General features: G+C 73.9%; 62 protein-coding genes and 1 pseudogene (2 of these 63 cut by a window edge). 30 read left to right on the forward strand and 33 right to left on the reverse strand.

All coding sequences use genetic code 11. From position 1 onward, the window contains the following. The 4 genes from K329_RS28115 to K329_RS0119300 form a co-directional block, all read left to right on the forward strand. Positions 1–875 carry the 3' portion of a carbohydrate kinase family protein gene (locus tag K329_RS28115; protein WP_052337128.1) on the forward strand. It extends 148 nt beyond the left edge of the window, so the window shows 875 of its 1,023 coding nt (coding positions 149–1,023); the start codon falls outside the window, past its left edge; the stop codon is at positions 873–875. Continuing rightward, positions 872–1,792: a pseudouridine-5'-phosphate glycosidase gene (locus K329_RS0119290; RefSeq protein WP_028474328.1), complete on the forward strand. Its 921-nt coding sequence runs from the start codon at positions 872–874 to the stop codon at positions 1,790–1,792. Before K329_RS28115 ends, K329_RS0119290 begins: the two co-directional genes overlap by 4 nt. Positions 1,793–1,944: 152 nt before the next feature. After that, entirely contained in the window at positions 1,945–2,685 is a 741-nt protein-coding gene (locus K329_RS0119295; protein WP_028474329.1) for a response regulator transcription factor, read from the forward strand. 24 nt (positions 2,686–2,709) lie between these two features. Beyond that, positions 2,710–4,083: a HAMP domain-containing sensor histidine kinase gene (locus K329_RS0119300; protein WP_157571830.1), complete on the forward strand. Its 1,374-nt coding sequence runs from the start codon at positions 2,710–2,712 to the stop codon at positions 4,081–4,083. A 9-nt stretch (positions 4,084–4,092) separates the two neighbouring features. Here K329_RS0119300 and K329_RS0119305 read toward each other — a convergent pair whose 3' ends face one another. Beyond that, on the reverse strand, positions 4,093–5,031 hold the full coding sequence (locus tag K329_RS0119305) for a TAXI family TRAP transporter solute-binding subunit (RefSeq protein WP_043644251.1): 939 nt from the start codon (positions 5,029–5,031) through the stop codon (positions 4,093–4,095). Between the two features lie 154 nt (positions 5,032–5,185). Here K329_RS0119305 and dctA point away from each other — a divergent pair, with 154 nt between their 5' ends. Further along, positions 5,186–6,670 carry a C4-dicarboxylate transporter DctA gene (dctA, locus tag K329_RS0119310; protein ID WP_028474332.1) on the forward strand — a complete coding sequence of 495 codons (1,485 nt, stop codon included), beginning with the start codon at positions 5,186–5,188 and terminating at the stop codon, positions 6,668–6,670. Between the two features lie 246 nt (positions 6,671–6,916). Further along, a complete protein-coding gene (locus K329_RS0119315) occupies positions 6,917–7,336 on the forward strand; it encodes a VOC family protein (RefSeq protein WP_028474333.1) in 420 nt (139 codons plus the stop codon). An 18-nt stretch (positions 7,337–7,354) separates the two neighbouring features. Here K329_RS0119315 and K329_RS0119320 read toward each other — a convergent pair whose 3' ends face one another. Further along, positions 7,355–8,590: an oxygenase MpaB family protein gene (locus tag K329_RS0119320; protein WP_028474334.1), complete on the reverse strand. Its 1,236-nt coding sequence runs from the start codon at positions 8,588–8,590 to the stop codon at positions 7,355–7,357. Between the two features lie 44 nt (positions 8,591–8,634). Here K329_RS0119320 and K329_RS28120 point away from each other — a divergent pair, with 44 nt between their 5' ends. The 4 genes from K329_RS28120 to K329_RS0119340 all read left to right on the forward strand — a co-directional run bounded on the left by K329_RS28120 (position 8,635) and on the right by K329_RS0119340 (position 11,419). After that, positions 8,635–9,306, forward strand: coding sequence for a TetR/AcrR family transcriptional regulator (locus tag K329_RS28120; protein WP_245596611.1), 672 nt, complete (start codon positions 8,635–8,637; stop codon positions 9,304–9,306). A 111-nt stretch (positions 9,307–9,417) separates the two neighbouring features. Further along, a complete protein-coding gene (locus K329_RS29900; RefSeq protein ID WP_052337129.1) occupies positions 9,418–10,305 on the forward strand; it encodes a hypothetical protein in 888 nt (295 codons plus the stop codon). After that, a complete protein-coding gene (locus tag K329_RS0119335) occupies positions 10,302–11,156 on the forward strand; it encodes a hypothetical protein (protein WP_028474335.1) in 855 nt (284 codons plus the stop codon). The genes K329_RS29900 and K329_RS0119335 overlap by 4 nt, the downstream gene beginning before the upstream one ends. Next, positions 11,156–11,419, forward strand: coding sequence for a hypothetical protein (locus tag K329_RS0119340; protein ID WP_028474336.1), 264 nt, complete (start codon positions 11,156–11,158; stop codon positions 11,417–11,419). The genes K329_RS0119335 and K329_RS0119340 overlap by 1 nt, the downstream gene beginning before the upstream one ends. 7 nt (positions 11,420–11,426) lie before the next feature. On the opposite strand, the gene K329_RS0119345 is transcribed toward K329_RS0119340, so the two are convergent. Continuing rightward, positions 11,427–13,427, reverse strand: a complete 2,001-nt coding sequence (locus K329_RS0119345) for a heavy metal translocating P-type ATPase (protein ID WP_028474337.1) — start codon at positions 13,425–13,427, stop codon at positions 11,427–11,429. A gap of 85 nt (positions 13,428–13,512) precedes the next feature. Here K329_RS0119345 and K329_RS0119350 point away from each other — a divergent pair, with 85 nt between their 5' ends. Further along, positions 13,513–13,875: an ArsR/SmtB family transcription factor gene (locus K329_RS0119350; RefSeq protein ID WP_028474338.1), complete on the forward strand. Its 363-nt coding sequence runs from the start codon at positions 13,513–13,515 to the stop codon at positions 13,873–13,875. A gap of 9 nt (positions 13,876–13,884) precedes the next feature. On the opposite strand, the gene K329_RS28130 is transcribed toward K329_RS0119350, so the two are convergent. From K329_RS28130 to K329_RS0119365, 3 genes are all read right to left on the reverse strand, one after another. Then, positions 13,885–15,000: a VanZ family protein gene (locus K329_RS28130; protein WP_052337130.1), complete on the reverse strand. Its 1,116-nt coding sequence runs from the start codon at positions 14,998–15,000 to the stop codon at positions 13,885–13,887. A gap of 27 nt (positions 15,001–15,027) precedes the next feature. Continuing rightward, complete coding sequence (locus tag K329_RS0119360) at positions 15,028–15,528, reverse strand: PGPGW domain-containing protein (RefSeq protein WP_028474339.1); 501 nt, start codon at positions 15,526–15,528, stop codon at positions 15,028–15,030. A gap of 115 nt (positions 15,529–15,643) precedes the next feature. Next, the gene (locus K329_RS0119365; protein ID WP_028474340.1) at positions 15,644–16,369 is read right to left on the reverse strand and encodes a GAP family protein; all 726 of its coding nucleotides are present in this window, start codon (positions 16,367–16,369) and stop codon (positions 15,644–15,646) included. Positions 16,370–16,479: 110 nt separating this feature from the next. Here K329_RS0119365 and K329_RS0119370 point away from each other — a divergent pair, with 110 nt between their 5' ends. Then, positions 16,480–18,207 carry a cation:proton antiporter gene (locus K329_RS0119370; protein WP_028474341.1) on the forward strand — a complete coding sequence of 576 codons (1,728 nt, stop codon included), beginning with the start codon at positions 16,480–16,482 and terminating at the stop codon, positions 18,205–18,207. Between the two features lie 3 nt (positions 18,208–18,210). Here K329_RS0119370 and K329_RS0119375 read toward each other — a convergent pair whose 3' ends face one another. From K329_RS0119375 to K329_RS0119400, 6 genes are all read right to left on the reverse strand, one after another. Further along, entirely contained in the window at positions 18,211–18,822 is a 612-nt protein-coding gene (locus K329_RS0119375) for a GNAT family N-acetyltransferase (RefSeq protein WP_084541451.1), read from the reverse strand. After that, a complete protein-coding gene (locus K329_RS0119380; RefSeq protein ID WP_028474343.1) occupies positions 18,815–19,405 on the reverse strand; it encodes a sugar O-acetyltransferase in 591 nt (196 codons plus the stop codon). Before K329_RS0119380 ends, K329_RS0119375 begins: the two co-directional genes overlap by 8 nt. Further along, a complete protein-coding gene (locus K329_RS29905) occupies positions 19,402–20,412 on the reverse strand; it encodes a DsbA family protein (protein WP_157571831.1) in 1,011 nt (336 codons plus the stop codon). Before K329_RS29905 ends, K329_RS0119380 begins: the two co-directional genes overlap by 4 nt. Positions 20,413–20,506: 94 nt before the next feature. Next, positions 20,507–21,313 (reverse strand): ABC transporter permease, encoded by an 807-nt coding sequence (locus tag K329_RS0119390; protein WP_028474344.1) that lies wholly within the window; start codon positions 21,311–21,313, stop codon positions 20,507–20,509. Next, positions 21,310–22,320 carry an ATP-binding cassette domain-containing protein gene (locus K329_RS28140; protein ID WP_052337132.1) on the reverse strand — a complete coding sequence of 337 codons (1,011 nt, stop codon included), beginning with the start codon at positions 22,318–22,320 and terminating at the stop codon, positions 21,310–21,312. Before K329_RS28140 ends, K329_RS0119390 begins: the two co-directional genes overlap by 4 nt. A gap of 189 nt (positions 22,321–22,509) precedes the next feature. Next, the gene (locus K329_RS0119400; RefSeq protein WP_028474345.1) at positions 22,510–23,358 is read right to left on the reverse strand and encodes an SDR family oxidoreductase; all 849 of its coding nucleotides are present in this window, start codon (positions 23,356–23,358) and stop codon (positions 22,510–22,512) included. A gap of 139 nt (positions 23,359–23,497) precedes the next feature. Here K329_RS0119400 and K329_RS0119405 point away from each other — a divergent pair, with 139 nt between their 5' ends. Beyond that, a complete protein-coding gene (locus K329_RS0119405) occupies positions 23,498–23,854 on the forward strand; it encodes a winged helix-turn-helix transcriptional regulator (protein ID WP_028474346.1) in 357 nt (118 codons plus the stop codon). 17 nt (positions 23,855–23,871) lie between these two features. Here K329_RS0119405 and K329_RS0119410 read toward each other — a convergent pair whose 3' ends face one another. From K329_RS0119410 to K329_RS0119455, 10 genes are all read right to left on the reverse strand, one after another. Next, positions 23,872–24,981 carry a cation diffusion facilitator family transporter gene (locus K329_RS0119410; RefSeq protein ID WP_028474347.1) on the reverse strand — a complete coding sequence of 370 codons (1,110 nt, stop codon included), beginning with the start codon at positions 24,979–24,981 and terminating at the stop codon, positions 23,872–23,874. Beyond that, positions 24,978–25,364, reverse strand: coding sequence for an ArsR/SmtB family transcription factor (locus tag K329_RS0119415; RefSeq protein WP_043644872.1), 387 nt, complete (start codon positions 25,362–25,364; stop codon positions 24,978–24,980). The genes K329_RS0119410 and K329_RS0119415 overlap by 4 nt, the downstream gene beginning before the upstream one ends. 89 nt (positions 25,365–25,453) lie before the next feature. Next, positions 25,454–26,671 (reverse strand): pyridoxal phosphate-dependent aminotransferase, encoded by a 1,218-nt coding sequence (locus K329_RS0119420; protein ID WP_028474349.1) that lies wholly within the window; start codon positions 26,669–26,671, stop codon positions 25,454–25,456. A gap of 74 nt (positions 26,672–26,745) precedes the next feature. Beyond that, positions 26,746–27,246 carry a ribonuclease H family protein gene (locus K329_RS0119425; protein WP_245596612.1) on the reverse strand — a complete coding sequence of 167 codons (501 nt, stop codon included), beginning with the start codon at positions 27,244–27,246 and terminating at the stop codon, positions 26,746–26,748. A 203-nt stretch (positions 27,247–27,449) separates the two neighbouring features. Then, positions 27,450–28,658, reverse strand: coding sequence for a low temperature requirement protein A (locus tag K329_RS0119430; RefSeq protein WP_043644257.1), 1,209 nt, complete (start codon positions 28,656–28,658; stop codon positions 27,450–27,452). Positions 28,659–28,724: 66 nt separating this feature from the next. Next, entirely contained in the window at positions 28,725–29,765 is a 1,041-nt protein-coding gene (locus tag K329_RS0119435; protein WP_043644259.1) for an LLM class flavin-dependent oxidoreductase, read from the reverse strand. A gap of 16 nt (positions 29,766–29,781) precedes the next feature. Continuing rightward, complete coding sequence (locus tag K329_RS0119440) at positions 29,782–30,474, reverse strand: HAAS signaling domain-containing protein (protein ID WP_157571832.1); 693 nt, start codon at positions 30,472–30,474, stop codon at positions 29,782–29,784. Further along, entirely contained in the window at positions 30,471–30,818 is a 348-nt protein-coding gene (locus K329_RS0119445; RefSeq protein WP_028474354.1) for a PadR family transcriptional regulator, read from the reverse strand. The genes K329_RS0119440 and K329_RS0119445 overlap by 4 nt, the downstream gene beginning before the upstream one ends. Positions 30,819–30,966: 148 nt before the next feature. Continuing rightward, positions 30,967–31,299 carry a YnfA family protein gene (locus K329_RS0119450; RefSeq protein WP_028474355.1) on the reverse strand — a complete coding sequence of 111 codons (333 nt, stop codon included), beginning with the start codon at positions 31,297–31,299 and terminating at the stop codon, positions 30,967–30,969. Positions 31,300–31,322: 23 nt separating this feature from the next. Then, positions 31,323–32,210 (reverse strand): hypothetical protein, encoded by an 888-nt coding sequence (locus K329_RS0119455; protein WP_028474356.1) that lies wholly within the window; start codon positions 32,208–32,210, stop codon positions 31,323–31,325. A 202-nt stretch (positions 32,211–32,412) separates the two neighbouring features. Here K329_RS0119455 and K329_RS0119460 point away from each other — a divergent pair, with 202 nt between their 5' ends. Next, complete coding sequence (locus K329_RS0119460; RefSeq protein ID WP_028474357.1) at positions 32,413–32,901, forward strand: DUF2975 domain-containing protein; 489 nt, start codon at positions 32,413–32,415, stop codon at positions 32,899–32,901. Positions 32,902–32,945: 44 nt separating this feature from the next. Continuing rightward, positions 32,946–33,044 (forward strand): annotated as a pseudogene (locus tag K329_RS32125) (helix-turn-helix domain-containing protein); the annotation flags it as partial. Here K329_RS32125 and K329_RS31785 read toward each other — a convergent pair. Next, positions 33,034–34,278, reverse strand: coding sequence for an SLAC1 family transporter (locus tag K329_RS31785; RefSeq protein WP_052337133.1), 1,245 nt, complete (start codon positions 34,276–34,278; stop codon positions 33,034–33,036). The pseudogene K329_RS32125 and the gene K329_RS31785 overlap by 11 nt on opposite strands. Before the next feature lie 91 nt (positions 34,279–34,369). Here K329_RS31785 and K329_RS0119475 point away from each other — a divergent pair, with 91 nt between their 5' ends. Together K329_RS0119475 and K329_RS28150 are read left to right on the forward strand one after the other, a co-directional pair. After that, positions 34,370–35,281, forward strand: a complete 912-nt coding sequence (locus K329_RS0119475) for a LysR family transcriptional regulator (RefSeq protein ID WP_028474358.1) — start codon at positions 34,370–34,372, stop codon at positions 35,279–35,281. Between the two features lie 38 nt (positions 35,282–35,319). Continuing rightward, positions 35,320–36,009: a hypothetical protein gene (locus tag K329_RS28150; RefSeq protein WP_052337134.1), complete on the forward strand. Its 690-nt coding sequence runs from the start codon at positions 35,320–35,322 to the stop codon at positions 36,007–36,009. A gap of 7 nt (positions 36,010–36,016) precedes the next feature. On the opposite strand, the gene K329_RS28155 is transcribed toward K329_RS28150, so the two are convergent. Beyond that, the gene (locus K329_RS28155; RefSeq protein ID WP_245596613.1) at positions 36,017–36,238 is read right to left on the reverse strand and encodes a DUF3099 domain-containing protein; all 222 of its coding nucleotides are present in this window, start codon (positions 36,236–36,238) and stop codon (positions 36,017–36,019) included. An 8-nt stretch (positions 36,239–36,246) separates the two neighbouring features. Beyond that, positions 36,247–36,423 (reverse strand): hypothetical protein, encoded by a 177-nt coding sequence (locus K329_RS31080; protein WP_157571833.1) that lies wholly within the window; start codon positions 36,421–36,423, stop codon positions 36,247–36,249. Positions 36,424–36,581: 158 nt separating this feature from the next. Between K329_RS31080 and K329_RS0119495 the strand changes: the two genes are divergently transcribed. From K329_RS0119495 to K329_RS28165, 4 genes are read left to right on the forward strand one after another with little or no spacing between them, the layout of a single operon-like run. After that, a complete protein-coding gene (locus K329_RS0119495; RefSeq protein WP_157571834.1) occupies positions 36,582–36,836 on the forward strand; it encodes a hypothetical protein in 255 nt (84 codons plus the stop codon). Then, positions 36,833–37,198: a TraR/DksA family transcriptional regulator gene (locus tag K329_RS0119500; protein WP_028474360.1), complete on the forward strand. Its 366-nt coding sequence runs from the start codon at positions 36,833–36,835 to the stop codon at positions 37,196–37,198. Before K329_RS0119495 ends, K329_RS0119500 begins: the two co-directional genes overlap by 4 nt. Before the next feature lie 57 nt (positions 37,199–37,255). Beyond that, complete coding sequence (locus tag K329_RS28160; RefSeq protein WP_052337135.1) at positions 37,256–38,473, forward strand: MFS transporter; 1,218 nt, start codon at positions 37,256–37,258, stop codon at positions 38,471–38,473. Then, positions 38,457–39,248, forward strand: coding sequence for a MerR family transcriptional regulator (locus K329_RS28165; protein ID WP_157571835.1), 792 nt, complete (start codon positions 38,457–38,459; stop codon positions 39,246–39,248). The genes K329_RS28160 and K329_RS28165 overlap by 17 nt, the downstream gene beginning before the upstream one ends. Positions 39,249–39,262: 14 nt before the next feature. Here the strand turns inward: K329_RS28165 and K329_RS0119515 are convergent, their stop codons facing one another. Then, positions 39,263–39,820 carry a mycothiol transferase gene (locus K329_RS0119515; RefSeq protein WP_028474361.1) on the reverse strand — a complete coding sequence of 186 codons (558 nt, stop codon included), beginning with the start codon at positions 39,818–39,820 and terminating at the stop codon, positions 39,263–39,265. A gap of 52 nt (positions 39,821–39,872) precedes the next feature. Between K329_RS0119515 and K329_RS0119520 the strand changes: the two genes are divergently transcribed. The 7 genes from K329_RS0119520 (at position 39,873) to K329_RS0119545 (ending at position 46,343) form a co-directional block, all read left to right on the forward strand. After that, on the forward strand, positions 39,873–40,835 hold the full coding sequence (locus K329_RS0119520; RefSeq protein ID WP_043644261.1) for a helix-turn-helix transcriptional regulator: 963 nt from the start codon (positions 39,873–39,875) through the stop codon (positions 40,833–40,835). Positions 40,836–40,969: 134 nt separating this feature from the next. After that, complete coding sequence (locus K329_RS28170; RefSeq protein WP_084541454.1) at positions 40,970–42,742, forward strand: M20/M25/M40 family metallo-hydrolase; 1,773 nt, start codon at positions 40,970–40,972, stop codon at positions 42,740–42,742. A gap of 147 nt (positions 42,743–42,889) precedes the next feature. After that, positions 42,890–43,171 carry a hypothetical protein gene (locus tag K329_RS31085; protein WP_157571836.1) on the forward strand — a complete coding sequence of 94 codons (282 nt, stop codon included), beginning with the start codon at positions 42,890–42,892 and terminating at the stop codon, positions 43,169–43,171. A gap of 25 nt (positions 43,172–43,196) precedes the next feature. Next, a complete protein-coding gene (locus tag K329_RS0119530; protein WP_157571837.1) occupies positions 43,197–44,258 on the forward strand; it encodes a hypothetical protein in 1,062 nt (353 codons plus the stop codon). 3 nt (positions 44,259–44,261) lie between these two features. After that, positions 44,262–44,837 (forward strand): hypothetical protein, encoded by a 576-nt coding sequence (locus K329_RS0119535; protein ID WP_028474364.1) that lies wholly within the window; start codon positions 44,262–44,264, stop codon positions 44,835–44,837. Continuing rightward, positions 44,834–45,811, forward strand: a complete 978-nt coding sequence (locus K329_RS29910) for a WD40 repeat domain-containing protein (RefSeq protein WP_157571838.1) — start codon at positions 44,834–44,836, stop codon at positions 45,809–45,811. Before K329_RS0119535 ends, K329_RS29910 begins: the two co-directional genes overlap by 4 nt. A gap of 49 nt (positions 45,812–45,860) precedes the next feature. Continuing rightward, complete coding sequence (locus K329_RS0119545) at positions 45,861–46,343, forward strand: SRPBCC family protein (RefSeq protein WP_028474366.1); 483 nt, start codon at positions 45,861–45,863, stop codon at positions 46,341–46,343. A gap of 3 nt (positions 46,344–46,346) precedes the next feature. Here K329_RS0119545 and dnaB read toward each other — a convergent pair whose 3' ends face one another. Beyond that, positions 46,347–48,905 (reverse strand): replicative DNA helicase, encoded by a 2,559-nt coding sequence (dnaB, locus tag K329_RS0119550; protein WP_028474367.1) that lies wholly within the window; start codon positions 48,903–48,905, stop codon positions 46,347–46,349. A 593-nt stretch (positions 48,906–49,498) separates the two neighbouring features. Between dnaB and K329_RS0119555 the strand changes: the two genes are divergently transcribed. Next, the gene (locus K329_RS0119555) at positions 49,499–50,869 is read left to right on the forward strand and encodes an MATE family efflux transporter (RefSeq protein ID WP_028474368.1); all 1,371 of its coding nucleotides are present in this window, start codon (positions 49,499–49,501) and stop codon (positions 50,867–50,869) included. 94 nt (positions 50,870–50,963) lie between these two features. Here the strand turns inward: K329_RS0119555 and rplI are convergent, their stop codons facing one another. The 4 genes from rplI to rpsF all read right to left on the reverse strand — a co-directional run bounded on the left by rplI (position 50,964) and on the right by rpsF (position 52,847). Then, entirely contained in the window at positions 50,964–51,410 is a 447-nt protein-coding gene (gene rplI / locus K329_RS0119560; protein WP_028474369.1) for a 50S ribosomal protein L9, read from the reverse strand. Positions 51,411–51,424: 14 nt separating this feature from the next. Beyond that, a complete protein-coding gene (rpsR, locus tag K329_RS0119565; protein WP_028474370.1) occupies positions 51,425–51,661 on the reverse strand; it encodes a 30S ribosomal protein S18 in 237 nt (78 codons plus the stop codon). A 152-nt stretch (positions 51,662–51,813) separates the two neighbouring features. Beyond that, positions 51,814–52,419: a single-stranded DNA-binding protein gene (locus K329_RS0119570; RefSeq protein WP_028474371.1), complete on the reverse strand. Its 606-nt coding sequence runs from the start codon at positions 52,417–52,419 to the stop codon at positions 51,814–51,816. Positions 52,420–52,556: 137 nt separating this feature from the next. Next, positions 52,557–52,847, reverse strand: coding sequence for a 30S ribosomal protein S6 (gene rpsF / locus K329_RS0119575; RefSeq protein WP_028474372.1), 291 nt, complete (start codon positions 52,845–52,847; stop codon positions 52,557–52,559). Between the two features lie 267 nt (positions 52,848–53,114). Here rpsF and K329_RS28175 point away from each other — a divergent pair, with 267 nt between their 5' ends. Continuing rightward, positions 53,115–54,284, forward strand: coding sequence for a serine/threonine-protein kinase (locus tag K329_RS28175; RefSeq protein ID WP_157571839.1), 1,170 nt, complete (start codon positions 53,115–53,117; stop codon positions 54,282–54,284). Between the two features lie 3 nt (positions 54,285–54,287). Here K329_RS28175 and K329_RS31995 read toward each other — a convergent pair whose 3' ends face one another. Together K329_RS31995 and K329_RS0119590 are read right to left on the reverse strand one after the other, a co-directional pair. Then, positions 54,288–54,419 carry a hypothetical protein gene (locus K329_RS31995; RefSeq protein ID WP_281169831.1) on the reverse strand — a complete coding sequence of 44 codons (132 nt, stop codon included), beginning with the start codon at positions 54,417–54,419 and terminating at the stop codon, positions 54,288–54,290. A 14-nt stretch (positions 54,420–54,433) separates the two neighbouring features. Further along, positions 54,434–54,927, reverse strand: partial view of a hypothetical protein gene (locus tag K329_RS0119590; RefSeq protein WP_157571840.1) — the 3' end only. Its footprint extends 811 nt past the window's final position; 494 of the gene's 1,305 nt are visible here — the last part of the coding sequence; the start codon falls outside the window, past its right edge; the stop codon is at positions 54,434–54,436.

Below are 54,927 nucleotides of genomic sequence, written 5' to 3' on the forward strand. Positions count from 1 at the left end.
TCGTGCGTCTCGACGTGCAGGCGGCCCTCGTGTCGGTCGTCGGCGACGACGTGCCCGGCCGCGCGCTGCTCGACGACCTCGACCGCCTCAACATCAACCGCTGGGCGACGCGTCCTCTCGCAGGGCGCACCACCGCGACGTACGGATCGGTGCTCGGGCCCGACGGCGAGCTGGTGCTCGGCGTGGCCGACATGGCGGTGCTCGACGAGATCACGCCCGAGGTCGTGGCCGAGCCGCTGTCCCGCGTCGACCGCGGCGCGTGGGTCTTCGCCGACGCGAACCTGCCCCCCGCCACCCACGCCCGCATCGCGGCAGCGCGCCGTACGCAGGGCTTCCTGCTCGCCGTCGACACCGTCTCCGTCGCGAAGGCGCCCCGGCTGCCCGCCGACCTCGGCGCCATCGACGTGCTCTTCACCAACCGCGACGAGGCCGCCGCGCTGCTGCGCGACCGGGGCCGCGGCGTGACCGTGCCCGCCCCCGACGCCGGGTCCGACCCGACGGCGGACCTCGAGCACGAGCTCGCCCTCGCGACCGTGCAGGCCCTGCTCGCCACCGGCGTCCAGGCCGTCGTGCTCACCCTCGGCGCCGGCGGCCAGCTCGTCGGTCGCCGTGGCGCCGAGGCCGTGCGGCTGCCCGCCGCGCCCGCCCAGGTGCGCGACGTGTCCGGCGCGGGCGACGCCCTCGTCGGCGGCACCCTCGCCGACCTCGTGCTCGGCACGTCCGTCGTGGACGCCGTCCGCACGGGCGCCGCCGCCGCCGCACTGGCCACGGAGTCCACCACCAGCGTCCACCCCCGGCTCTCGCGCGCGGCCGTCGCCGAGCGTCGCAGCGCCGTACCGCAGCCGCCCCTCGCCGTCCCCGGAGGAACCCGTTGAGCACGCCCCATCCCCACGTCGACATCGACGCCCCGGTCGCCGAGGCGCTCGCCGCGGGCCGCCCCGTGGTGGCGCTGGAGTCGACGATCCTCACCCACGGCATGCCGTGGCCGCAGAACGACGAGATGGCCGCCTCGGTCGAGGCGATCATCACCGCCGAGGGCTGCGTGCCGGCCACGATCGCGATCGTCGACGGGCGCATCCGGGTCGGTCTGCCGCCCGAGGAGCGCGCCCGCCTCGCGCAGACCACCGACGCCCGCAAGGTCTCCCGCGCCGACCTCGGCTACGCCGTCGCGCAGGGCCTCACCGGCGGCACGACCGTCGCCGCGACCATGATCGGCGCCGCCCTCGCAGGCATCGAGGTCTTCGCCACCGGCGGCATCGGCGGTGTGCACGAGGGCGCGGAGAGCACCTTCGACGAGTCCGCCGACCTCACCGAGCTCGCCCAGACCCCCGTGGTCGTCGTGAGCGCCGGCCCCAAGGCGATCCTCGACATCCCCAAGACCCTCGAGCGCCTCGAGACGCTGGGCGTGCCCGTCGTCGCGTACGGCGTCAGCGAGCTGCCCGCGTTCTGGTCGCGCTCGTCGGGCCTCGACGCCCCGCTCAGCCTCGACGGCGCCGACGACATCGCCCGCTTCCACCGCGTGCGCGCCGAGCTCGGCCTCCAGGGCGGGCTGCTCGTGGCCAACCCGGTGCCGGCCGAGGACGAGATCACCGCCGACGTGATGGCCCAGCACATCGCCCGGGCGCAGGCCGACGCGGTCGACCTCGGCGTCACCGGGAAGAACGTCACGCCGTACCTGCTCGGCCGCATCCTCGAGCTCACCGACGGCGCCAGCCTCGTCACCAACATCGCGCTGGTGGAGAACAACGCCCGCATCGCCGCCCGCATCGCCGTGGCGCTCGCGAAGGGCTGACGCTCCGCCTCCCCGGCGCCGCCCTCCGCGGCTCCGCCCTTCGCGGTAGGTCGTACCCGTTTCCTGGGTATCTCCTATCGCGAACCACAGCGCCCGGAAGTGGGCTCCACCGCGCATCCGCGCGGGCTCCGATCTCGCTACGGTGATCGGTCATGCGCGTGCTGGTGCTGGAGGACGACGACCGCGTCGCGCGCGGGCTCGTCCGGGCGCTGCTGCGGGAGGGCTACCGCGTCGTGCGCGCGGCCGACCTCGCCGAGGCCCACGAGCTGATCGCCGAGCAGGTGCCCGACCTGGCCCTCGTCGACATGGGGCTGCCCGACGGGCACGGCAGCGACGTCGTACGACGCCTGCGCGAGCACCCCGCGACCGGGGTGCTCGTCGTGACGGCGCAGGGCGAGGAGGCCGACCGGGTCGTGGGCCTGCGGGCCGGGGCCGACGACTACGTGGTGAAGCCGTTCAGCCTCGCCGAGCTGATGGCCCGGATCGAGGCGGTCAGCCGGCGTACGCGCACCCTCCGCCAGCAGGCGGATGCACCCGTGACGCTGCACCGCTGCGCCGGGCTCGAGGTCGACAGCAGCGCCCGGATCGTGCGGGGCACCGGAGCCCCCGGCGAGCCGGGCCGACCCCCGGAGCCCGACTGGCAGGTGGCGCTCACGCAGACGCAGTGCGCGATCCTCGCGCTGCTCGTCGACCGGGCGGGACAGGCGGTCGAGCGCTCGTTCCTGCTCGACCAGATCTGGGGCGCGCCGTCCGAGAACGGGTCACGCAGTCTCGACACCCACATGGCGTCGGTGCGGGCGAAGCTGGGCGACCGGGTGGAGATCCGCACGGTGCGCGGCGTCGGCTACTCGCTGGTGCCGGTCGTCGGGGCGCCGCTCGAGACCCGGGCCTGACCGGTGCGCCGTCGCCTGCTCCAGGTGCTGCTCCCGCTGCTCACCCTGCTCGTCGTCGGCATCAGCGTGCCGGCCGCGACCACCATTGCCGAGCGCCACACGAGCGAGCTCGTCGCCGACCGCATCAACGACGCGAACCGGCTCTCCGTCGCGGCGTTCACGGCGCTGTCGGGCGGGGTCGGGCTGCAGGGCAGCCTCGTGCGGCTGCAGGCGGAGCTCGACGACTACGCCGACCTGTACGACACCCCGGTCTGGCTGGTCGACCGCGAGAGCGTCGTGCTCCACGCCACCGACGACCCCGCGATGCCCGCCGCCGCCGACGAGCGCCTCGACCGGGTGCTCGCCGGCCAGACCCCCGAGCTGGCCCGCACGATCTGGCCGTGGGAGCAGGAGGGCGAGGTGATCGTCGCGCCGGTGGGCCGCGACTCGCAGGTGGTCGCGGCGCTCGTGTTCGTCGCCCCGGTCGCGGCCGTGCACCGCGCGACCATCGTGGACTGGGCCGTGCTCGGCGCAGCCCTCATCCTGCCGCTCGGTGCCGCCGTGGCGCTCGTCGGTCCGACCACCCGCTGGCTGCTGCGGCCGGTGCGCGACCTCGAGCGATCGGCGGCCGCCGTCGCGGGCGGCGAGCTGCGCGCCCACGCCGACGCCGACTCCGGACCCCCCGAGCTGCGCACCCTGAGCCGCAGCTTCAACCAGATGGTCGACGCCGTGCGCACGACCGTCGAGCGCCAGCAGGCGTTCGTCTCCGACGCCGCCCACCAGCTGCGCAACCCGGTGGCCTCCGTGCGTCTCTCGGTCGAGAACCTCGAGGCCCACCTCGACCCCGCCGACGCCGAGGCGCGGGCGACGTACGACGACGCGGTCGACGACCTCGACCGCATGAGCGGCGTGCTCAGCGGCATGCTCGCGGCCACCCGGTTCCAGACCCGGCCGAGCCGCGAGTCGGTGGCGGGCGAGGTGCTGGAGCCGGGCCGGTCGTCGTGGCTGGCGCGCTGCGCCGACGCGGGGCTGACCGCCACCATCGTCGTGGACGACGCCACCACGCGGGTGGTCGAGCCCACCGGCGGGCTCGCGGCCTGCGTCGACGAGCTGGTGGCGAACGCGGTGCGCCTGGCCGGCGGGACGCGCGTCGACGTGCGCGCCGAGCGGGCAGGTACGTCGTACCGGGTCGCGGTGGCCGACGACGGCCGCGGCCTCGCGCCCGAGGAGCGGGAGAACGCCACCCGCCGCTTCTGGCGCTCGGCGAAGGTGCAGAACATCGAGGGCACCGGGCTCGGCCTGACGATCCTCGCGCAGGTCACGGCCGACGCGGGCGGGCGGCTCGAGCTCGCCGACACCCCCGGCGGCGGGCTGACCGCGACGCTCGTGGTGCCCGTGGTGGACCAGCCCGTCGGCTGAGGTCCGGCCTCAGGGCTTGCGGTCGCGGAACCAGTCCCGCGCGCCGGGGTGGAGCGCGATCGGCGTGGTGGCCGCGCCCGTGCGGGGGTTGATCTGGCTGGCCTCGCCGCGCACGCGGGAGAGCTCGGTGGCGCGGGCGAAGAGCACGTCGACGCAGAAGCGGGCGACCTCGTCGTCGCAGTCGGTGGGCACGACGAGCAGGGTCGGTACGGCGAGGGCCGTCGCGGCCGCCATGGGTGGGTACATCGTGGCCGGCACCACCACCGGGAAGTAGTCGAGCGGGAACGCGTCCGTGACGCCGCCCAGCTCGGCGGCGAGGTCGACGAGGCGCGTCGGACGCGGGTCGTCGGCGAGCTGCACCACCGCCGGCGTCGGCATCCCGGTGAGGCTCACCGCCACCTCCACCTCGCCGTCGACGAGCGCGGCCACCGAGTCCTCCTGCGTGAGCGTGCGCACCTGCGCGGTCACGCCGGCGTACGCGAGGAGGCGGTCGAGCACGAAGCGCGTGCCGGACTCCTCGAGGCCGGCGGCGACCGTGCGGCCCTCCAGGTCGGCGAGCGAGCGCACCGGGGAGTCCCCCGGCACCACCAGGTGCAGCACCGAGTCGAAGACGCGTGCCAGCGCCCGCAGCTCGTCGGGGTACGCCGCCGCGACGTCGGTGTTGACCAGGGCCATCTCGGCCTCGCCGGCCGCCAGCATGCGGGCGTTCTCGACCGCGGCGTCGGTGTAGACCACCTCGACCACGTCGCGACCCCAGGCCTCGTCGAGCACCCCGGCGTACGCCTGCCCGATCTCGCGGTAGACCGCCCCCGCCGGGCCCGTGGCGAGGCGGAATCGCGACGGCGGCTCCGGCGTGCCGGCGCCGCAGCCGGCCAGCGCCACGACGCCGCCCAGACCGGCGGCCAGGCCCGCGGCGCCCCGCAGCGCGGAACGGCGGGTGAGGGGCATGACGGGCAGCCTATGCGGCGCCGTCGGGGCCCCGACGCGTACGGCGGAGGCCGCCGTCGTACGTCAAGGCTGTCTGAAGATTCGGCCTCTTGAGTGGCCCGGGTCACACGGTCGGGCGAGGGTGCGGTGACCTGCACCACCGAAGGAGACACCCATGGCCAGCACCACCAGCCCGCCCGGCGAGAAGCCGACGAAGACCCCCCGCAAGAAGACCCCGCTCTGGAAGCACCTCTACTTCTGGGTGCTGCTCGGCATCGCGGCCGGCATCTTCGTGGGCATCGTGTTCCCGGCGTTCGGCGCCGACCTGCAGTGGCTCGCGAACCTGTTCATCAAGCTCGTGAAGGTCGTGATCGCCCCGACCATCTTCGCCACCGTCGTCGTCGGCATCGCCGGTCTCGGCAACCTCGCGAAGGTGGGCGGGCTCGCGCTGCGCACGGTCCTCTACTTCAACGCGACCACCGTCGTCGCGCTCGGGCTCGGGCTGCTGACGATCAACCTGCTGAAGCCGGGTGCCGGTCTCGGGTACGACGAGGAGTCCTTCGACGGCTCCGCCGCCGAGGGCACCATCGAGTCGGCCAACGCGGCCGGCGGCCAGGGCCTCTCGGACTTCGTCCTCAACCTCGTGCCGAGCTCGTTCGCGTCGGCGTTCGTCGACGGCCAGCTGCTGCAGGTGCTGGTGCTCGCCATCCTCACCGGCGTCGCGATCACGCTGCTCGGCGAGCGCGGCCACGGCGCCGTACGCGCCCTCGACACGTTCGCGAAGGTCATGTTCGGCATCATCAAGCTGGTCATGTGGGTGGCCCCGATCGGCGCCTTCGGCGGCATGGCGTTCACGATCGGCGAGCACGGCAGCGCGATCCTCGGCAACCTGGCGCTGTTCATGGGCACCTTCTGGCTCACGTGCCTGCTGTTCGTCTTCGCGGTGCTCGGCCCGATCTGCTGGCTCGCGGGCTTCTCGATCTTCAAGTACCTCCGCTACATCAAGGACGAGCTGCTCATCGTGCTCGGCACCTCGTCGTCCGAGACCGTGCTGCCGCGGATGATGACGAAGCTCGAGGCCGCGGGCACGCCCAAGCACGTCGTCGGCCTCACGATCCCGACCGGCTACTCGTTCAACCTCGACGGCACCGCGATCTACATGACGATGGGCGCGCTCTTCATCGCGCAGGCGTTCGGCGTCGACGTGCCGCTCACCACCCAGATCGGGCTGCTGCTCTTCATGCTCGTCTCGTCGAACGGCGCCGCGGGCGTCTCCGGCGCGGGCCTCGTCACGCTGGCCGCCTCGATCGCGGCGTTCGACCACATCATCCCGATGGTCGGGCTCGCGCTCATCGTGGGCATCGACCGCTTCATGTCCGAGGGTCGCGCGCTCACCAACCTCACCGGCAACGGCATCGGCACGCTCGTCATCGCCCGCTGGACCGGCGACCTCGACCGCGAGCGCCTGCGTGCCGTGCTCGACGACCCGCACCAGGTGGACGTCGACGAGCTCATGAAGGAGGACTCCGGCGTCGGCCTCGGCCTCGAGTCCTCCTCGGAGGCCAGCGAGCGGAAGGCCTCGATCGCGACCGGCTCGTACGGCGCGGAGGCCGACGACGCCGCGCGCGCCGACCAGGTCGGGGCCTCGCGCCGTACCTGACCGGGTCCGGCGGCGGGCCCGCCCGGCTCTCCGTCCGACGCGTTCGTGGGTATCTCCTACCGCGAACCGTGCCGGGGCGGGCCTTCGCGGTAGGTCGTACCCATTTCGTGGGTGCGACCTACCGCGATTCGTGCGCCCGGGGACCCACGCCAGCCGACCCCGACCCACCGATGAGTTCCGACCGTGCCGCGGGTCAGATCCTCCGAACGCGGTCCGCGGACGGGCCGCCCAGCCCCAGGAGGACCCGTGGTCACGCAGCTCAACCCCTACCTCGTCTTTCCCGGCACGACCCGCCAGGCGATGGAGCACTACCAGGCCGTGCTCGGCGGCAAGCTCGACGTCATGACGTTCGGCGACATGGGCCACGTGCCCGAGGGCGTGCCGGCCGACGGCGTCATGCACTCCTACCTCGAGAGCCCCGCCGGGCTCGCGATCATGGCGTCCGACGGTCCTCCCGGAGGCGAGGTCGACGAGCACGGCAACAGCTTCGCCATCAGCATCTCCGGCGACGACGAGGCCGAGATGCGCGGCTACTGGGACAAGCTGGCGGCGACCGGCACCATCGACGTGCCCCTCGAGAAGCAGATGTGGGGCGACACGTTCGGCCAGGTCACCGACCCCTTCAAGGTGGCCTGGATGATCAACATCACCGGCCCCCGCCCCTGAGGGAGCTCCGGCCGCACCTCAGCCCGGCAGCGCCCCGACGCGACGCTCGTCGTCGCCGAAGTACTCCGCCATCACCCGCTCGACGACGCCCTCCGCCCACCGGTCGACCCACGCCCGGCCGCGCGGGGTCCGCATCGCGACGCGGTAGCGCAGCGTGTTGAGCACGACGACGTACGCGTGCGCCCACGGCGGCCGCCAGGGCAGGCCGAGGTCGCGCATCGAAGCGCGGCCGAGGAAGAGGCTGAGCATGCTGAGGGTGCGCTCGGCCTGGAAGCGGCCGTGGGGCAGGCGTCGTACGACGGCCAGGATGTCCCGCGCGAGCTCGGCGCCGGCCGGCGTCACGCCCGACTGCGCGCGCAGGAGGTGGTAGCTGAGCCGGTGCCGCTCGCGCTCGTCGTCGACCAGCCACTGCTCGTCGACGCCGAGCAGCCACCCGACGTACCTCCACAGGTGCATCACCGCGCGGGAGTCGTCGGCGGAGACGGGCACGCCGAGCACGCGCACGCCGAGCAGCACGACGGCGTCGAACAGCCCGAGCGTCGCGGCCTGGTCGGCCTGGTTGACCGGGAGGCCCCAGCGCTCGACGTCCCACCGGTCGACGAACGAGGCGTCGACGAGCGCGTGCATCGCCCTCACGTGCACGGTGAGCCGCCAGCCCTCGCCCCAGGTGCCGTCGGCGGCTCGCTGCATCGCACCGGGCTCGCTGACCGACGCGGTCCACTTCTGGGTCTCGCCGAGGCGGCGCCGGGTGCTGTCACCGGCGAGGCCGCCGGTGGCGACGAGCAGGTCGGGCGGTCCGCCGAAGCGGTAGCCGCCGATGAGGGAGAGCTGCAGCAGCACGTCGGCGGCGTTCTGGCCGAAGCGCCGGTAGACCGCCGCCCCGCGCTCGAGGAGGTCGGGGGCGACCCAGTCGGGCGTGGCCTCGACGCAGGCGAAGAAGTCGCGCAGCGCCGGCGGGGCGTCGGGCACCGTGTCGACGCCGTCGGCGAGCGCCCGCCGCAGCTGCCCCATCGTCACGCGGTCCGGGCTGCCGGCCGGCGCCCGCAGCGCCCTGGCCAGCCGGGCGCCGACCTCGTCGTGCTCGGTCATCGCGACGCCGATGCGCTCCATCAGCGGCTCGTCGACCTCCCGCACCCGGCCGAGCCGCCGGAGCACCCGACCGAGCCGGGCGCCGCGGGCCTCGGCCTCCCGGAACCGGCTGGGCGGCGCCGTCCGACCCGGAACGTCGTGGACCCTCGCTGCGTTCGTCGTCATGGATCAACCCTGACGCGAGCATTTGCTCGCATACAATTCGCGTCATGGCCCCGGCCCGCCGTACCGGCTCCCCCGCCCCCACCCCCTCCGGCCTGCGCCGACAGCCGCGCCAGCAGCGCTCGCGGGAGATGGTGACCCGCATCGTCGCGGCCGCTCGCGACGTGCTCGTGCGCGACGGCTACGACGCGTTCTCCACCAACCGCGTCGCCGACCGCGCCGAGGTGAGTCCCGGCTCGCTCTACCAGTACTTCCCCGACAAGGCCGCGCTCATCGACGTCGTCACCCAGCAGTACGTCGACCAGGTCGCCGAGGACGTGGCCGCCGCGCTCGTCGACCGGGTCGGCGAGGTGGGTCCGACGATGGTGCGGGCGACCGCCGACGCACTGCTCTCCGCGCTCGAGCGCGACGTCGGGCTGCTGCGCGTGGTGTGGGAGGACCTCCCGGCGACCCGCAACCGCGACCGGCGCGACGCCCTCGAGCGCCGGGTGCGGGAGGTGCTGGCGGCGTACCTCGCCGTACGTCTGCCGCCCGGGTCGCCCCGTCGGCCCGCGCCCACGGCGTGGGTGGTGGTGCTGGCGGTGGAGTACCTCGCCGTCCGCTTCGTGCTCGACCCCGACCCGCCGCTGGACCGCGACGGGCTGCTCGACGAGATCGTCGCGGTGGGCGTGGGCTACCTCGGCCTCGCGGAGGCCACCAAGCCGGAAGTCTCCGGCTGACGAGGGGCTGACGTACGTCGGGAGCCGGGCCTAGCGTCGACCCCGCAGCGCCGTGGGGGTGCGGCAGGAGTCCGCGACCGGTGATCCCGGCGCCGATCGAGGGGTGGGCCGATGGCCTTCGTCGGAGCAGATGTCGACCAGCTGCGCGAGCTCGCAGCCGAGCTCGGGGCGGGCGCGGGCGAGCTGCGCGACCTGGGCGCCCAGCTGAGCGCCGCGGTCGCGGCCGCGGAGCACTGGCAGGGCCCCGACGCCACCCGTGCCAAGGACGAGTTCGGCAGCCTCGCGCAGGTGCAGATGACCGACGTGGCCGGCGCGCTCGAGACGGCCGGCCGGTTCCTCGAGCTGCAGGCCGACGAGCAGGACCAGGCCAGCGGCGAGAGCACCGGCGGCAGCGGCTACGGCTGGCTGTCGCTGATCCCCGGTGGCATCGCGACGGCCAACGCGATCAAGAAGATCTACTCCGCGGCCAAGGGCGTCGCCGGCCTCTCCGGGTTCTTCGCCGCGCTGCGCCACCCCGCCCGCGGCTTCGGCGCCCTCTCCCGCTTCGAGAAGCTGCGCGACGCGATCGGCGCCCTCGTCGGCGGCACCAAGGGCGGCGCGGTCGCCCGCCTGTTCTCCCGGATCTCGCTCCCGCTCACCGGCATCACGGCCGCGAAGGACGCGATCTTCGGCACGGGCTACGAGGGCTGGCGCGACATCGCCGGCCGGGGCTTCGGGGCCGTCGGCGCGATCGGGGCGGGGGTGCTGCTCGTGGGCGGCACGGCGCTGGCCGCCCCCGTGGCCACGGCGGCCGCGATCGGCGTCGCGGCGTACGGCGTGTGGTCGGCCGGCAACTACGTCTACGACAACCGGGCCGCCATCGGCGACTTCCTCTCGCGCGCGTGGGAGGGCGGCTCGACGTGGGTCGGCACCCAGGCCTCCGGCGCGGTCGACGCGGCGAAGAGCTGGGTCCAGGGCTTCCTCGGCGGCGGCCGACGAGCGGCAGGAGCAGGAGCGTGAGCACGATGACGACGGACGCGACGCAGGAGAAGCGGCTCGCCACGCCGGTCGAGACCCTCACCGACGAGGAGCTGGCGGTGCTCGGCCAGGCGGCCGGTGTCGTGGTGACGCCGTACCTCACCGACCTCGACGAGGCCCTGCGCGACCAGGCCCAGGCCACGGCGCTGCGCGGGCTGCTCGCGCGCGGCATCGTCTCGCCGCCCGAGGACGGCTCGCCCGAGCGTGCCGCCGGGCGCATGCACGCCGAGCCGGCGGAGGAGGGGCGGGGCGAGGTCGGGCTGATGGTCCGCCAGGACGTGCTCTCCCTGCTGACCCTGCGCCAGGCGGCGCCGAGCGTCGTGGCGGTCGCCCGCACGGGCGCCTTCGCGCAGGACTTCTGGTACGCCCACGTCGTCGACGAGTACGTGCTGCTCGAGGAGGTCTCGACCGACGGGCTCCACCGGTTCGCGCTCGGGCACACCGCCGACCTGCCCGCGCTGGTCGCCGGCGCGGCGCTGCACCCGGCCGCCACGGACGGCGCGGGCGAGCCGACCACGCTCACCGCGACCGACCCCGCGACGGTCGTCGACGTGCCGCCCGAGCTCACCGAACGCCTGGGCGCCACCTACCTGCGGTGCGACGTGGTCGTCGTACGACGCGGGCCGCAGGCCGAGGGCGCGGGCCCCGGCCCGCTGACGGGTGTCTTCAGCGGACCGTCCGGCACCTGGACCCTCACCGCCGAGCCCGGCTCCGGCCGCGTCCAGGCGGGCCCGGCGACGACGTCCGACGTACGACGCCGGCTCGCGGCCCTGGCCGCGAGCGCCACGACCGGCACGAGCGCGGCTGCCGCCTACGAGAAGGGAGACCGGTGATGGCCTTCCACGGGATGGACTCCGAGCAGGTCGCCGCGCTGTCGCAGCAGATGGCGACGATCTCGGCCCGCGTGCGGGAGATCGAGACGCGGCTGACGAGCAGGATCGACCAGGTGCAGTGGGCCGGCGCCGACCGCGAGCGCTTCCTCGGCGACTGGCAGGGCGCGTACGCCGGGCGGCTCCGCCACGCCGCGGAGGCGCTCGACCAGGCCTCGCAGATCGCCGGCGAGAACGCCCGTCAGCAGGACTCCGCGAGCGCCTGAGCGCACCTCAGGTCCAAGCGCCCCGCCGCAGCAGCCGGAGGCCGTTGAGGGCCACGACGATCGTCGACCCCTCGTGCCCCGCCACCCCCAGCGGGAGCGGGAGCGTGGCCACCAGGTCCCACACCACGAGCACGGCGATGACCACCGCGGCGATGACGAGGTTGGCCCGCACGACGCGGTGGGCGCGACGGGCCAGGGCGACGGTGGGCGCGAGCGCCGCCAGGTCGTCGCGCACGAGGATGACGTCTGCCGTCTCGACCGCGAGGTCGGAGCCGTTGCGCCCCATGGCGACGCCCACGTCGGCGGCGGCCATCGCGGGCGCGTCGTTGACCCCGTCGCCGACGAGCATCACGCGGCTCTCCGGGGTCGCGCGCAGGGCTCGCACGGCGGCGACCTTCTCGTCGGGGAGCAGCCCGGACTCCACCCGGTCGATCCCCACCTCGTCGGCCAGGCGCCGAGCGGCGTGCCGGTTGTCGCCCGTGAGCAGGACCGGTGAGGCGCCCGTGAGCCGCACCAGGGAGGCGACCGCCTCCGCAGCACCCTCGCGGACCTGGTCGGCGAGGGCGACCGCCCCGGCCGGGACCTCGTCGACCAGCACCACGACCACGGTGTGGCCCTGGTCCTCCCAGGTCCGGACGACCTCCCGGACCTCCTCGGCGGCGCCGCCGCCGCCCGCCGCGCCGCCGGTCCGCTCGAGCAGCGCCGGCGACCCCACGTCGACGCGACGTCCCCCGACGTACGCCGTGACGCCGCGGCCGGGGACGGACGAGAAGTCCCGGGGCTCGTCGGGCGCGACGCCCTGCCGACGGGCGGCGGTGACGAGGGCGCGCGCGACCGGGTGCTCGCTGCGGCGCTCGGCCGTCGCGGCGAGGTGCAGGAGTCCGGGTTCGTCGAGCTCGCCGACGACGTGCACCCGCGCGACCCGGGGGGCACCGTGGGTGAGCGTGCCGGTCTTGTCGAAGGCGATGTCGGTGACCGCCCCGATCCGCTCGAGGGCGACGGCCGACTTCACCAGCACGCCGTGGCGGCCCGCGTTCGCGATCGTCGCCAGCAGCGGGGGCATCGTCGCCAGGACGATCGCGCACGGGGACGCCACGATCATGAACGTCATCGCCCGGAGGAGGGTGGGCTCGAACGCGGCGCCGAGCAGGAGGGGCACCGTGAAGAGGCCGAGCGTCGCCACGACGACGCCGACGGAGTAGCGCTGCTCGATCTTCTCGATGAACAGCTGCGTCGTCGCCTTGGTGGCCGACGCCTCCTCGACCATGGCCACGATCCGGGCCACCACGGTGTCGGACGCGGCCCGGTCGACCGCCACGGTGAGCGCTCCGGCTCCGTTGAGCGTGCCGGCGAAGACCTGGTCGCCCTCCGCCTTCGCCACGGGGAGCGGCTCGCCGGTGACGGAGGACTGGTCGACCGCGCTGAGGCCGTCGACGACCCGGCCGTCGGCCCCGATGCGCTCGCCGGGCCGCACCAGCACGACGTCGCCCACCACGAGCGTGGCCGCGTCGACCTCCTCCTCGGCGCCTCCCGGGACCATCCGGGTGGCGCGCTCCGGGGCGAGCGTGAGCAGCGCCTGGACGGAGTCCTCGGTGCGCTTGGTCGCGAAGGCCTCGAGGGCCCCGGAGGTGGCGAAGATGACGACGAGCAGGGCACCGTCGAAGACCTGGCCGATCGAGGCGGCCAGGACGGCGGCCACGATCATCAGCAGGTCGACGTCGAGCACTCGGGCGCGCAGGGCGCGCAGCCCCTCGAGCGCCGGCTCCCAACCGCCGGTGGCGTAGCAGGCGAGGTAGAGCGTCCACCAGACCGGCGCGGGGGCCCCGACCACCTGGGCGACCGCCCCGAGCGCGAACAGCCCGGTGGCCACCGAGGCCCACCGGACCTCCGTGAGCTCCAGCGCGGACGACACCAGCCGGCGCCAGCGCAGCGAGGTCGGCTCCGCGGGGGCGGGAGCCGTGCCCGCGGCGGCGGCCGGAGACGGGCGGTCGGTGGAGGTGGCAGACATCGGAGGTCCTCGGTCGGTCGGGGGCGTCGCTATACAGCATGACATATGTCGATGTGTACATGTCAATGCGAGTATGCTGGACATCGTGGGTCACGGAGCTGAGGGGCGCGTCCGGCGAGCGCCGTTGGACGCCACGACCGCGCGCCAGGTCGCGACGACCCTCCAGGCCCTCGCCACACCGAGCCGCCTTCTGATCCTGGCCACCCTGCAGGAGGGGCCCCGCACCGTCGGCGACCTCGTCGAGGCCGTCGGCATGGAGCAGCCGGCGGTCTCCCACCAGCTGCGCCTGCTGCGTAACCTCGGGCTCGTCGCCGGGGAGCGACGCGGCCGTCACATCGAGTACAGGCTGTACGACGACCACGTCGCCGAGCTCATCGAGCAGGCGATCTACCACGCCGAGCACGTGCGCCTCGGCGCTGCCGACCGCCAGGGCGAGCCAGGAACCTGACCGAGGGCGTCAGCCGGGTGGGCGCCCCGCCGCTTCCACGGCCGGTTCCCGGTCCGCTACGACGGCCCGGGGGCGCACGATCTCGAGCCGCAGGCCCGAGGCCGCCTGGGCGAGCCCGCGGCGGTCCGCGGACGCCAGCGGGGCGAGCGCGGTGACGACCAGGAACACGACGAGGGCGACGGTGGCGCCCGGGAACGCGGCGGCCCACAGCAGGAGCCAGCCGCCGACGCCGAACGCGAGCTTCACGACCCGACGGGGCAGCACCCACAGGCGGGCGCCGGGGCGGGGCACCGCCCGCACCTGGACGACGTACTCCCCCACGGTGCGGCCGCGCAGCAGCACCGTCACCGCCTGCACGAGCCCGGGCAGGCCCCAGAGCAGCACCGCGTCGACGGCCGGGTCGAGGCGGCTCAGCGGCACCTCCTCGACGTACAGGTTCCACGAGCGCCAGGCGACGGTGGCCGCGGTGCCGAGGAGCAGCACGAACAGCGCGTCCGACGCCATGCCCACCCAGCGGCGGCCGAGGGTCACGGTGAGCGCGACGGTGCCGCGTCCGGCGCCGCGGTCGAGCAGCGCCACGAGCGGGATCGCGACGAGCGAGCCGAGCGTCGCGCCGGTGGTGTTGAGGATCAGGTCGTCGACGTCGAAGACCCGGTAGGCGCAGTCGTAGATGCCCCACAGGCCGGTGCGCTGGGTGGTCTCGATCAGCAGCGAGACGGCGAGGCCGAGGGCGGTCGCGACCACGAACCCGCGGCGGAGCACCGCCCGCACGAAGAACCCGAACGGCACGAAGAGCACCACGTTGAGCAGCACCTGCAGCACGACGGGGTTGCGCAGGAGCTCGGCGGTCGTGCCCGACGAGTAGCGGCGGGCGTCGCGGATCGTGCGCAGCGGCTCGAGCTGGGCCCCGACGCAGGTGTAGCTGCCGGCCTCGGGCACGGGCAGCAGGGTGTAGGTCCAGATCGCGAGGCCGTAGACGGCGGCGCCGAGCAGGAGCAGGAGGTCGACGGCCCGCAGCCGGCCGGCGCGGCGGTAGCGGACCGCGACGACCGGCAGGAAGAGGAGCACGGCGAGCACCCCGCCGAAGAGCACGGCGAGGAAGGCGTTGGTGGTGACGTCACCCATCGACGGAGGCCCGCGAGGGGACGGTGGTCAGGCGGTGGGGGCGTGCGTGCCGGGGGTGTCGTCGTCCGTCTTCTCGACGGCCTCCTCGCGCGACGCGCCCTCCTTCACCGGACCCCGGAAGCGGCGGTAGCTGTAGACGATCAGGCCGCCGGCGATGAACGACGACGCGATGAGCGTGATGCCCGTGCCGAGCCCGCCGATCAGCCAGAGGCTGTCGCTGACCGGCCACCACGAGGGGGCGGGCGGGTTGACGATCCAGAAGATGCCGAGACCGAGCAGCCAGAGCGCGCCGAGGGTCGAGGCGATGATGCGGGGCCAGGTGCGCACGCCCTCCGCGGCGGCCCGCATGGCGGCCCGCTCGATGGGGTCGAGGCGGCGCTCGGCCCACTCGTACTGCTGCGAGAGGATCGCCAGTCCGGCGAACATCATGAGCAGGCCGGGGCCGGGCAGCACGAGAGCCGCGATGCCCACGACGACGAGCACCCAGCCGGCGATCTCTAGCGCGATGCGCTTGGTAGTACTCCCCACGGCAGAAGCCTCTCAGATCGGTGGTCGTCAACACGCTGAACGGTGGAACCGTCGCCGGAACTTCGTAGACCGTGCACCGCCGGACTGGACCTGTCCCGGCTCGGCTCGGCTCAGGTCAGGTCAGGTCGAGCGCCTGCGCCGCGTCGCCGGCCAGCAGGAGCCCGACGATCGCGAAGATCCAGTACGTCGCACCCGCCGTGGTGCGGTCGAGCCAGCCCGAGAGCCGCGCCAGCGGCGCCTCGACCCGGTCGCCCAACGCCAGCCGGAGCAGGAGCAGCAGCAGCGCCGGCATCACCATGACGACCGCGTAGGCGAGCACGACGAGGGCGCTCGCCGCGGGCGCGAGGTCGGCCGCCGTGATGATCCCGACCGCCGCGAGGAACGGCAGCATCGACGCCACCTCCACGAGGGCGGCGCCGAGCCCCACCCCGACGACCATGCGGTACGACGCCCCCGGCCCGGTGAGCCGCGCGCGCCAGGTCGCCGTACGGGAGGTGGCGTCGGTGCCCTCGGGGGCGGGCTCCGGGCGGCGGCCGAACCACCGGCGGGGGTCACCGAGGACGCCCACGGCGAGGAGCACGACACCGAGCACCAGCTGCGCCCAGCGGAGCGGGGCGAGGTCGCCGGCGTCGCGCGCGAGGTCCGCCACCGCGGAGGCGCCGAGGACCAGGCCGATGCCGACGAGCGCGTAGAAGCCGCCGACCGTGGCGAGGAAGACCAGGTAGCGCCGTACGTCGGGGCGCGGCGCCAGCAGCAGCACCAGCGGCAGGACGAGCGTGCCGATGCTGGTGCTGTCGACCAGGGCGAGGCCGACGAGCGCGGCGACTCCTGCCAGGGTCACGGGGACCTCCTCCTCCGGGCGGGACGCTCCCACGCTAGGGGTGCCGGCGCCCACGCGGCACCGACCGAGGTAGGGGCCCGGGCGTCGGAGGACGGTGGGACGATCGACGGATGGAGCAGACCCTCGCCCTCGTGGTGCTCGCCGTGCTCGCGATCGCCGGGGCGTCGGTGCTCGGCGGCCGCATCCGTGTCGCGTCGCCGCTGCTGCTCGTCGCGGTCGGCATCGGCGTGAGCCTGCTGCCGTTCGTGCCGGCGTTCGAGGTGGAGCCGGAGTGGATCCTCACCGGCGTCCTGCCGCCGCTGCTCTACTCCGCGTCGGTGTCGATGCCGGCGATGGACTTCCGCCGCGAGTTCTCCGCCATCGGCGGGCTCTCGGTGGTGCTCGTGATCCTCAGCGCGGTCGTGCTCGGGCTCTTCTTCTCGGCCGTGATCCCGGACCTCCCCCTGGCCTGGGGCATCGCGCTCGGCGCGATCGTCAGCCCGACCGACGCGGTCGCGACGTCGATCGTGAAACGCATCGGGGTGTCACCGCGGGTGGTGGCGATCCTCGAGGGCGAGAGCCTGCTCAACGACGCCACCGCGCTCGTGCTCCTGCGGGCCGCGGTGGCCGCGGCGGCCACCGGCTGGAGCCTCGGCGGCGTGCTGCAGGACTTCGTGCTCGCCGTCGGCATCGCGGTCGTGATCGGCGTCGCGGTCGGCAGGGCCAACCTGTGGGCGCGCGCCCGGGTCGCCGACGCGCCCGTCAACACCGCGATCTCGCTGACCGTGCCGTTCGTGGCCGCGCTGCCGGCCGAGCACCTCGGCGCCTCCGGCCTCGTGGCCGCGGTCGTCGCCGGTCTCGTCACCGGCCGCGGCGCGCCCCGCGTGCTGTCACCGGAGCACCGCCTCTCCGACTCCCAGACCTGGCACACCATCGAGGCCGTGCTCGAGGGCGCGGTCTTCCTCGTCATGGGGCTCGAGCTCTACGGGCTGCTCGAGGACATCCGGGACGACGGCCACGGCGCGAGCACGACGGTGCTCCCCGCCGTGGCGGCCCTCGCGCTCGTGCTGGCGGTGCGGGCGGCGTACGTCGCCCCGCTGCTGGCCCTGCTGCAGCGGCGGGCCCGGCGCGGGGTCGCCGTACGCCCCCGGGTCGACTCGCTGCAGCAGAAGCTCGCCGACCCCGAGGCCTTCGCGGCCGCGCTGACGGCCGTGCGGGCCCGGGGCGGTCGCCTCCCGCGCCGGTGGCGGGGGCGGCCGGCCCGACGGGCGGTCGGGGCGGCGGCCCGCGTAGCGCGGAGGGCGACGGGGCGTCGCCAGCTGCGCGTGACGCCGGAGCACCTCGAGAGGTTCGGGGTGCGCGTACGACGCCGGCTCGCCGACATCGACTACCTCGTCGCCGACCCGCTGGGGCCGCGCGAGGGCGTGGTGGTGGTGTGGGCCGGCATGCGGGGCGCGGTCACGCTCGCCGCGGCCCAGACCCTGCCGGCCGACGCCCCGGACCGCTCCCTGCTCGTGTTCCTCGCCTTCCTCGTCGCCACGGGCTCGCTGCTGCTGCAGGGCGGCACGCTGGGCGCGGTGGTCCGGTACGTCGGGCCCGCCACCGTCGACCTCGAGGCGCAGGCGGCCGAGCGCGCCAAGCTGGCGGAGGTCCTGCGGGCCACCGAGGCCCGGCTGCGGGCGGACGCGGCCGGCGAGACGCTGCACCCGCTCGACGTGATCGAGGCCCAGCGCGACGTGCTGCTCGACCTCAGCCGCGAAGGCGCCTTCAGCTCCGCCTCGCTGCGCGGGGCGATGGCGGCCCTCGACGCCGACCAGATCCGGCTCGAGCTGACGGGGCGCCCGATCGGGGACGAGTAGGGACTAGCGCCGACCGGCCGCCCACTCGTCGACGAGCACGGCCCAGACGCTCGTGTCGGTCCACTCGCCGTGGTTCCACCAGTCCTGGCGGAGGTGGGCCTCCTGCCGCATGCCCAGCCGGGCGCACACCCGGGCCGAGGCGTCGTTGCGGGCGTCCATCTGGGCGGAGACGCGGTGCATCGCGTAGTGGTCGAAGCCGAGGGCGACCATCGCCGCCGCGGCCTCGGTCGCGAACCCGCGGCCCTGGTGGCGGGGGTCGATCGCCCACCCGACCTCGCCGACCGCGTGGCGCTCGTCCACCAGCTTCAACATCACGTCGCCCACGACGACGCCCTCGTGCTCGACCACCAGCGACACCGACTCGCCCGGCTCCTGCGGGCACGTGGCGCTCGCGCGGCGCCGTACGAGTGCCAGCAGCCCGGCCTCGTCGTCGGCGTGCACGAGCAGGTAGCGGGTCACGGCGGCGTCGCGGTAGTAGCCGAGGGCCGCGGCGTCGCGCTCCTCGTGGGGGCGCAGCACCAGGCGGTCCGTGCGGATCGGCAGGACCGGGCAGGGCAGCTCGTCGGTCACCGCGACCACCAGGTCGGGCCCGGGGACCGCGTCGTCGTCAGCCATCGACCCGCTTGATCACGCGCGCCGGGTTGCCGACGGCGACGACACCGGCGGGCAGGTCCTTCGTGACGACCGCGCCCGCTCCGACCACGGTGTCGGCGCCGATGGTGACGCCGGGACAGACGATGACGCCGCCACCGAGCCACACGTTGTCGCCGATCGTGATCGGGGCGGCACCCTCCCACTTCTCGCGGCGCGGGCCGGGCTCGATCGGGTGGGTCGGCGTCAGGAGCTGGACGTTCGGACCGATCTGCACGTCGTCACCGATGGTGATCGCGGCGACGTCGAGCGCGACGAGCCCGAAGTTCACGAAGCAGCGCGCGCCGATCGTCAGGTGGATGCCGTAGTCGACACGCAGCGGGGGCCGGATCTCCGAGTCCGCCCCGAGGCCGCCCAGCAGCTGCTCCAGCAGCGCCCGGCGCAGCGGTTTCTGGCGACCCGAGGTCGCGTTGTAGGCGTCGGCGAGGTCGAACGCCCGCGCGGAGGCCTCGGAGAGGTCGGGGTCGTCGGCGATGTAGGCGTCGCCGGCCAGCATCCGCTCGCGCATCGAGCGGCCGTCGAGCTGGTAGGGGTTCTCGGTGCTCACGCGGCCTCCTGGGCGTCGGCGATGGCGGCGTCGAGCGACGCCGGGGTCCAGTCGGTGAGCAGCTCGCCGTCGAGCAGCAGGGCCGGCACGCCCTCGGCGCCGGCCGCCTGGGCCTCGACGGCGTCGGCGGCCACGGCGTCGGCGGTGGCCGGGTCGGCCAGGTCGTCGGCGAACTGGTCGAGGTCGAGGCCCAGCACCGTCGCGATGTCGGTCGCGATGCGCAGGCCGTTGCCGCTGCCGACCGCCGGCTGCGCGGCGAACCAGGCCTCGTGGAACTCCCAGAAGGCGTCCTGCGCGGCCGCGGCCCGGGCGGCCTGCGCGGCGATCTGCGAGTCGGGGCCGAGGAAGGCCCAGTCGCGCGAGACGATCCGCAGCTCGCCGGCGTCGGCGTACGTCGTCATGAGGTCCGGCAGCGTGGAGCGCGCGAAGTCGCCGCAGTGCGGGCACTGGTAGTCGACGTAGACCACGAGCTCGACGGGGGCGTCGGCGTCGCCGTACGCCCGGGGGTCGGTGGCGGGGTCGACGGCAGTCGGGGCGTCGGTCGGGTCGTCGGCGCCGGCGGAGCCCTCGGCGTCGGGATCGCCGAACTCGCCGGAGTCCCCGGAGCCGAGCTCCCCGGAGTCTCCGGAGCCGTTGGAGTCGTCGCGCTGGGACGTGCGGTCGTCGCCGGCGGTGTCGTCGGAGTCGTCGTCACCACCGGTGACGAGCAGGACGGTCGTGAGCACCCCGGCCAGCAGCAGGACCACGGCGGCGACCGCCGTCGGGACCACCCAGCCGGGCCGCTTGCGCGGGCCGCCGGGACCGCCGTACCCACCGGGGCCGGGACCGCCGAACCCCGGACCGCCGGGGCCGCCCGAGCCGCCGTACGCACCCGGCCCACCCGGACCGCCGAAGCCTCCCGGGCCGCCCGGTCCGCCGTACGGAGGCATCGGGGGCTGGCCGCCCGGGGGCGGACCGGCGGGCCCCGAGGGTCCGGAGCGGGGCGGGGGAAGGGGCGGCAGGCTCACGGGCGATCTCTCCGGTGGGGTGCGGTGGGACCCTCCCGAGACTAACCAGACCGTCCGCGCGCCCCGGCACCCGTCGGGCCGCCCGGCGCCTCGCTCAGCGCGAGGCGGAGAGCCGGTACTGGCGCACCGAGAGCGGCACGAAGACGACCAGGATGATGACCACCCAGATCAGCGTGTAGAGCGCGGCGTTCTGCATCGGCCAGGCGTCGGAGGACGGCAGCGACGAGTCGACGTTGCCGAACAGCTCGCGCGTGGCCTGCGTGAGCGTCGACACCGGGTTCCACTCGACGATCTTCAGGAGCACCCCGTCGAAGGAGCCCAGCGGCACGAACGCGTTGGAGACGAACGTGGCCGGCATGATCACGATGAACGAGGCGTTGTTGATGACCTCGGGGCTCGGCACCAGCAGCCCGATGTAGGCCATGATCCAGCTGATCGCGTAGGCGAAGAGCAGCAGCAGGCCGAAGCCGAGCAGCGCGTCGACCAGCCCCTCGCGCACGCGCCAGCCGATGAGCAGACCGGTCAGCGCCATGATGATCAGCGAGAGCACGTTGTAGACGACGTCCGAGCTCGTGCGGCCCACCAGGACCGCCGACGGGGACATCGGCAGCGACCGGAAGCGGTCGATGATGCCCTTCTGCATGTCTTCCGCCAGGCCGGCGCCCGTGAAGGTGGCGCCGAACACGACCGTCTGGGCGAAGATGCCGCCGATGAGGAACTCGCGGTAGGGGATCTCGCCCTCGACGGGGATCGCGCCCTCGAAGACGAACGCGAAGAGCAGCACGAACATGATCGGGCTGACGAGCACGAAGACGAGCACCTCGGGCACGCGCTTGATCTTGATCAGGTTGCGCTTCGTGACGACCCAGCCGTCGCTGGCGGTGCGCGCGAGGCTGCTCATGACGCCTCCTTCGCGGTGGACGGGGCGCCCGTATCGGTGCCGTCCGCAGCGTCGTCGGCCGCCTTCTCCTCCGCCGGGCGACCGGTGAGGGTGAGGAAGACGTCGTCGAGGGTGGGCCGGCGCAGGCCGACGTCGAGCAGGTCGACCTTCCCGTCGGCGAGACCCTGCAGCGCCCGCATGAGGGCGGCGGCACCACCGTCGACGGCCACCGTGAGCTCGCGCCCGGCGGTGTCGGCGCGGACCGGGCCCATCCCGACCTCGGCCAGCACCCGCTCCGCCACCTCGCGCTGCGCGGGGTCGCGCAGCACGACCTCGATGCGCTCACCGCCCAGCTGGGCCTTGAGGTCGTCGGCCGTGCCGCGGGCGATCTCCTGCCCGTGGTCGATGACGACGATCTCGTCGGCGAGGCGGTCGGCCTCCTCGAGGTACTGCGTCGTCAGCAGCAGCGTGGAGCCGGCGGCGACGAGCTCGCGGATGACGGTCCACATCTCCTGGCGGCTGCGCGGGTCGAGACCCGTCGTGGGCTCGTCGAGGATCAGCACGGGCGGCGCCGCGACGAGCGCCCCGGCGAGGTCGAGCCGGCGCCGCATGCCGCCGGAGTAGGTCTTCGACGGACGGTCGCCCGCGTCGGCGAGGTTGAACCGCTCGAGCAGCTCGCGCGCCCGGGTGCGGGACGGCCCGCGACCGAGCCCGTAGAGGCGTCCGATCATGTCGAGGTTCTCGAACCCGGTGAGGTGCTCGTCGACCGCTGCGTACTGCCCCGAGAGGCCGATGCGGCGTCGTACCCCGTCAGGGTCGGCGAACACGTCGACCCCGGCGACCTCGGCGCTGCCGCCGTCGGCCTTCAACAGGGTCGCCAGGATGCGCACGGCCGTGGTCTTGCCGGCCCCGTTCGGCCCCAGCAGGCCCAGCACGGTGCCCTCCGGCACCGTCAGGTCGAGGCCCTTGAGCGCCTCGACCTCCTTGTATCTCTTCACCAGCCCGCTCGCGCGGATCATGTCGGCCATGGGAGTCCCTCTCGTCGTCAGCGAAGGCTAGTGACCTCCGGTGACAACGGAACTCATCGGTGAGGCGGTTCCCCGGTTTCCCCGGTCGACCGGGGAAACCGGGACTGGGCGGGCAATGCTTCGACCCCCCAGTGAGGGAATCCCCGGTCGACCGGGGAAACCTGGGGCGTCACCCGCCCGCCCCACCCCTCACACCCAGGTCGGCACGGTCTCCCGGATGGTGCGCGGCGCGCGGCCGAGCAGCGTGGCGAGGTCGTCGCTGGTGGGCGCGAGCACGCCGTCGGCGATGTTGCCGTCGGCCGCCACCAGGAAGCCGGCGGTGCTCTCGTCGAGACCGGCGCCGAGGAGCGCGGCGTGGTAGTCCTCGCCCGACAGGGGCTGGAACGTGACGGGCTTGCCGAGCACCTCGGCGAAGACCGCGGCGAGCTCGGCGTGGGTCCACGCCTCCTGGCCGACGAGCTCGTAGACCTGGCCCTCGTGGCCCTCCCCCGCGAGCACGACGGCGGCGGCCTCGGCGAGCTCGGCGCGCTCGGCGCTGGCGACCTTGCCGTCACCGGTGGCCGACGCGATCGCGCCCGTCTGCTGGGCCTGGCCGAAGGCGGCGAGGTAGTTCTCCGTGTACCAGCCGTTGCGCAGGATCGTGAAGGGCAGCCCGCTCGCGCGGAGCACCTCCTCCGTCGCCTTGTGCTCCGGCGCCAGGATCAGCGGCGACACGTCGGCCCGGGGCGCGCTCGTGTAGACGACGCGCGCGACGCCGGCGGCCTTCGCGGCCTCGATGACGGCGGTGTGCTGCGGCACCCGCTGCCCGACCGCGTCGCTCGAGACGAGCAGCACCGTGTCACCCGCACCGAACAGGTCGGCGGGCACGTCGGTGTAGTCGAGGGTGGCCGTGCGCACGCCCGCCTCGGCGAGGTCCTTCAGCTTGTCGGTGTCGCGGGAGGTCGCGACGATGTCGCCCGCCGCCGTGCCCCGCGCCAGGAGCGCCTCCACCACGCCGCGTCCGAGCTGTCCGCTCGCCGCCGTCACCACGATCGCCATGTCCGTACCTCTTTCGTCAGCCTCTGCGCGCCGCCCGGTGGCGGCCTCGTGAGTGCCAACGAGCGGACGACCGGCACCCTTCCCGTCGGGAGGTACCTACTTTGAAGTGGGGTACCCACCCGAGAGTAAGGTCGTGGACATGGACCGCGCCGACACCGCCCGCATGCAGCTCGACACCGCCTGCCCCCAGATGCGCCAGCTCGTCGAGCACGTCACCAGCAAGTGGGGCCTCCTGGTGCTCCTCACGCTCGCCGACGGCACGCTGCGGTGGAGCGAGCTGAAGCGCTCCATCGCCGGCGTCAGCGAGAAGATGCTGATCCAGACGCTGCAGACGCTCGAGGCCGACGGCCTCGTACGGCGCGAGGCCCGCCCCGTCGTGCCCCCGCACGTCGAGTACTCCCTCACCCCCGCCGGCCAGGAGGCCCGCGACCAGCTCGCCCCCCTCGTCGGCTGGGCGCAGGACCGGGTGCGGGCGCAGACCGCCGCCACCGTCTGAGCCCCACCGACGAGCACTCAGCCCGGCAGCCCCGGGACCGTCGCCGGGAAGGGATGGTGCGCCACGAGCGCGTGGTGCTCCCGGCCGTCCAGCGGCGCCGGGCTCACGTGCACGGTCGCGGCCACGAGCTTCGGGACGCCGTGGAGCAGCGCGTGCTGCGCCTCGTGCGCCAGGTCGTGGGCGGCGAGGAGGTCGAGGTGCGGGTCGACCAGCACCCCGGCCTCGGCGCGGAGCCGGTGGCCCGTCCACCGCAGCCGCAGGTCCTCCACCCCCAGCACCCCCGGCACGTCGACCAGGGCGCGGGTGGCGGCGTCGGTGAGCTCCGGGTCGACGGCGTCGAGGAGCCGGCGGAACACGTCGCGCGCCGCGCCGTACAGGACCACCGAGATCATCACCGTGATGACGAGACCGACGATCGGGTCGGCGAGCGGGTAGCCCGCCATCACCCCGAGCGCGCCGGCCAGCACGGCGAGGGAGGTGAAGCCGTCCGTACGGGCGTGGTGGCCGTCGGCGACGAGGGCGGCGGAGCCGATGCGGCGCCCGATGCGGATGCGGTAGACCGCCACCGCCTCGTTGCCCACGAACCCGAGCAGCCCGGCGACCGCCACCGCCAGGGGCGCCTCGATGGCGCGGGGGTGCAGCAGCCGGTCGACCGACTGCCAGCCGGCGACCCCGGCCGACAGCGCGATCATCGCGATGATGAAGAGCCCGGCGAGGTCCTCCGCGCGGCCGAACCCGTAGGTGTAGCGGCGGCTCGGGCGGCGCCGGCCGAGCACGAAGGCGATCCACAGCGGCACGGCGGTGAGCGCGTCCGAGAAGTTGTGGACCGTGTCGGCCAGCAGCGCCACCGACCCCGTGAACGCGACGACCACCGCCTGCGCCACCGCGGTCACGAGCAGCACGACGAGGCTGATCTTCAGCGCCCGGATGCCGACGTCGCTCGCCTCCAGCGCCGCGTCGAGCGAGTCGGCGGCGTCGTGGCTGTGGGGCGTCACGACGTGGGCGAGGCGGTCGCGGAGCGTACGGCGGGGCGCGTGCCCGTGACCGTGCCCGGAGTGGTGACCGTGCCCGGAGTGGTGGCCGTGCCCGTGGTCCTGCTCGCCGGGGTCGCTGGCGGTGCCGCTCACTCCGCGGCCCCGCGCGGCGCCGTACGCGCGTGGTGGGCCGGCACACCGCCGGCCGCGTGCTCGGCGTGGTGGACGGCGTCGACGACGAGGGTGCGCACGTGGTCGTTGGCGATGCGGTAGAAGACCTGGTTGCCCTGGCGGCGGGTGGTGACCATGCGGCCCATCCGGAGCTTCGCCAGGTGCTGCGACACCGCAGCCTGCGGCTTGCCGACCCGGTCGGCGAGCGTGTTGACGGCCAGCTCGCCGTCGCGCAGCGCCCAGACGAGGCGGACCCGGGTCGCGTCGGCCAGCAGCCGGAAGATCTCGACGGCGAGGTCGACCTCGTCGTCCGGCACGTCGTGGGTGGCGTCGTACGACGTCAGCGTCTGCTTATCTGCGCGCATGCGCATACGTTAAGGCGTCTCGACCGTTCGCGGTAGGTGGTACCCGTCGGACGGGTGGGAGGTACCGCGAACGGGCGCGGGCGGAGCCGTCAGCGGCGCAGCGTCGCCAGGAAGTCGGCGATGCGCTCGATGGCCTCGGTGAGCATGTCGACGTCGGGCAGCGTGACGAGCCGGAAGTGGTCGGGCTCGAACCAGTTGAACCCGGTGCCGTGGGTGACGAGCAGCTTCTTGGCGCGCAGGAGGTCGATGACGAACTTCTCGTCGTCCTCGATGCCGAACATCTCCGTGTCGAGCTTCGGGAAGCAGTAGAGCGCGCCCATCGGCTCGACGCAGGAGACGCCCTCGATCTCGTTGAGCAGGCGCCACGCGGTCTTCGACTGCTCGTAGAACCGGCCGCCGGGGCCGATGTACTCGTTGATCGACTGGTAGCCGCCGAGCGCCGTCTGGATGGCGTGCTGCGCCGGGACGTTGGCGCACATCCGCATGTTGGCGAGCAGCGTGACGCCCTCGAGGAAGCTCTCGGCGAGGTGCTTCGGGCCCGAGACCATCACCCAGCCGGCGCGGTAGCCGCAGACCCGGTAGGCCTTCGAGAGGCCGCTGAAGGTCAGGCAGAGCACGTCGTCGGCGGCGTACGTCGCGGTGTGGTGGTGCACGGCGTCGTCAAAGAGGATCTTCTCGTAGATCTCGTCGCTGAAGACGACGAGGTCGTGGCGACGGGCGATGTCGACGAGGCCCTTCACGACCTCCTCGCTGTAGACCGCGCCCGTGGGGTTGTTCGGGTTGATGATCACGAGCCCGTGGGTGTTCTCGGTGATCTTCGACTCGATGTCGGCGAGGTCGGGGTTCCACCCGTTCTCCTCGTCGCAGCGGTAGTGCACCGGGGTGCCGCCGGACAGCGTCACGGCGCCGGTCCACAGCGGGTAGTCGGGCGCCGGCACGAGGATCTCGTTGCCGTCGTCGAGGAACGCCTGGAGCACCATCGAGATGAGCTCGGAGACGCCGTTGCCGATGAAGACGTCGTCGACGGACGTCTCGGTGAGGCCCTCCGACTGGTAGTACTGCGCGACCGCGGTACGGGCGGAGTAGATGCCGCGCGAGTCGGAGTAGCCCTGCGCGTCGGGCAGGTTGTGCACGATGTCGGCGACGATCGACCGCGGCGCCTCGAACCCGAACGGGGCCGGGTTGCCGATGTTGAGCTTGAGGATCCGGTGACCCTCCGCCTCCAGCCGCTGCGCCTCGACGAGGATCGGACCTCGCACGTCGTACCGCACGTTCTGGAGCTTCTTGGCCTGGACGATCTCGCGCATGGGCGCAGTCTGTCAGTACGACGCGGGCCCGCGCGCGCGGGTTTTCCCCGGTGGCGCCGCGACCGCCCCCGGGGTCAGCCGTTCTTGCTCGCCGCCACGGCGAGGCGGTCGACGAAGTCGTTCATCCGGTGGCCGGAGTGGCCCTTCACCCAGCGGAAGGCGACGTCGCCGCGCGCCTGGAACTCCTCGACCAGCGGCTCCCAGAGGTCGCGGTTGGCGACCGGCGCCTTGGCGGAGTTCGTCCAGCCCCGCGCCAGCCAGCCCTTCCACCAGGCGTCGCGGAAGCAGTTGACGACGTACGTCGAGTCGCTCACGACCACGAGCGGCCCCGGCAGCGCGAGGACGGCCTCGAGCGCCGCCCGGACCTCCATCCGCTGGTTGGTCGACGGCGACTCCGCACCCGACGCGTAGGTCGTCTCGTCGATCGCCCAGGCCCAGCCGCCCGGGCCGGGGTTGCCGGAGCACGCGCCGTCGGTGAAGGCCTCGCGGGCGCCCTCGGGCGCGACCATCGCGGGCTTCGGGGGCCGCTTGGCGCGGGTGGTCGTACGGCGGGCGGCGGGGCGGGCGGTCGGCACGGGGACTCCTGGGGTGGGGCGGGGCGGGCGGTCACGGCAGGGCGACCGCACAGCATGCCCGAGGGTCCGCGCGGGGGTGGGCCGGGGGGTCGGGGGCCTGCCCGTGTAACGCGGTGTCCGGGCAACTGCACACGTGTTCTACCGCGTGTGCAGTCACGCGGACACCGCGTTACACCGGAGCTCCAGCTGCGCGCCCCCCACCCCTACGGCGCGACCGTCGCCTCGGTGCTGCGCCGCACGTGCGTGTGGTGGTCGGTGAGCACCACGGCGAGCAGCACCCCGTTGGCGACCCAGCTGAAGACGAGCGGCGTCATCTGCTCGCGGAGCAGCACCGCCACGCTCAGGGCGACGATGCCGCCGACGTGGCCCAGCATCCAGGGCTGGCCGACGGCACGCTTGAAGAGCAGGTTGCCGAGCAGGTAGACGGCACTGCCGCCCGCCACGATGCCGGCCGCCCACAGCGCGGTGCCGTGGCTCCCGCCGTGCCCGCCGTCGCCCTCGGGGTGCAGCAGGACGATCTCGTCCGCCACCGCGGTCAGCACGACGCCGAGCACCAGCAGCACCGGTGTGTAGGTGTAGGCGACCTGCGCGACGAGGCCGCGGTCGGCGGCGTCGCGGTGGGCGATGTAGTCGCTGCCGCCGCCCTGGCCGTGGTTGAAGTAGAGGAACCACATGAGGATCGTGCTCGCGAGCGCGGCGAGGAACGCGAGCACGTACGTCGGCTCGAGCGGCAGGTCGGCGAACACGTCGCCGGTCACGATGATCGACTCGCCCAGCACGATGATGAGGAACAGGCTGACCCGCTCGGCCATGTGCTGGCCCGAGATGTCCCAGACCTCGACCGGCGTGCCCCCGAGGCCCGGCACCCGGAACCGGCTGCGCGGCCCGGCGAGCTCCACGAGCATCGCGCCGGCCCAGATGAGCAGCTGGTGCTCGGGCACCAGGGCGCCGACGATCCAGATGGCGCCCGTCGTCGTCGCCCAGATCGCGATGCGCACGAAGTTCAGCGAGTTGTCCGGGCGCGGCCCGCGGAAGACGACCACCCCGAACAGCGCCTGCCCGACCCGCATCGTCGCGAGGCAGACCGCGAACAGCAGCGCCTTGTCGCCGAACGCCTCCGGGATCGAGCTGGCCAGCAGCAGGCCGAGGAGCATCAGCGTGAAGACCAGCGCCCGCACCGGTCCGGTGTCCGGGTCGAGCCAGTTCACGAGCCAGGTCGTGAACACCCAGACCCACCAGATGGCCATCATGATGACGGCCGTCTCGCCGAGCGTCTCCAGGTCCTGGTGGGCGATCAGCGCGTGGGAGACCTGGGTGATCGCGAAGACGAAGACGAGGTCGAAGAACAGCTCGACGAAGGTGACGCGGTGGGCGTCCTCCCCCTCGCGCGATCGCAGGAGCTTCCGGGCCACGGCGGTCTCCTCGCATGGGGACGGCACCCCACGGCGCCGCTCCCGCCGTACGTTAGACGGCCCGCGTCACGCGCGCTCGGCCAGCAGCTCGCGCACCCGCGGCGCGACCTCGGTGCCGTACAGCTCGATGGCGTGCATGAGCTGGGCGTGCGGCATGGGCCCGTTGCTGTACTTCAGGTCGAACCGGTCGATGCCGAGCGCCTGCACGGCGGCGGCGATCTTCGTGGCGACCGTCTCGGGCGAACCGACGAAGAGGGCGCCGTGGTCGGCCTCCGCCTCGAACTGCTCGCGCGTCGCCGGACCCCAGCCGCGCTCCTTGCCGATGCGGTCGCGGTTGGCCTTGAAGTGGGGGAAGAGCAGCTCGCGGGCCTCGTCGTCGGTGTCGGCGACGAAGCCGGGCGAGTGCACGCCGACCGGCAGCTGCGGCACCCCGAGCTCGTCGAGGGCCCGGTGGTAGAGGTCGACGTACGGCGCGAAGCGCGCCGGCTCGCCGCCGATGATCGCGAGCATCAGCGGGATGCCGTACTGCGCGGCGCGCACGACCGACTCCGGCGACCCGCCGACCCCGATCCACGCCGGGACGGTGCCGGCCTCGGTCTTCGGGAAGACCTCGGCGTCGACGAGGGGACGACGCGTCGTGCCCTCCCACGAGATGCGGCCCTCGCTGCGCAGCTGCGCGAAGAGGTCGAGCTTCTCGCTGAAGAGGCGCTCGTAGTCGGCGAGGTCGAAGCCGAAGAGCGGGAACGACTCCGTGAACGAGCCGCGCCCCAGCGTGACCTCGGCCCGGCCGTCGCTGACCGCGGCGAGCGTCGCGAACTTCTCGTAGACGCGCACGGGGTCGTCGGAGCTCAGCACGGTGACCGCGGTGCCGAGGGTGATGCGCTCGGTGCGGGCGGCGATGGCGGCGAGCAGGATCTCGGGGGCGGAGACCGCGTAGTCGTCGCGGTGGTGCTCGCCCACGCCGAAGGCGTCGATGCCCACCTGGTCGGCCAGCACGCCCTGCGCGACGACGTCGCGGATGACCTGCGCGTGCGACAGCGGCCGGCCGTCGGCGTCGACGGTGACGTCGCCGAAGGTGTCCAGGCCCAGCTTGATCTCGTTCACCACGGGATGCTCCTCGTTCCTAGGTAGTTGACCAGTCAACCATATTGGGCGCCGCCCTGTTCCCGGCGTAGGCCCGGGCACGGCGCAGTCCGCGTCGCACGAGCACCACCGACGCCGTGATCCCCGCCAGGGCGACCACGACGAGCGCCACCGTCAGCACGATCCCGCCGACCCCCGACCCACCGCCCGACGACGTGCACACCTCCTGGACGTCGCGGCCCACCTGCGTCGAGGTGCAGCTCTGCTCCAGGGAGACGACCGCGTAGCCGGCGACGACCATCAGGGCCAGACCGGGCGCCGGGACCAGCAGCGTCGCGACGACCTTCTCACCGGTGGACCAGAGCGACGAGCCCCACACCAGCACGAGACCGCCCAGCAGCAGCAGGACCGGCACGACGAATCCGAGGCCGATCCCGCCGACCAGCACGAGGCCGACGGCGACGACGGGCACCCACGCCTGCACCAGCCGACCGGCGGGTACGGCGACCCCCGGCGCAGCGGGCCCGCCCGCCTCGGCCGCGATCAGCTGGGGATCGCCCATGCCGCGCAGCACCTCGTCGACCGGATCGCCGGCGCCCACGGCCGCGTCGATGTGCTCCCGCAGCTCGGCTACGATCTCCGCCCGGTCCTCGACGCCCCGGGCGGCGAGCGCGCCGTCGACCTCGCCGAGGTAGCGCTCCACCGGCCCCACGGACTTCTCGTCTGCACTCACGACGTACCCCTCTCGTCCCCGGCCAGCGCCGTGTCGACGGCATCCCGGAACGGCACCCAGGCCGCCTCGAACGCCCGAAGTGCCGCCTCGCCGTCGTCGGTGAGGCGGTAGTACCTGCGTGGCGGCCCCTCGGCCGACTCCTGCCAGGACGACCCGACGAGGCCGCCCTTCCGCAGGCGCGACAGCAGCGGGTAGAGCGTGCCGGCGCTCGCCAGCAGCGTGCCCTCGAGATCGCGCGCGATGTCGAAGCCGTAGCGCTCACCCGTGCGCAGCGACGCGAGGATGCAGTACTCGACCACCCCGCGCCGGAGGTTGGCGAGCGCCTGCGGCTGGCTAGGTACCATGCGACACACGATAGCGGGTCGGGCGGGACCTCGTGCACGTTCCTGGTGCTGTGCGACGTGAACTCAGGGCGCAGAGCGGCGGTTTCACCGCTCGAGCGGTGAAACCTGCGGGCCGGCCCCGACCACCCCACCCACCCGGCGGCGCCGCCTACCCCTCCCGGGGCGCGTACATGATCACGGCCATGCCGACGAGGCAGACGGCGGCGCCGGTGACGTCGTACCGGTCGGGGCGGTAGCCGTCGGCGACCATGCCCCAGAGGATCGAGCCGGCGACGAAGATCCCGCCGTACGCGGCGAGGATCCGCCCGAAGTTCGCGTCGGGCTGGAACGTGGCGACGACGCCGTACAGGCCGAGGGCGATGAAGCCGAGGCCCACCCAGAGCCAGCCGCGGCTCTCCCGGAGGCCCTGCCAGACCAGCCAGGCACCACCGATCTCGAGGACGGCGGCGACGGCGAAGAGCAGCAGGGAGCGGGCGATCACCGGCCCATCATCGCGCCCGGAGCTCAGGAACGGCGCGCGAGCGGCACCCCGAGCGCCGCCTGGACGGCACCGGACAGCAGCACGCGCAGGGGCACCACGTCGCGGGTGCCGTCGTCGAAGAGGCACACGATCCACTGCCGCGCGTCGTCGTCGTAGCCGCCGGCACCCACGCAGGTGACGAGGCCCCGGGCGATCAGGTACGGCGCCCAGATCGTCTCCCCGATGAGGCCCGCGAACGACCCGCCCTCGAGGGCGACCGGGATGCGGGGGTCCTCGGCGAGGGCGTCGACCCGCGACCGACGGATCGGGACGACGTCCTCGCGCTCGCCCAGCAGGTGGTGGCGGTCCACGGTGACCAGGTCGTCGCCGCTGAGGTGGGCCACCCAGTAGGACTGCACGCCTGCCGCCGCCGCGCAGATCCGGACGACCTCCACGAGCCGCTCGCCGGTGGTCTCGACCGACATCTCGTCGAGCCGGAAGAAGCACCGCTCGAGCACGTCCGCGTAGTCCACCACCGCCGCCTCGCCGGATGCTCCGAGGGCCTGGTCCGGCGCGACCGCGGCGGCGTCGTCCTCACCCTCGGTCGGGGCGTCCACCAGGTCGTCGACGCGGGCGTCCCAGGGGGACGCCACGCGCACCCGACCGATGCTGGCCACGAGCCGCTCGACCAGCGCGCGCTCCTCACGGGTGAAGGAGCGGTCCGCCCGCTCGAAGGTCAGCGAGAGCGCGCCGTCACCCTGCCCCTCCAGCACGACCTCGAGGGCATCGGCGGGCGCACCCCCGTCGACGCTCCGTCGTGGACGGCGCCGCACGCGGATGCGCTCCACCTCCATGGCGTCGCCGTCGCCGACGGCCCGGACCACGAGGCTCAGGGGGGCGCGGTCCGTGGCGGCCAGGGGCTGGTGGGACATCGGGGCTCTCCTCGTGGTGGTACGGCGCGACCGCCACCCACTCGCCCGACGTCAGTGGGGGGCCACTCCCAGTCAACGATCCCCGCGGCCCGGGCGTCATGGCCTCATCGGGTGGCTCGCCCCTGGCCCGTTCGGGTCATGACCCTGGCGTCACCCATCGAAGAACGATAGATTCTAGTTGTTCATCGATCAAAGGAGAGCCATGGGAACCGTCACCGTCCAGGCCCTGCGGGTGGTCCTGGCCCTCGGTCTCGCCGGCTCGCTCGTCGTGCAGGTCGTGATGGTGCCCCTGCTGGGCGCCGACCTCACCGATGCGCCGCCCGGCGTCCGACCGCTGCTGCTGGGCTACGTCGTGCTGGGTGTCGTCACCGTGCAGGTGACGATGGTCTGCGTCTGGCGGCTCGTGACGATGGTGCGGCTCGGGACCGTCTTCTCCACCGCGGCGTTCCGGTACGTCGACGTCGTCGTCGGGGCGGTCGCCACGGCGTCGCTCCTGACCTTCGCGCTCGGTGTCGCCCTCGCCCCGGGTGACGACGTCGCCCCCGGCGTGGTGCTCCTCCTCGGCGGCCTGGGGCTGCTCGTGGCCGGCGTTGCTCTGGTCGTCGTGGTGCTCCGCGCGCTGCTCGCCCAGGCGGTCGCGCGCGACATCGAGGCGACCCACCTGCGGGCCGAGCTGGCCGAGGTCATCTGATGCCGATCATGGTCGACGTCGACGTGATGCTCGCCCGCCGCAAGATGGCGGTGGGCACGCTCGCCGAGCGGGTCGGCATCACCCCCGCCAACCTCGCCGTGCTGAAGAACGGCCGCGCCAAGGCGGTCCGGTTCACGACGCTCGCGGCGCTGTGCGAGGTGCTCGACTGCCAGCCTGGCGACCTCCTGCGGTGGGAGCCCGACCCGGCGCCGCCCGCGGAGCCGGGAAGGGCGCCGGCGGTGCCAGCAGCTCGCCACTGACGACCCCGCGCGCCGTCCTCGTCAGCACGACGACCCAGGCGCCGACGAGTCCGGCGAAGAGCACGGCCGCGAGCCCCCGCAGCACGCCACCGACCCCCAGGTCGACCAGCGCCGGCGTCGTGGCCAGTCCGGAGACCGCCGTGACGATCGTGCCGACCGGGAACGTGAAGGCCCACCACGGCAGGCCGAACGGCAGGTGCGTCCGCGCGGCCCGGACGGTCGTGACCAGCACGAACACGAGCCAGCCGAGGCCCAGCAGGGCGACGGGCACGCCGTACGCGACCACGAGCATCGTCAGCGGCGCGGCCCACGCCGCGGGCAGCACGTCGGGCGCGAGGCCCCCGAGGTGGTGGACGGCCGTGACGGACTGACCGAGCGGGCCGAGCACGATCCACAGCGCGGGTACGGCGGCGGTGGGGCCCACGCCGTACCGGCGCAGCCGCAGGCCCAGCAGCGCCAGCACGACGACGACGGCCGGCAGCACCGCGACGAGCAGCGCGTAGCAGAGGAGCAGCAGGGCGACGCGGGGCGCGCCGGCCGGGGCTAGCGGGACGAGCAGCGCGCCGGTCGCGGCGCTGACCACCGGCGGCACGACGGACATCAGCCACGCGCCCGAGGCGTCCGCGACGCCGAGCCCGTGCCGGGTGAGGGCACGCCAGGGCACGACCACCGCGCTGAGCAGGCCGAGGCCGGTGCCGAGGGTCCAGAGCACGACACCGACGACGACGGCCGGTCCGGCGCCGAGCACGCGGTCGCCGACCAGCAGCGCCCCGGCGCCGACGGTCATGAGGGCCATGGGCGGGGCGCCGTACCCGTGCGCCACGACCCCGTGGTCGAGGTGGCTGCGGGCCACGGAGGGGTGGCGCACGTGGTGGCCGACGGTCGCGACCACGGCGCCGACGAGGAGCGTGGCGGCGAGCAGCCACACGGCCAGCGCCACCGGCTCGCGCCCGGGCACCGCGACGGGCAGCCCGAGCAGGGCGACCGCGACGATGCCCGTGCCCATCACCGGCGTGAACCAGTGCGGGGTCACGCCGCCGAGCGCGGGCGGTCGGGGCGCGGAGGTGCGCCCGACGCTGCGCGGGCGGGTCGCCGGGGCGAGGGTCGTGGTGGCCATACGTCCACGGTGCGCCGGCGGGAGGGGCGCCGGTAGCCCCCGTCTGGCTGTCCCCCCACAGGCAGAGGCTGTGAGCGTCTACGCTGCGGCCATGGCCTCGCTGCCGGACCTCGCCGACCTCCGCCTCCTCGTCGACGTGGCGCGCCTCGGCAGCATCGGCGCCGCCGGACGGGAGGCCGGGATCTCCCAGCAGTCCGCCTCCGAGCGGCTGCGCGGCGTGGAGGCGCGCACGGGGCTCGTGCTCGTACGGCGCGACCCGCGCGGCTCGTCGCTCACCGCCGCCGGACGCCTCCTCGTCGACTGGAGCCTGCCGCTCCTGGCCCAGGCCGACGAGATCGAGGGCGCCCTGCGCACCCTGCGCGAGGGCCGCTCGAAGGAGCTCAGCGTCTGGGCGAGCATGACGACGGCGGAGTACCTGCTGCCGTCGTGGTTGGTGCGCCTGCGCCGCGACTCCGGGGTCGCTGCCAGCCTGCGGGCGACCAACTCGGAGGCGGTGCTCGACGCGGTGCGCACGGGCGAGGCCGACCTCGGCTTCGTCGAGGGCCCGGGCGACCTCGGCGGGCTCGCGACGCGGGTGGTCGGCCACGACGACCTCGTGCTCGTGGCCGCCCCCGACGACATGTGGGCCCGTCGCCGTACCTCGCTCACCCCCGCCCAGGTCGCCGCCCGCGCGCTCACGGGCCGCGAGGCCGGGTCGGGCACCCGTCGGGCGGTCGAGGAGGCGCTCGCCGCCGCCGGCGTGGGCTCGCCGGAGGCCGAGGTCGAGCTGACCACCACCTCCGCCGTCGTGGCGGCGGTCCAGGCGGGCAGCCCGCCGGCGTTCCTCAGCCGCCGCGCCGTCGACCGCGACCTCGAGTCCGGCCGACTGGTCGAGGTGCGCGTCGACGGGCTCGACCTGCGGCGCGTCTTCACCGCCGTGTGGGTCGGCCGCGCGGAGCCGCCGCCCGGCGCCGTCCGCGACCTGCTCGGCATCGCCGGGCGCGAGGCACGTCGTACGACGTGAGCGTTTCGGGCTCCCCGGCGGCGGGGAGGTCTGGCCCCGTGAACGACTGGGAGCACCTGCAGCAGGCACGTCCGCGACTCGTCCGGGAGGGCACGCCCGTGGAGGTCGGGTCCGCCCACCCGTGGGACCGCGGCGAGGTCGCCCGCCTGCCGGAGCTCTCGGGGCTGCTGGCGGCGGCGACGGTCACGCCGGTGACGATCGCCGGGCGGCCGTTCGAGGTGCTGGCCTGGGACGGCCCGACCGGGCGCCGCGGCTGGCTCTGCCGCCCGGCCGCCGCCGACACCACGCCGCCGGTGCTGCCCCTGCACCGGGCGCTCTGGGGCGTCCTCGGCGGGATGGTCGACGTCTTCGCCGCCCCGGACCACACGAACGCCACCGGGGGCGACGACACGTGGTGGAGCGAGAACCACCAGGAGATCCTCACGCCCGTCTCCGCGGGGTCGGAGCGGTTCGTGTCGTCGGTCGACGCCTACGGCTGGCTCTGGGAGGACGACGGGCTCGAGGTGCCCGTCGACCCGGCGGCCTGGTACGTGCTCGCCCAAGAGGCGAACGGCAACCTCACCGTCGCCCACCGCGAGTCCGGGCAGGTGCTGCTGTTCGGGCCCGACCACGCGTACGACGGGATCACCGAGCTCGAGGGCTGCCCGCCCTACAGCCTCTACACGTTCGACGGCGCGCCCGACCTGGCCGGTTGGATCGAGCTGTCGGCCCGTCAGTGGCGCGGCTGACCCGCGGTCAACGGTCCGGGTCGGGCGGCTCCGCCGGCGGGCGGTGCGACCTCACCGCGCCGGCGTTCGCCACGATGACGGCCACGGGCGGGATGACCGCCGCGACCACGCTCATGCCGATCGCCAGCGGCGTGGAGAACAGCCGCACCACGGCCCACGCGAGCACGAACAGCGTGAGGCAGGTGCCCATCAGCCAGAAGTAGGCCCGGCGCTGCCGCTCGGAGGTCACGGCTCACGTCACCGGGTCGGAACCGCCGCCTGCACGACGGCGGGGGCCTGCGCGACGGCGGGGGCGCCCTGGGAGCCGGTGCCGCCGGTGTCGTCGCCCATCACCACGCCGATGAGGATGAGTGCGCCGCCGACCACGACGACGAGCGCGATGATGGCGAGCAGGAACACCTTGCGGTCCTTCATGGAACGAGACTCCTTCGTCGGGTGCTCCCGACCGTACGCCGCACTCCCGCCCTTGCGGCTCACCCGCCGGAGCGTGCCCGGCCCCGGAACCGCACGGTGATCGACCGCCACCCGCCCGGGGCTACCGGGGCGCGCCGACCGGGTGCGAGCATCGCGGGGTGCATCCCTTCCACCCCACGCCCCCACCGCGTCGGCCGTCGCGCGCGGACCTGGTGCTGCCCACGCTGAGCGGGCTGCTGGGCACGGCCATGGTCGCCGCCGGTCTGTTCGTGCTCGTCGCCAAGCGCGACCGGCTCGGTGACTGGTCGGGCGCAGGAGGGGGCGACGCGCCGATCTGGCTCATCGCGCTGGTGCTGGTGCTGGGCGGGGCCCTGCTGGTCGCGGGGGCCGTGCGCGACTGGCGCGAGAGGTGAGCGACGACGCCACCGGCGACCCGACGGCCGCCCGCCTGGCCGAGGAGCGCCGTACCGTGCTCGGCCGGCTCGCCGCCCTGCGCGGCGACTTCGACGACTTCGTGGCCGCGAGCGGCGACAGCAACGCCGACGACGAGCACGACCCCGAGGGCGCCACGATCGCGTTCGAGCGGGCGCAGGTCAGCGCGCTCATCCGGGCCGCGGAGCAGCGGCGCGACGAGATCGACGCCGCGCTGGCCCGCCTCGCCGGCGGCGCGTACGGCGTCTGCACGGTCTGCGGACGGCCGATCGACCCGGAGCGGCTGGAGGTCCGGCCCTCCGCACGCACGTGCGTCGCCTGCGCGGCCCGCGCCCGGGGCTGACCCCGACCCCGCGAACGGCTTGACCTTGACGCAGCGTCAAGGTCGCAGGCTGCTGCCATGACTCGTCGACCCAGCGCGGTCCCCCTCTACGTCGGGGGCGCGGCGCTCTCCCTGTTCGGCAACTCCGCCATCGGCATCGTGCTGCCGTGGCTCGTCATCACGAGCACCGGCGACCTCTCGTCGGCGGGCATGGTCGCGGCCGCCGCCGGCATCGCGGCCGTGCCGGCCACCTTCGTGGCGGGCCGCCTCATCGACCGGTACGGCGCCCGCCGCGTCGCCTGGCTCGCCGACCTCGGCAGCGCCACGGCCGTCGCGAGCCTCGCGGTCGTCGACCTGCTCTGGGGCCTGGACCTGGTCTGGTTCGTCGTGCTCGGCGCGGCCGGCGCGCTGTTCGACGTGCCCGGCATGAGTGCCCGCCAGGCCCTGATGGCCGGGGTCGCCGAGGTGTCGGGCGTGGGCGTCGACCGGGTCGCCGCCCTGTTCCAGGCGGGCTTCTCGGTGGCCTTCCTCGCGGGTCCCGGTCTCGCCGGCGTGCTGCTCGCCTGGTGGGACCCCGTCGACGTCGTCTGGTTCACCGCGGCCTGCTCGGGCGGAGCGGCCCTGCTCACCCGGCTCGTGCCGGTGGCCGTCGCCCCACCGCAGGAGACCGGCGCGGGCACCGAGCTGACCGGGCTCGGCGTGGTGCTGCAGAGCCGGGGCCTGCGGGCCGCCCTCGTCATCGGCTTCGCGTCGTCCCTCGTCGTCGCGCCCCTGCTGAGCGTCGTGCTGCCCGGGCACTTCGTCAGCCTCGGCTCCCCGGGACTGCTGGGCGCCAGCATGTCGGCCTTCGCGGTCGGCTCGCTCGTCGGCGCGGTGCTGTACGCCGTCGTCTCCCGGGCCTCGCGCCGTCGGGCCTACCTCGCCGGCATCGGCGCCATGACGCTCGGGCTGTGGGTGATCGCCCCGCTCGGCGCCGGCCCGCTCGTCATCGCCGGGATGGCGGCCATGGGTGTCGGCGGTGGGCTGTTCGGGCCGGTGTGGAACGTCTTCATCGCCGAGAGCATCCCGGAGCGGGTGCGCGGGCGGGCCCTGTCGTGGCTCAACGCCACCACGCTGGTCGCGGGTCCGCTCGGCCTCGGCGCGCTGGCGCTGCTGCTCACCGCGGCCGACGACCTGCGGGTCGCCGCCGTCGTCGTGGCCGCCACGTGGACCCTGATCGCGGCCTGGTCGGCCACCAGCCGCGGCGGCCGCGAGCTGTCCGGGGTGCAGGATGTCGAGCATGCTGACCATCGGTGAGCTCGCGTCGTACGTCGGGGTCACGCCCCGGGCGGTGCGCTTCTACCACCAGCGCGGCCTCATGCCGGAGCCCGAGCGCGACGCGTCGGGCTACCGCCGCTACGGCGCCGACGACGTCATCCGGCTGACCCGCATCGCCGCCCTGGCCGGCGCCGGGGTGCCGCTCGCCCGGATCGCCGAGCTGCTCGAGGCCGGTGACGAGGAGTTCGCGCGCGGGCTCGCGGCGATCGACGCCGACGTCCGGGCCCAGCTCCGGCGGCTGCGGGAGGTCCGCGCCACGCTGCGCGAGCTCGGCTCCGCCGACCGGCTGGCGCTCCCGCCGATGATGGCCGACCTCGTCGTGAACCTGCGCAGCTCGGGGGCCGATCCCGAGCGGGTCGACCAGTACCGGGACGGCTGGATCCTCAACCGCGTGCTCTACCCCGGCGCGATGGACTACTGGCTGGCCGACGGGGCCGCGGGCATGCTCGGCGATCCGTCGTACTTCTCGATGCTGGTCGACACGATGCGCGTGGCCGACCTCGACCCCGGCGACCCGGAAGTCGAGGCGCTCGCGCAGCGCAGTGCGGCGTGGATCATCGAGAACTGGGAGGTCCAGAGCCAGGCCCTCGAGCTCGACCAGACCGACGCCACCAAGAACCGCCTGCTCGACGGCCACTGGCGCAGCACGCCGGCGTGGGACCACCTCTCGGCCCGCATCGTCACCCTCCTGCGCGCCCACGGCCTCGACCGGCCCGAGTTCGACGGGGTGCCGTCGGCGGAGGCCGAGGCGTAGCCGGGGTCGCAGCGTCAGCGCTGCGGCGGGTCCTCGCCGACGAGTCCGTCGAGCGCCTCGCGCAGGAGGTCGGCGTGACCGACGTGGCGGGCGTACTCGTCGTGCAGGTCGACGAGCACGCGCCGTACGTTCGGGACGTTGCCGTCGGGCCACGTGAACGCCGCCGGGCGGTCGAGGCCGCCGTCGTCGAGCATGGCCTCGAAGGCCGCCCGGGAGCGGTCGACCGCGGCGTGCCAGAGGTCGTAGACGTCCTCCGCCGCCATGCTCGCGGCCAGCACCCAGCCGCCGCCGGGGTCGGCGGTGAGCTCGCTCCAGGGCGGCCCGAGCGGACGGCCCTCGAGCGCGGCGGAGGTCGTCTCGTCCTCGACGAGCGCGAGGTGCACGAGCAGGCCGCCCAGCGTCATCGTGCTCGGCGGGAGGGTGGCGCGCAGGCCCGCGTCGTCGAGGCCGCCCGTCTTCCAGGCGAGCTGGGCGCGGGAGCGGTCGAGGGCGAAGCGGAGCATCTCCACCTCCCCGGCCGTCATCGAGGGCTCGGTGATCTGGGTGTCGTCGTTCGGGGTGTCGTCGGTCATGCCGACGAGGCTAGGGTCGGTTCCGGACGATGTGCTTCCGGATCGGAGACCCGTGGCCCACGACGCCAGCCCCACCGCCCGCGCCCTCCTCGCGCTCGAGCTGCTGCAGGCCGCCCCGGGCATGACGGCGACGCGCCTCGGCGACGCCCTCGGGGTCACCGAGCGGGCGGCCCGGCGGTACGTCGAGATCCTCCGCGAGGCCGGCATCCCCGTCGAGTCGGTGCGCGGTCCGTACGGCGGCTACCGCGTCGGCCGCGGTCACCAGCTGCCGCCGCTGCTGTTCACCTCGACGGAGGCGCTCGGTCTCGTGATGGCGGTGCTGGACGGCCACCACGCCGCCAACGACCCGCTCGACCCCGTCGGCGCCGCGGTCGGCAAGCTCGTGCGGGCGCTCCCGGAGCCGGTGGCCGCGCAGGCGGAGGCCGTCCGACGGGGCACCTCTCCGGCCCCGGACCGCGCCGCGGCCCGCCCCGACCCCGGCACCACCACCGCGCTCGTCGACGCCTGCGGTCTGCGCCGCCAGGTGCGGCTCACCTACCGCTCGCGCCCCGACGCGCCTGCCGACCGGGCCTGGGTGACCGAGGCCGAGCCCTGGGCGGTGGTGGTCCGCCACGGCCGGTGGTACCTGCTGTGCCGAGTGGCGGCGGGCCTCCGCACGCTGCGCATCGACCGGGTGAGCGCGGTCGAGATCCTCGACACCCCGTTCGTGCCTCCGGCCGACCTGGACCCGGTCGCCGTCCTCGAGGACAACCTCTCCGTCGGGTGGGAGCACGAGGTGGAGGTCGTGGTCGACGCGCCGCTCGACGTCGTACGGCGCTGGCTGCCGCGGTCGTTCGGACGCCTCGAGGCTCTCGGCGAGGGGGCCACCCGGCTCACGGCCTCGACGAGCGACCCCGACTGGTACGCCGCCCAGCTCGTGCTGCTGCCCGCGCCGTACCGCATCGTCGGCGACGACGCCGTGCGCGCCTCGGCCCGCGCGCTGGGCCGACGGCTCGCGGAGGCGGGCGCTCCCTGATCGGCTCCGGGCTGTTCCCCGGAGCGCTCCGCCGCCGTACTGTCCCGCCTACAACTGCAACGCACGGGCGGCGCGGAACCTGCGCCGTCGACGACGAACGAGGGCACTCGGGGTGCTCGATCTGGAGGTCGACCGTGAGAAGAAGTCTGTTCCCGTCAGCGACGGCGTCGCTGACCACGTCCGCGTTGGCGGGCCTGGCCCTGGCCACCGCGGTGGCCGCGACCGCGACCGCCGCCGCCCCTGCGGCTCCCGGCGGCGGCACGCCCGACCTGGGTGAGACCGTCACCGGCGCGGCCGTCTACGAGCACCTGGAGGCGTTCTCCGACATCGCCGCCGCGAACGGCGGCAACCGCGCGGTCGGCACCCCCGGCTACGAGGCCGGGGCCGCCTACGTCGAGCAGGTGCTCCGCGACGCGGGCTACGAGCCCGAGCGCCAGTACTTCGACGTCGAGACCTACACGGTCACGGGCGTCGCCCTCGACGTGGCCGACCTCGACCTGGCGCCCGCGGCGTTCGAGTACGCGCCGGCCACCCCGGCCGGCGGACTCACCGCCGAGCTCGTCACGCCGGCCGATCCGCTGGGCTGCGACGCGGCGGCCTGGTCGGGCGTCGAGGCGACCGGCCGGATCGCCGTCGTCTCGCGCGGCACCTGCAGCTTCGCCGAGAAGTCCGTCGCCGCCGGCGCCGCGGGCGCCTCCGCGCTGGTCATCGCCAACAACGTCGACGAGCCGCTCACCACGGGCACGCTGGGCGGCACCGCGCCGGAGAACGTCCCGACCGTGGGCGTCAGCCAGTCCGAGGGCGCGGCCGTGCTCGAGCTCGTCGCCGCCGGACCCGTCACCGCCACCCTCGACCTCCAGGCGAGCGTCGAGTCCGTCGAGACCTTCAACGTGCTCGCCGAGACCACGACCGGGCGCGACGACAACGTCGTCATGGTCGGCGCCCACCTCGACGGCGTCGAGGACGGCCCGGGCATCAACGACAACGGCTCCGGGTCGGCGGCGATCCTCGAGACCGCCGTCCAGCTCGCCGAGGCCGGGCCGCTCAACAACCAGGTCCGCTTCGCCTGGTGGGGCGCGGAGGAGATCGGGCTGCTCGGCTCGACCCACTACGTCGACGACCTCGTGGCCACCGCGCCCGACGAGGTGGAGTCGATCGCGACCTACCTCAACTTCGACATGGTCGGCTCGCCGAACTACACCGTCGGTGTGTACGACGCCGACGAGTCGACGTACGAGGCGCCCGTCGCGGTGCCGGAGGGCTCCATCGCCACCGAGGCGGTCTTCACGGACTACTTCGACGGCGTCGGCCAGCCGTGGGTCGACTCCGAGTTCTCGGGCCGCTCCGACTACCAGGCGTTCATCCTCAACGGCATCCCGGCGTCCGGGCTCTTCACCGGCGCCGACGGCGTCAAGACCGAGGAGGAGGCCGCGATCTTCGGCGGCACCGCCGGCGAGCTGCTCGACCCGAACTACCACACACCGGCCGACGACCTCGCGAACGTCAGCCTCGAGGCGCTCGACATCATGTCGCCCGCCATCGGCCACGCCGTCCAGTCGCTCGCGGAGAGCACGGAGACCGTCAACGGCGTCCCGGCCACCCCGGCGTGGAGCGCGGACACGACGTACGGCGAGGGCGACCTCGTGCTCCTCGACGGCCGCACGTTCCAGGCGCTGTGGTGGACCCGCAACCAGGAGCCGGGCGCCTCGCCGTACGGCCCCTGGGCCGAGGTCGGCGCCCCGGTGACCTGCGGCGAGCAGACCGTCGCGACGTGGACGCCCTCGTGGGTCTACTCGGGCGGCGAGACCGTCGCGTACGACGGGCAGCTCTTCACCGCGAAGTGGTGGACGCGCAACCAGGCGCCCGGCGACCAGTACGGACCGTGGGAGCCCGCCGGCACCTGCTGACGCGTCCCGTCCGTCCCCTCGGCGACCCCCGTCCGGCTCCGGCCGGACGGGGGTCGTCCCGCGACCGGGCGGCACGGCCGCGGCGATCCGGCCACGATCGGGGGCGCACAGGTTTTCCACCGCGTGACCCCGGGCACACACGGACGCATGACCTACGCACTCAACGCCTCGGACATGGCTCGGGCAGCCGGTGCGGCGGGCGATGCGTCGGCGGAGGTGCGGGGGGCCGACAGCGCGGCCGCCTACTCGGCGCTCGCCGCCGGGCTGCCCGGCAGCACCACCGCCGAGCTCTCGGGAGACCTGTCCGACGCGATGACGACCGGGATCTCGGTCTCAGCGACGACCTCGCATCGTTCGGCGAGAACCTGCAGCGCACGGCCGACGACGGCGTCGCCATCGACGAGGCCAGCGGCGGGATCTTCAACCTGACGCGCTACATCCTGACGGGGCAGTGATGATCACCTACGGCGACCTGCGGCGCTGGGACGCCGCACAGCTGGCCACGGCCGGCGACGTCTTCCGGGCAGACCTCGCGACGCTCGAGCGTGCGCGCGACACGCTCGAGACCGATACGGTCCCGGGATCCTGGGACGGCCTGTCGAAGAAAGCCGCCGAGGGGCGGCGCGACGTCCTCCTCTCCCGGATGAACGCCCACCTCGAGGAGATCACCGACTTCGAGCGCATCGTGTTCGCCCAGCAGGCCGTCGTCGCGCGGATCGTCGAGGACGTCGCCGCGATCGACACGACCGCCGCCCAGCAGCAGTTCGAGGTGGGTTCGACCGGCACGGTGACCGACGTCGCCCCGCCCCGCGAGTTCACCTCGATCCGGGTCGCCGAGCAGTACGGCGAGGAGCGGGTGCGGCTGCGCGACGCGCTGGTCGCCCGCGTCGAGGGGGCTCTCGACGACGCGTTCGCCGTCGACAGCGCCCTCGTCCAGGGTCGCCCCGCCTGCGTCTTCAACGACGACGAGCCGTCCGGCGTCGTGGACCCCCAGGTCGAGCGGGAGTGGTCGCAGATGTCCGAGGCCGAGCGGCGTGCCGCGGCCGAGGCGATGGCGGAGGACCTGGCCGAGCAGCTGGGCATCGAGGACTTCGAGGTCGTCATCGAGGACCTCGAGGACAAGAACGGCGACGGCAAGGACGACAAGCCGCGCACCAACTCCTACGGCAGCTGGGACAACGACGACCACGTGCTCCGGCTCGACGTGAACGACCTCGACGACCCGTCCGTCGTCATCGACACCATCGCCCACGAGATGCGCCACGCCGACCAGCACCAGGCGGTCGACGACCTCAACGCGCCGTGGTTCGGCCAGGACGAGGACATCGACCTGCCGCCCGGCGCCACCCTCGACGACGTGCGCGACTGGGACGAGAACTTCGACGACTACATCGACTCCGACCCGGACTTCGACGCCTACTGGAACCAGCCGGTCGAGGTCGACGCGCGCGACTTCGGCGGCGACTACCTCGACGACTACGACGTCGACGACCTCGACGAGCACAGGGAGGGCTGACCCATGACGACTCCCAGCACCGACGGAACCCCGGACCGGGCCACGACCCTGCTCGACCTGGCCCGTGCGTACGTCACGGAGCCCGGCCCCGCGACCCTGCAGCGGCTGCGCGCCGTCGTGCGTCGCCAGCCCGGCTTCCGCACCGCCACCGACGCCGTGTGGGACGACGTCGCCGAGCTGCGCAGCCGGGACGACCACGCCGCGGTCGTCGGGCGCATCGAGAGCGCCATGCCCGCGCTCTTCTTCTCGCCGCGGGCGCACCGCCTGCTGGCCGACGCCCACGAGGCCCTCGGCGACACCGCCCGGGCCACCCGCGAACGACGCACCGCGCGCCTGGCGGTGACGTCGGTCCTGCGCAGCGGCGACGGCACCGCGGAGCGCCCGTGGTCCGTGCTGCGGGTCGCCGACGAGTACGACGCCCTCGACGCCCGCGGGCGGCGGTCGGTCGGGCAGCGACTGGTGAGGGGCGAGGGCGAGTCCGACGGTGCCCCCGCGGCGTACGACGTGCACACCTGCGACGACGGCAGCGAGGCGTGGTTCGACGTGAGCGCGCTCCGCCCGGTCGGCGCCGCGCGATGAGACGCAGCCCCTCCTGGATCCCCCTCGCCGCCGTGGCCGTCCTGGCTCTGGCGGGCTGCGACGGCGACTCGTCGTCGCGCCCGGGCGACGACATCACCGATGACGTCCAGGTGCCGGGGTTCGTCCTCGCTGCGGACGGGGCGTCGCTCAGCCCCGACGGCGACCGGATCGCTGTGCCCTGCCACGACCGGGTCTGCGTGTGGGGGGTAGGCGGATCCCTCGAGGAGGAATGGGACGGCGCCGCCGACCTCACGGCGTGGAGCCCCGACGGCGCCTGGCTGGCCACGGCCTCGGCCTCCACGGGCGAGGTCGTGTGGCGGGACACCACCACCGGTGAGCCCGCGGCGACAGCGACCGTCGACGGCATCGTGCAGGCGCTGACGTTCGGACCCGACGGCGACGCCCTGGCCGTCGCCACCGACGCCGGCCTGACCCTGCACGACGGCCTCAACGGCGTCGAGGTCGCCGAGGCCTCCGCCGGAGGCGTGGCCGACGTGGCGTTCTCGCCCGACGGCCTCCAGGTGCTCGTGGCCCGCGCCGAGGCGCCCCCGGAGCTGCTCGAGTCCGGGATGCTGGCCCCCGCGGACGACGCGGCCGACCTGGGCCCTGCGCCGGTGACCGACGTGGCTTGGGACGCCGGAGGCACCCGGGCCGCCCTCGGCGGCGCGGACGGCGTCCGGGTGGTCGAGGTGGCCACCGGCGGCGAGGTCGACGTTCTCGACCAGCCCGAGGTCACCGACGTGGCCTTCGATCCTGCCGGCTCCCGGCTCGCCGTGACGACGGCCGCGGCGCCGGAGCTCGTGCTGTGGGCCCCGGGATCCGACCCGGAGGTGGAGGACCAGCACAGCGCGGCCTTCGGGTCGGTGCTGTGGACCACGGGCGGCCTCTACACCATCGCGCCCGACGTGGTGCTCAGCTGGAACCTCGAGACGGGGGACGTCGGCTTCACGTTCGACCTGCCGCCGGAGGCGTGAGGCAACCGACCGCCGATGAGTCCGGGTCCCCCTGGCGGTCTCCACGCGCATGAGCGACGAGACCGTCAGCGCGACGACCACCATCGAGGCCTCGACCGACGCCGTCTTCGCCGTGCTGGCCGACCCGGCCCGGCACGCCGCGATCGACGGCACCGGCTGGGTCCAGGGCAGCCGCGACGACGCACCCCTGACGCACGCGGGTCAGATCTTCCGGATGGGGATGTTCCATCCCGACCACCCGGACGGCACCTACGAGATCTCCAACGAGGTCCTGGCGTTCGACCCACCGCACCTCGTCTCGTGGCGGCCCGGCTACTACCCGGAGGGTGCCTCCGAGCTGGCCTTCGGCGGCTGGGTCTGGCGCTACGACCTGGGCCGGCTCTTACCGGAGCGCACCGAGGTGACGCTCACGTACGACTGGTCCGCCGTCGGGCCGGAGCCGCGCACCTACCTGGCGTTCCCGCCGTTCCCGCCCGACCACCTCGCCAGCTCGCTGGCCCACCTCGCGGACCTGGTCGCGCTCACCCGGTGACGCCTACTGCGCCATGTCGACGAACCGCGAGTAGTGACCCTGGAAGGCCACGATGATGTCGCGGGTGGGGCCGTTGCGGTGCTTGGCGATGATGACGTCGGCCTCGCCGGGGCGGGTCGACTCCTTCTCGTAGACGTCGTCGCGGTGCAGCAGGATGACCATGTCGGCGTCCTGCTCCAGCGAGCCGGACTCACGGAGGTCGGAGACCATGGGGCGCTTGTCGGCCCGCTGCTCGGAGCCACGGTTGAGCTGCGACAGCGCGATGACCGGCACCTCGAGCTCCTTGGCCAGCAGCTTGATCTGGCGGGAGAACTCCGAGACCTCGAGCTGGCGGGACTCGACCTTCTTGCCCGAGCTCATCAGCTGCATGTAGTCGAGCACGATGAGCTTGAGGTCGTGCTTCTGCTTGAGGCGGCGCGCCTTCGCCCGGATCTCCATCATCGTCATGTTGGGCGAATCGTCGATGAACATGGGCGCGCTCGAGACCTCGCCCATCTTGCGCGCCAGCTTGGCCCAGTCGTCGTCGGTCATCTGGCCGTTGCGGATGTGGTTGAGCGGCACCCGCGCCTCGGCCGAGAGCAGACGCATCGTGATCTCGGCGCGGTTCATCTCGAGGCTGAAGAACACGCTGGCCATGTTGTTGTGGATCGACGCGGCCCGACAGAAGTCGAGGGCGAGCGTCGAGTTGTGCGTCGGGACCATGGACCGGCCGGCGAGGTAGAGATGCTCCTCGTTGTCGACCTGGACGCACCTCACGGGCACGGAGTCGACGGCGCGCACGTCGACGACGTAGCGACGTCCGATGCGGACGGTCGACGCCGGACGCTCCTCCTTGTGCAGGAGGTGCTTCCGCTCGAGGCGGAAGACGTCGTCGGTGGTCGAGAAGTTGAGGATGTGGCACGTCGAGCGGGCTTCGTCCCGGCCCTTCACCCTCCTGCTGGTCCGCCCGCACCGGTAGCCGAGCGAGACGACCAGCTCGTGCACGTCGTCGGCCAGACGCTCGTCGGTCACGGCGAACTGGCACGAGCCCACGCCGCGGACGACAGTGCCGTCGGTGTCGAGCAGACCCGCCAGGAGGGCACGACGTGCCTCCTCCGGCGCCCGCAGGTAGGCGGCCGGGATGTGCTTGTCACCCAGCACCCCCAGCTTGCGCAGCAGGGCGGTGAAGGTGCCATGGTCGTGCCGGCACTCCCGGCACCGTCGGCTCCCGGCGACGCCCTTCCCGCAGTCGGGGCAAGCTGTCCGGGGCGCATCGTCGGCGGGCCCCTCGTCGGTCAGCCGGATCGAGTAGAGCATGTTCCCCTGCGACGTCACCGTGTATCCGGCGGCCTCGACGAGCATGGGGATCTCCGGCGTCTCCGAGGTGATCCGGGTGCCGGCCGCGTGACCGTCTCCCAGCCACACGCCCAAGACGTAGGGATCGATGAGCAGGTCCTGCGGCCGACCGCCCAGAGGCTCCGTGTTCAGCACTGCGTGGTTGACGCGCCCCTCCTGGCCCACCCGGAGCGTGGCGAGGATCTGCTCGGTGGTCACGACCGACGAGCAGATCCGCTGGTGGCGCGAGCGGTTGTACTGGTTCTCCGCCGCCCACCGGGACTTGCGGGCGGCCCTCGTCTCGGTCAGCCACTGGTGCTCCGCGTCGGCCACGATCGTCGTGCCGTCGGAGAACTCGACCTCGAAGCACGGGCGGTCGACCATGACGTCGGTGGCGGCCACGACCTTCGTCGGGCGCCCGCTCGCGTCGTACAGCTCGTCGCCGACCCGCACCTCACCCATCGTCGTCCAGCCGGACGGCGTGGGCAGCGGGGTGTCGAGAGCGAGGGCCTTACCCATCGCGGGTCGGGCCGCCACGATGATCATCTGGCCGGCGTGGAAGCCGTTGGTGAGCTCGTCGAGGTCGGCGAACCCGGTCGGCACGCCGTAGATGCCGCCGTCACGGTTGCCGATGGCCTCGATCTCGTCGAGGACGCCCTCCATGATGTCGCTCAGCGGCGCGTAGTCCTCGCTCGAGCGCTTCTCCGTGATCTTGAAGACCTCGGCCTGCGCCTGGTCGACCACGTCGTCGACCTGGCCCTCCCCGGCGTACCCGATCTGCACGATCTTGGTGCCGGCGTCGACGAGGCGACGCAGGATCGCCTTCTCGCGCACGATCTCCGCGTAGTAGCCGGCGTTGGCCGCGATCGGCACGTTGGCCGACAGCGTGTGGAGGTACGGCGCACCGCCGACCCGCTGCAGCTCGCCCTGGCGCGCGAGCTCGGCGGACACCGTGACGGGGTCGGCCGGCTCGCCGCGACCGTAGAGGTCGATGATCGCGTCGAACACCGCCTCGTGCGCCGGGCGGTAGAAGTCGACGCCACGGATCGTCTCGACGACGTCGGCGATCGCGTCCTTGCTCAGCAGCATCGAGCCGAGCACGCTCTGCTCGGCCGCGTTGTCCTGCGGAGGGGTGCGGTCGTTGCCGCGCGACTGCTGCTGGCCGCCGGGCTCGAACGACGACGGTCCGTCGCCCCACTGCTCCGGGGGCGGCTCGTCGAACCGACGATCGGTGTGCGTGACGCTCACGGTCGGTTGCACCTTCCCCTCGATGACACTGCTCCGGCGTGCCGTCCCACGGACGCTAGAGGCCTCCACCGACAACGGCCGGACGGAGCCGCGCGGCCCCGTCCCCGGGCCCGCGCGAGCGGCGAACGTACGTGCCCGGAGGGGTCCGGCGATAGGGGCCTATCCACAGGCCCTGTGGATAACTGCCCGATGTCCGTGGACGACGCGCCATGCAGCTCTCCCCCACCTGGGGACAAGTCTGTGGGAATTGCCGCCACAACGCCGTCATGGCTCGCTGACCTGCGCAAACGGAAACGTCGCCGTGTGGAGGAAAAGTAATCGCCTGTGGATTCAGCGGTGGACCCGCACCATTGTCGACAAGTGTCCCGGCCCACTTGCCCAGGTCGGCTATGCACAGGAAGACCCCCTTTACACACAGGCCCTGATTCGTGTCACGCGAACCGTCGCAAGTGTCATGACAAGTAGTCCGTTCGGACTATGCCCGGCTGTCCGAACTGCCCCGGCGACGCTTCCGCCCCAACCGCTAGCGACCCCGACCGCTGGCGACCCCGGCCCCGGGCGTCGCAGGAGCGCCGGCGACCTACACTCGCCCGGTGCTCGGACGCCGTGACCGCGAGATCCTCCGGCTCGCCGTGCCCGCCTTCCTGGCGCTGGTCGCCGAGCCGCTCTTCCTGCTCTCCGACGCCGCGATCATCGGCCACCTCGGCACCGCCGAGCTCGCCGGTCTCGGCATCGCGGCCGTCGTGCTCCAGACCCTCGTCGGGGTCTGCGTGTTCCTCGCGTACGGCACCACCGCCGCCGTCGCCCGCCACCTCGGTGCGGGCGACCTGCGCTCCGCGCTCGCCCAGGGCATCGACGGCATCTGGCTGGCCGTGGTCATCGGAGCGGTCGTCACGACGATGGGGGTGGCGTTCACCGATCCCCTCGTCGGCGTCTTCGGCGCGGGGGACACCGTCACGGAGCACGCCGCGACGTACCTGCGGACCGCCCTGTTCGGCACCATCCCGCTGCTCGTCATGCTCGCCGCCACGGGCGTGCTCCGCGGCCTGCAGGACGTCCGCACCCCGCTCGTCGTCGCCGTGCTCGGCAACGCGCTCAACATCGCGCTGAACTTCCTCCTCGTGTACGGCGCCGGGCCCGTCCCCGCGATGGGCATCGCCGGCTCGGCCCTGGGCTCCGTGATCGCCCAGCTCGCCTCCGCCGCGGTCCTCGTGGCGGTCGTCGCGCGGGGTGCCCGCCGGCACGGCGCGTCGCTGCGACCGGACCTCCCCGGCATCCGGGCGGCCGGGCGCTCCGGCGTGCCGCTCGTCGTGCGGACCCTGACCCTGCGCGCGGCCATGCTGGTGACGACGTACGCCGCGACCCTCGCCGCGCAGGACGGCTCCATCGTCGACAGCGAGGTCACCCTCGCCACCCACCAGCTGGCCCTCACGTTGTGGAGCTTCCTCGCCTTCGTGCTCGACGCCATCGCCATCGCCGCGCAGGCGCTGACGGGACGCTCACTGGGGGCGGGCGACCTCGAGGGCACACGCGAGACCACCCGCCGGATGGTGCAGTGGGGCATCGGCAGCGGGGTCGTGACCGGGCTGCTGCTGGCGGCGGTGAGTCCGTTCGTCGGAGCACTCTTCACGCCCGACGACGCCGTGCGCGACCTGCTCGTGCCCGTGCTGCTCGTCGTGGCGCTCGGCCAGCCGCTGGCCGGGGTGGTGTTCGTGCTCGACGGCGTGCTCATCGGCGCCGGCGACGGCCGCTACCTCGCGTGGGGCGGCGTCGTCACGCTCGTCGTCTTCGCCCCCGTGGTGCTGGCGATCGGCCTGCTGCTGCCCCACCTCGTGGCCGTCTGGGCCGCGATGGTGTTCGTGTTCATGGGGGCCCGGGGGGTGGTGCTCGTACGACGCGCGCGCCGCGACGTCTGGATGGTCACCGGCGCGACGCCTGCCGCCCGCACCGCCACCACCGACTGACCCGCGACCGGCACGCCCCGGCGACCCCCGGGGAACGACGAACGGGCCGCCCCTCCGTGAGGAGGGACGGCCCGTCGGTGCGGTGCGTGCGTCGTCAGCTGGCGACGACGTTGACCGCGACAGCGGCCGAGACGTCGTCGTGCAGCTTCACGGCGACCTTGTGGGCGCCGAGCGACTTGATCGGGTTGGTGACCACGATCGTGCGCTTGTCGACGGCCTCGCCGGTGGCGCCCTTGATGGCGTCGGCGATCTCGGCGACCGTGACGGCGCCGAAGAGGCGACCGCCCTGGCCCGAGCGGACCTTCAGGTCGACCGTCTGGCCCTCGAGCTTGCCCTTGATCTCCTCGGCGTGCGACTGGTCGCGCACGGCACGAGCGGAACGAGCGGCCTTGATCGACTCGATCGTCTTCTGACCACCTCGGGTCCACGCGATGGCGACACCGCGGGGCACGAGGTAGTTCCGGCCGTAGCCGGGCTTCACATCGACGACGTCACCGGGGGCACCGAGACCGTCGACCTCCTGGGTGAGGATCAGCTTCATGTCCTGGCTCCTTCTCAGCGACCGGACGAGGAGTACGGCAGCAGAGCGACCTCGCGGGCGTTCTTGATCGCGAGGGCGATCTTGCGCTGCTCCTGGACAGTGACACCCGTGACCCGGCGGGCACGGATCTTGCCCCGGTCGGAGATGAACTTGCGGAGCAGGACCGTGTCCTTGTAGTCGATCTCGGTGACGCCCGCGGCCTTCAGCGGGTTCTGCTTCTTCTTCGGCTTGCGGAGTACTGGCTTCGCCATTGTGGTGCTCTCCTTACTAAGAGCCCGGCCGGAGCCGGAATGGTGGGGGATGGTGCTGGTGCGGCCTCGCGGCCGCGATGATCAGGCCCTGACACCCCTCGCGGGGGCCGGGACAGACGTCGCGCTCGGTCGTGCAGGTCGGGCGGAGCAGGTCAGAACGGGGGCTCTTCGCTGCCACCGACACCGGGGGCTCCCCACGGGTCGGCCTGGCCGCCACCGCGTGCACCGCCGCCGCCCTGGGCGGGCGGGGGCGAGGCCCACGGGTCGTCGGCCTGCGGCGAGGACGACCGCGACGGGCCGGACTGACCGCCCTGGTCGAAACCACCGCCGCCACCGCCCCCGCCGTTGCCGCCGCCACCGTTGTAGCCACCGCCACCACCGCCACCGCCGGAGCGGCTGGCGCGGGCGACCTTGGCCGTCGCGAACTTCAGGGACGGGCCCACCTCTTCGACCTCGATCTCGAAGACGGTGCGCTTCTCGCCCTCACGCGTGTCGTAGGTGCGGGCCTTGAGCCGGCCCTGCACCACGACGCGCATGCCTCGCTGGAGCGACTCGGCGACGTTCTCCGCCGCCTGCCGCCACACCGAGCAGGAGAGGAACAGCGCTTCGCCGTCCTCCCAGTCGTTCGTCTGGCGGTTGAAGGTGCGCGGCGTCGACGCGATCCGGAAGTTCGCCACGGCCGCCCCCGAGGGGGTGAAGCGCAGCTCCGGGTCGTCGACGAGGTTGCCGACCACGGTGATGAGGGTCTCGCCTGCCATGTGGCTCTCCTTGAGTGCGAAAAGTCGTCTGCCCAGATCTCGCCGGGCGTCCGCCCATCGTCGCCTGTGGCGCCGACAACGGACAGCCCGTTGTCCACAGTGGGGCGCGCGGGGCGCTCAGCCGTGGACGAGCGGGATCAGCGGATGTCGGGGCGGATGACCTTGGTGCGGAGGATCGACTCGTTCAGCGTGAGCTGGCGGTCGAACTCCTTCACCGTCGCAGGCTCGGCCTGCAGGTTGACGACGGCGTAGATGCCTTCGGCGTGCTTCTTGATCTCGTACGAGAGCCGGCGACGTCCCCAGACGTCGACGTTCTCGACGGTGCCACCGTCGTTGCGGATGACGTTGAGGTACTTGTCGAGCGACGGGGCAACCGTCCGCTCCTCGAGGCTCGGGTCGAGGATGACCATCACTTCGTAGGCACGCATAGCGGTCTCCACCTCCTCTGGACTAGGCGACCACGGTCTCTCCGTGGCAGGAGGGCTTGCGTTCACCCGTCCGCCACGCAGACCTGTACGGCGCACGTCGCGGTGGGTGTGTCCCTGCGACCCCCGTCGGTGGGGGCGGCAAAAGACCCTTGAGGCTAGCAGCCGCGTCGACCCCGCTGAAATCCCGCGACGGCCGGTTGGTTCCACGTGGAACATCCGCGACGGCGGACCCCACGGACGCGCGGGCGTGACTAGGGTGGTGCCGCGATGACGACACCGCCGAATCCTCCAGTGCCGGGCGCCGGGGCGAACCCGCCGCTCGCGGGCCGCTACGTGCTGACCGACCAGATCGGCGCCGGCGGCATGGGCTCCGTCTGGCGGGCCTGGGACCTGCGCAACCGCACCTTCGTGGCCGCCAAGGTGCTCGGCCAGCACGACTCCAGCCTGCTGCTGCGCTTCGTGCGGGAGCAGTCGGTGCGCATCGCCCACCCGCACGTCGTGGCGCCCAGCGGCTGGGCCGCGGAGGACAACCTCGTCGTCTTCACCATGGACCTCGTCCGCGGCGGCTCCGTCGCCACGCTGCTCGGCGACCACGGCCCCCTCCCGGAGTCCTACGTCACCGTGGTGCTCGACCAGACCTTGCAGGCCCTTGAGGCCGTGCACGCGGCCGGCGTCGTGCACCGCGACGTGAAGCCCGCCAACCTCCTCATGGAGGCCACCGGCACCGGCCGCCCGCACGTGCGGCTCGGCGACTTCGGCGTCGCCGCCCTCGTCGAGGACGTCCGGCTCACCCGCTTCCCCGGCGCCATCGGCACCGACGGCTACATGGCCCCGGAGCAGTCCGAGGGCGCGCCGCCGGACCCCCGCCAGGACCTGTACGCCGCGGGCGTCGTCGCCGTCCAGCTGCTCACCGGCCTGCCCCCGCGCCAGCACGACGGCGTGCCCGAGGGTCGCCTGAAGCCGCTGATCACCTCGTTGATCGACCCCGACCCCGCGAAGCGTCCGCCGACGGCCGCCGACGCGCTCGGCTACCTGCGCGGGTCGGTGGGCGTCCCCCCGGGTGCGCCGTGGCGCTCGCTGCCCGAGCCGCCCGAGGTCTTCGACCAGCTCGGCCAGGTCGCGCCGCCGCCCGACCCGGGTTCCGGCGCCGGCTCGTTCCCCGGCTCCGACGCCCGCTCGGGCGTGGCCGCCGGTCCGGCCCAGGGTCCGGCCCAGGGTCCGGGGCAGCGCCCCGTGCAGGGTCCCCAGGGTGCCCCGCCCCGCCGTACGCCCGACCCCGCCGACGCGTGGGGCCCCCGCGCCTCGCAGGTGCCGACGATGGCGGGGGCGTCCGCCGCACGCACCGGCGACCCCACCCTCTGGCGGATGGCGTCGCTCGCGTGCTTCGTGGCGGCCATCCTGTGCTGCGCGGCCGCGCTGTGGCTCGCCCTCGGCTGACGGCTAGCGGCGCGAGCGCAGCAGGAGCACGAAGCCCAGCACGACCAGCAGGGCCGCGGCGCCGACGAGCGTGAACACGGCGCCCCACGGCGGCGTGGCCGCCGGGAGCAGCAGGGCCAGGTGCGGTCCGTCCACGTCGTACCTCCGCGTCAGCGTGCGCGACCGGTCGGCCGTGCGCGACCCCAGGAGACCACGCCGGCGACGGTGAACACACCGGCGCCCATGAAGAGGCCCAGGATCGCGGCCCACGGCCGGGAGTCGACGGGCTCCGCGGCGTCGTCGCCCGTCCCCCCGCCGACGTCCCCGGCCTCCTCCTGGTCCGCGGTGATCTCGGGCATCGGGGCGAGGTCGGCGCCCGCCTCGTCGTACGTCGGGGCACCGCTCACCTCGCCGGCCGCCTGCACGTCGAGCTCGAGCTGGACCCCGTCGCGCTGCTGGCCGTCCAGCTCGAGGAGGTAGACCCCGGGGGCGGCCGCGGCGCCGTACGGGGCCGTCTCGAGGTCGCGGTAGGCGACGGTCGGGCTCATCCACTCCACGCCCTGGCGGCTCGTGACGTCGAGGGCGTCCATCTCCGGGTAGAGCCGCTGGTTGTCGGAGTCGCCGTACTCCGGGTAGTGGCTGCCGAGCGGCATGTGCCACTGGG

This window comes from Nocardioides alkalitolerans DSM 16699 (assembly GCF_000426525.1).
Taxonomy (GTDB): domain Bacteria; phylum Actinomycetota; class Actinomycetes; order Propionibacteriales; family Nocardioidaceae; genus Nocardioides; species Nocardioides alkalitolerans.

Excerpts from the sequence above, each read along its gene's own strand:
- dctA (WP_028474332.1), top strand. The coding sequence starts at position 5,186 with ATGGCCAGCACCACCAGCCCGCCCGGCGAGAAGCCGACGAAGACCCCC.
- K329_RS0119545 (WP_028474366.1), top strand. The coding sequence starts at position 45,861 with ATGAGCGACGAGACCGTCAGCGCGACGACCACCATCGAGGCCTCGACC.
- K329_RS31080 (WP_157571833.1), bottom strand. The coding sequence starts at position 36,423 with ATGAAGGACCGCAAGGTGTTCCTGCTCGCCATCATCGCGCTCGTCGTC.
- K329_RS29910 (WP_157571838.1), top strand. The coding sequence starts at position 44,834 with ATGAGACGCAGCCCCTCCTGGATCCCCCTCGCCGCCGTGGCCGTCCTG.
- K329_RS0119460 (WP_028474357.1), top strand. The coding sequence starts at position 32,413 with ATGGGAACCGTCACCGTCCAGGCCCTGCGGGTGGTCCTGGCCCTCGGT.
- K329_RS0119340 (WP_028474336.1), top strand. The coding sequence starts at position 11,156 with ATGGCCTTCCACGGGATGGACTCCGAGCAGGTCGCCGCGCTGTCGCAG.
- K329_RS0119515 (WP_028474361.1), bottom strand. The coding sequence starts at position 39,820 with ATGACCGACGACACCCCGAACGACGACACCCAGATCACCGAGCCCTCG.
- K329_RS0119530 (WP_157571837.1), top strand. The coding sequence starts at position 43,197 with ATGATCACCTACGGCGACCTGCGGCGCTGGGACGCCGCACAGCTGGCC.
- K329_RS0119415 (WP_043644872.1), bottom strand. The coding sequence starts at position 25,364 with ATGCGCGCAGATAAGCAGACGCTGACGTCGTACGACGCCACCCACGAC.
- K329_RS0119400 (WP_028474345.1), bottom strand. The coding sequence starts at position 23,358 with ATGGCGATCGTGGTGACGGCGGCGAGCGGACAGCTCGGACGCGGCGTG.
- K329_RS31085 (WP_157571836.1), top strand. The coding sequence starts at position 42,890 with ATGACCTACGCACTCAACGCCTCGGACATGGCTCGGGCAGCCGGTGCG.
- K329_RS0119420 (WP_028474349.1), bottom strand. The coding sequence starts at position 26,671 with ATGCGCGAGATCGTCCAGGCCAAGAAGCTCCAGAACGTGCGGTACGAC.
- K329_RS28165 (WP_157571835.1), top strand. The coding sequence starts at position 38,457 with ATGCTGACCATCGGTGAGCTCGCGTCGTACGTCGGGGTCACGCCCCGG.
- K329_RS0119445 (WP_028474354.1), bottom strand. The coding sequence starts at position 30,818 with ATGGTACCTAGCCAGCCGCAGGCGCTCGCCAACCTCCGGCGCGGGGTG.
- K329_RS31785 (WP_052337133.1), bottom strand. The coding sequence starts at position 34,278 with ATGGCCACCACGACCCTCGCCCCGGCGACCCGCCCGCGCAGCGTCGGG.
- K329_RS0119570 (WP_028474371.1), bottom strand. The coding sequence starts at position 52,419 with ATGGCAGGCGAGACCCTCATCACCGTGGTCGGCAACCTCGTCGACGAC.
- rpsR (WP_028474370.1), bottom strand. The coding sequence starts at position 51,661 with ATGGCGAAGCCAGTACTCCGCAAGCCGAAGAAGAAGCAGAACCCGCTG.
- K329_RS28120 (WP_245596611.1), top strand. The coding sequence starts at position 8,635 with ATGGCCCCGGCCCGCCGTACCGGCTCCCCCGCCCCCACCCCCTCCGGC.
- K329_RS29900 (WP_052337129.1), top strand. The coding sequence starts at position 9,418 with ATGGCCTTCGTCGGAGCAGATGTCGACCAGCTGCGCGAGCTCGCAGCC.
- K329_RS0119475 (WP_028474358.1), top strand. The coding sequence starts at position 34,370 with ATGGCCTCGCTGCCGGACCTCGCCGACCTCCGCCTCCTCGTCGACGTG.
- K329_RS0119320 (WP_028474334.1), bottom strand. The coding sequence starts at position 8,590 with ATGACGACGAACGCAGCGAGGGTCCACGACGTTCCGGGTCGGACGGCG.
- K329_RS28140 (WP_052337132.1), bottom strand. The coding sequence starts at position 22,320 with ATGGCCGACATGATCCGCGCGAGCGGGCTGGTGAAGAGATACAAGGAG.
- K329_RS0119370 (WP_028474341.1), top strand. The coding sequence starts at position 16,480 with ATGGAGCAGACCCTCGCCCTCGTGGTGCTCGCCGTGCTCGCGATCGCC.
- K329_RS28130 (WP_052337130.1), bottom strand. The coding sequence starts at position 15,000 with ATGGGTGACGTCACCACCAACGCCTTCCTCGCCGTGCTCTTCGGCGGG.
- K329_RS0119305 (WP_043644251.1), bottom strand. The coding sequence starts at position 5,031 with ATGCCCCTCACCCGCCGTTCCGCGCTGCGGGGCGCCGCGGGCCTGGCC.
- K329_RS0119535 (WP_028474364.1), top strand. The coding sequence starts at position 44,262 with ATGACGACTCCCAGCACCGACGGAACCCCGGACCGGGCCACGACCCTG.
- K329_RS0119375 (WP_084541451.1), bottom strand. The coding sequence starts at position 18,822 with ATGGCTGACGACGACGCGGTCCCCGGGCCCGACCTGGTGGTCGCGGTG.
- K329_RS28160 (WP_052337135.1), top strand. The coding sequence starts at position 37,256 with ATGACTCGTCGACCCAGCGCGGTCCCCCTCTACGTCGGGGGCGCGGCG.
- K329_RS0119390 (WP_028474344.1), bottom strand. The coding sequence starts at position 21,313 with ATGAGCAGCCTCGCGCGCACCGCCAGCGACGGCTGGGTCGTCACGAAG.
- K329_RS0119345 (WP_028474337.1), bottom strand. The coding sequence starts at position 13,427 with ATGTCTGCCACCTCCACCGACCGCCCGTCTCCGGCCGCCGCCGCGGGC.
- K329_RS0119405 (WP_028474346.1), top strand. The coding sequence starts at position 23,498 with ATGGACCGCGCCGACACCGCCCGCATGCAGCTCGACACCGCCTGCCCC.
- K329_RS0119295 (WP_028474329.1), top strand. The coding sequence starts at position 1,945 with ATGCGCGTGCTGGTGCTGGAGGACGACGACCGCGTCGCGCGCGGGCTC.
- K329_RS0119455 (WP_028474356.1), bottom strand. The coding sequence starts at position 32,210 with ATGTCCCACCAGCCCCTGGCCGCCACGGACCGCGCCCCCCTGAGCCTC.
- rplI (WP_028474369.1), bottom strand. The coding sequence starts at position 51,410 with ATGAAGCTGATCCTCACCCAGGAGGTCGACGGTCTCGGTGCCCCCGGT.
- K329_RS28175 (WP_157571839.1), top strand. The coding sequence starts at position 53,115 with ATGACGACACCGCCGAATCCTCCAGTGCCGGGCGCCGGGGCGAACCCG.
- rpsF (WP_028474372.1), bottom strand. The coding sequence starts at position 52,847 with ATGCGTGCCTACGAAGTGATGGTCATCCTCGACCCGAGCCTCGAGGAG.